We start from the raw sequence: 57,671 nt of genomic DNA on the forward strand, positions 1-57,671 counted from the left end.
GACTGTTAGAAGGTGTTTTACCAACTATTTTTGACCATTAGATCTAGTTTTCAAGACCAAAATATCAGTACTCAGTGGTGTTTACTGCCCACTGAATACTGAGACTTATTACTGATCAACCCAACCAGCTTGACCAAGGGATTCTTGACAGAATCAAAACCAGACCAATCGCGTACATCATGTAAATGGAGCGGAAGCGCGCACGGCTTTCAGTCATTTTTTTGGCACGGATATATCCAACGGAGATGATGATAATCGCAAGGATATTGATGACCGGATGTTCCAAGGCTGTCAGTCTAGCAACTTTATCTCCCATAGCACCACCACCAGTCAACAATGAAAATCCAAGAGGACTTACAAAGTAGAGGATCAGGCCAACCAATAATTGGATATGGGCCAAGATGAACCCAATCATAGCAAATTTTCTGTCCTTTTCGGTGAATTCCCTACCACTCAATGAGCCGATCAAGGCGTAAATCATCACGATGACCAAAGCAGCCAAAGCCAGATAAGCCAGACCGGAATGTAGATGTTGTAATCCTGTGTACATATTTCGTTTATTATTTTGGTTTAAAATTAAGCCTAATTCTCTTTATGGAACAAAAGGAATGGTCAAAAAGGATGAATTCTTTTCATTTGATAAGGTTCTTTACTATGATCAAATCCAAGAATGGAAATTTTTCCCGCAGATCGCGCAGATTTCGCAGAGGGAATAATTGAGTTAATCTTGTTTTAAATCGCCTTCCTCTTAACATCCCTACATACTATTTCCAACCTTCATCCTATCCCTTCCAATAGACTTCTCCCTCTGGTCGAAGTGACAAGTATAGGTCTTTTGCATTCTTAGCTCTTTCACAAGCGATACATGCAATATCAAAGAATTCTTTTTCTTTCTCTCATCCAAAACATCCGTCATCTGGCATCCGCCATCGGTCCTATCTCACATCTCAAATCTCACATCACAAATCTAATTTCCTCCTCAATCCACATAAACCACCAACCCCTTCAAATACTCCGTTTCCATATGGAAAATATTGATCGGGTGGTCAGCGGGTTGGGAAAGATAATGGAGGATTTTGACATTCCTGCCTGCTTCCATGGCTGCCGCCGTGATAGTATTCGCAAAAAGCTGTTTGTCCACTACCTGAGAACAGGAAAATGTAAATAGAATCCCTCCTTTTTTGATATGCTTGAGCGCTTCGAGATTCAGCCTTTTGTAAGCCTGAACAGCATTGTGTTTGGCTTTTAGGTTTTTGGCAAAAGCAGGTGGATCGAGGACGATGATGTCAAAGTCGGTTTCGATTTCCCGGATGTACTTCACCACATCAGCAACGATGGATATGTGCTTTCCTTCAAATCCTGCGTTCAACGCCACATTTCGGTCGGTCAGTTCGATGGCCTTGGCCGAAATGTCCACCGAGTGGACTTCAGATGCACCGGCTTTCAGGGCCGAAACCGAGAACCCTCCGGAATAGCAAAAGGTGTTGAGTACTTTCTTGCCTTTGCTGTATTTGCCTAGTAAATACCTGTTTTCCCTTTGGTCAACAAAAAAGCCTGTTTTCTGTCCCTTTTCCCAATCGATCTCATACTGACAGCCATATTCCACCACCATATTGGTATCAGGTTGACCAAAAACCACCCTGTTTTCAACCCCCAAATCCCTTGGCAAAGTCTCCGCACTTTTGTCATAGACACATTTCAATTTTGTTCCAAAAACAAACTGTAGCCCCTGACTGATATCCTTCACGTGCCTATACATGCCGATATGATGGGTTTGGATGACAGCGGTGCCGTTGTAAAAGTCAATGATCAAACCTGGCAACCCATCGCTTTCACCATGAACCAAGCGGTAGACATTGGTCTCCGGATTGTCTGTCAGCCCGATAGCTTCACGCAGACGATAGGATTGGGCAAGTCTCTTTTTCCAAAAATCCAGATCTATTATTTCCTCCTCGAAACTCACCATCCTAACCATGATCGAACCGTATTGGAAATGGCCTACACCAAGAAGTTGGTCCTTATTGCTGTGAACCTGTACCAATTCTCCGTTTTTTAGCGCTTCATCTTTGGCAGCAATCGCCCCCGAAAAAATCCAATGGTGTTTCCTGAGACTTGAAATCTCTTTTCCTTTAAGAAGTTTGATGATGGGATAGGGGAGCATGGTATTTGTTTTTAGGGAAAATCAAAGTTCCCACAATCATAGCGACAGCGCTGACGCACAGTGCAGGGATGTGGGTATAAATCGGCAAATCAAACATTTCTAACATAAGGTAAGCAATCATCCCTAAGACGATCGACATCAAAGCGCCCATTTCGGAGGCTTTTTTCCAATATAATCCTGCCGTAAGCGGCACAAACAAGGAGACCAACAAGAGAATCGAGGCACCTGCCACAAGCTCATAAATATTGGTTTTCCATTGTGCCATGACTGTTGCTATCAAGGCAACGGCCACAATATTGCCCCGCAAGATCCAAAGAAAATATTTCTCTTTTAATCTTGATCCAAAATAGGGTTTGATGATGTTTTCTGATAAAATGGCGGAAGGGGCCAACAATCCCGAACTCGTCGTACTCATAATTGCAGAGATCAACGCTCCAAAAAACAGGATCTGAACATGCATCCCACTGTGACGGAGGACCATTTCAGGGAGAAGAAGCTGTTTGTTTTCGAGGTAGATTTCGGGATAAAGGAACTTGGCACCAAGCGCAATAAACAATGGCAGGAGGCCAATCGTTACGTAAAATCCCCCTGCCAAGTAGGTGGATTGGACAGCGACTTTCTCAGATTTGGAGGACATGACCCTTTGGTAAATGTCCTGACTCGGAATACTCCCCAAACCCAAAACCATCCATGCTCCCAGGTAATTGAGCCATGAAATCGGGTCCGGATCCGGTAAAAACTGGAAACTTCCTTCAGGCGCAGATTCCAAAATCGGCATCACCCCGCCGGCTTTTTGGGCTACCAAAACAGCTACCCAAACCAAGCCTACCACGATCAGCGTCGTCTGAATAAAATCGGTAATCGATATCGCCCACATCCCACCAAGGAAAGTATAAAAGACCACGACTACCGCACTGATGATAATTCCCTGCTGGATGGTCAAGTCGGTAACAGTTGTTAAAATCAAGGCCATAGCTACCAATTGCGCAGCCACGTACCCGAAATAAACCGGAACCATAAGGACGGAGGCGAAAAACTCGACCCTTTTACCAAAGATTTTTTTATAAACATCACCCAAAGTCAGGACATTCATCCTATACATCGGTCTCAAAAAGAAAGCGCCAAACAAAACCAGACAAAGTGCTCCGCCAAATGGGTCTTCGATTACTCCCTGCAAGCCGGATTCAAGGTATTCGGAAGAAGCGCCGAAGATGGTCTCTGATCCAAACCATGTCGCAAATAATGCCGAGGCCGACAAAAAAAGTGGCAACTGCCTCCCTGCCAATACAAAGTCCTTGGAGTTTTTGACCAGCTTCGATGACCAAGCACCTATCGCTACAGTGACTAAGAGGTAGATGATGATGGCAGTTATAAGCAACTTTGGCTATAAATTAAATGTGATCTACTAAAATGGGATATTAATGGATACTGATTGATATAGGATATTAGGCTTGGGAAGATCAAAATATCAATAAATATCCAATATCCATCAAATATCTTAATTTAGAAATACTCCTGTAATTTGGACCATCAAAGTCTCTCGTCTCACGTCTTGCGTCTCAAATCTATTTATACATCTTCTCCTGAAGGGCCTTGATCTCGGCTGATTCAAGATAATCATCGTAAGGCATCCTTCTGTCGATGGTTCCTTTTGGGGTAAATTCGATGATTCTGTTGGCAGTGGACTGCACAAAGGCGTGGTCATAGGAAGTCATCAACACCGTTCCGTTGTAATCTATGATGGCGTTGTTGAATGCCGTGATGGATTCCAAGTCCAAGTGGTTGGTAGGTTCATCCATGACAAGGAGGTTTGGATTTTGGAGCATCATCCTCGAGATCATGCAACGCACTTTTTCCCCTCCGGAAAGCACTGCACATTTCTTGAGGGATTCTTCCCCTGTGAACAGCATCCTTCCCAAGAAAGTCCTTACATATGCTTCCTCCTGATTGGTTGAATATTGCTTGAGCCAATCGATCAGGTTGAGGTCTGTCTGAAAAAACTTGGAGTTGTCATTTGGCAAATAGGCTTTGTTGATCGTCACACCCCATTTGAAGCTTCCTTTTTGAACAGGGATTTCTTCCATGATGGTCTGGAAAAACTTGGTAACGGCCTGCTTGGTCTTGGAGATAAACGCGATTTTGTCTCCTTTGTCAATCATTAGGTTCACATCCGTGAAATAGATTGCGTTGGCATCTTTTAATTCCAGACTTTCAGTCATAAAAATCTGATCGCCTGCTTCTCTTTCTGGTTTGAAGATGATGCCCGGATATTTCCTTGTAGAAGGCTGAATGTCGTCCACATTGAGTTTTTCGAGCATTTTCTTCCTGGAAGTCGCCTGCTTGGATTTGGAAACATTGGCAGAGAAACGCAGAATAAACTCCTGTAATTCCTTTCTCTTTTCCTCTACTTTCTTGTTTTGATCCGACTTCTGTTTGGCGGCCAATTGGGAAGATTCGTACCAGAAGGTATAGTTGCCGGAATAAATCCTGATTTTGCTGAAGTCAATGTCCACGATATGGGTAGAAACCGCATCGAGGAAGTGACGGTCGTGGGAAACGACGATCACGAGGTTTTTGAAATTCACCAAGAAATCCTCCAGCCAATTGATGGTTTGGGCATCAAGGTCGTTGGTTGGTTCATCGAGGATCAGGATATCAGGATTGCCAAAAAGCGCCTGTGCTAAGAGTACCCTTACCTTTTGGTTACCGGCAAGTTCCTTCATCTTAAGGTAATGCAAGTCTTCACTGATACCAAGACCGGAAAGGAGGGAAGCGGCATCGGATTCGGCATTCCAACCGTCCATTTCCGCAAACTCCGACTCAAGTTCGGAAGCTTTGATCCCGTCTGCCTCAGAAAAATCCTCCTTCATATAGATGGCGTCCTTTTCCTCCATGATCGCATAGAGTTTTTTGTGGCCCATGATGACAGCTTTCAGCACTTCTACCTCATCAAATTCAAAGTGATTTTGCTTCAAAACGGCCATCCTTTGGCCAGGAGTGATATGAACCGAACCGGATGTGCTGTCCTGATCTCCGGATAGGATTTTCAAAAAAGTGGATTTTCCGGCACCGTTGGCACCGATGACACCGTAGCAGTTGCCGGGTGTGAATTTAAGGCTTACTTCATCAAATAAGGTTCTCTTGCCGAACTTGAGGGAGAGGTTATCTACAGTAATCATTTTTGGCTAAATTATTTCGAGGTGCAAAGATAGGTATTTCCCACAAAGGGACTAAGGGAGAGGGGAGAATTGGTGGGAAATTAAAAAGTGGGGGATTCTTTCAATAATAAAATCACAGTATAATGTGATTTTTTGTGAAAAAGATAAAAGTAAGTAGATTAAAACCGTCATTATCACAGTATAATGTGATTTTGAGGGTTGTTTTTTTATAAATTTTTTTCCTTTGATTTTGAAACCCCATCCCCCAACCAAACCATTCCAATAAAATATCCGATAATCGGAGAAATCCCATAACCCATCACCATTACAGGGAAGTTTCCAAAAATGGTAACCAACAGAATCAGGGAGAAATACAAGCCTAAACTGTAAGCCATTGTCCTCTTTTCTTTGCTAGCCAATACAAAAAACGGAAGGGGTAACAACACTAAAGAAAGCACTGAACAAATGCCAAAAACCCAGCTGATTTTCCAGGCTAGTGATAGGATATCTTCCACGTAACTGACAGCAGGCAAACTGTCCAAATTGTACCAAGCAAAAACCGAAGCACCAAAAGCGGCAATCAAAATCAAGCCTTTGGTGATGTTTGAGCTATTTTTCCTGAATAGTAGCATAACAGCCGCTGCTGAAAAAGCGGTTACCAATGAAGCATCTGGCTGAAAAAGGAAAATCAAAACTGAAAGTAAGGAAACCAAAAGGGCCATGATTTTATTTTCCATTTTATGAATCTGGATCAGAATCAGGGGACTTACAATCAAACCAATATTGACCTTAAAGTTCCCAATACTGACCCATCTGTGGACATCCTGGTAGCCATCATCCCAAAAAGTCAGAAGCAATAATAGTATCGATATCAGGATAATGGGGTAGGGGTTAACCTTTTTGAAAACCGGTCTAAACCTGAAGAACACCCACTGCAAAGCGATGCCCATCATGCCGAAACCAAGATTCATCATCCAAAGAGTTCTCGGAACCTCTGAAAAAGCCATGGTGTAGGTTCCAAGCAAGAGTGCCGGAAGGATTGCAAGAAATAAGAATGGGGAGAACCTGGGTTTTTGGTCTGTTTGATCCGTCATGCAATCCCGATAGGGCAAGAATTTTAATTCTGAATTTAGAGAATATTTTTATTTTTATTTCAGCCAAAGTGGCGTCCCGTCTTCCCATTTATTATGGGTCAATCTGATTCTTTGTTTGGTGATAATATTGTAGGCTACGATTTCGCCATACATCTGGGGCGAAAAAATAATAGGTTGGATAAGTGCCTGTTCATCGTTTATTCCAAAACCTTCTGTTGTGTAAATCACCCATTCGCCATCGGGAGAAAAATGGGCATGTGCATTTTGTCCTTCTCCACTTGAAATTTTTTCCGGTTCGGTCCAGCTATTGTCTGCCTGTAACCTCATCATAAAAATGTCCATTGTCTTGTATTCATTTTCCTCTCTCAGTCGGTCCGATGCAAATACTATTTTATCGCCTTGCTTGGAAATAGCAGGAAAATTATCCCGGTGTACATCGTTGGTAAGGTTTGTCAGTTCACCATTTGTTTTAAGGTAGATATCAAAATTACCGGTTCTACCACTTCGAAAAACCAATTTACCATCATCACTCAAGTCTGCAAAGCCATCATTATAGGGAGAATCTGACACTTTGCTCACATTTTTTGTCTGGAAATCATAACTCCAGATATCCCCTTGTGTATGTGGTCTTCCCCTGAAACTTCCTGTCGTAAACAGCAATGCTTTGCCATCGTGGGTTACCTTACTGTCGATAACACCAAAATTGGCAGGGTTGGTATTCGCTTCTTTGTCAAAAATAAAAAGCGGCTTTTTCTCTCCTGAAACATAATCAACCTGGTGAAAATGGATTGCTGTTTGGACCAAATGATTGATAAAGACCGCGCAAAGAAGGGAAAATACCGCAAGTCCAAAAAACAGGATACTGTAAAGGCCTGATACCCGATAGACCGCTTTTTGATTCGATTTTTGTCGGGTTTTTCTTTTATAAAACCACCAACCCAAAGCAACCAAGGCCAAAGTCAATATTGCCATGACCAACCGGATCACATTTATGGACATCGGGTTGATGGCATCCACAAAAAGGAAAATTCCCGCAACGGTAATTCCTGAAAGTATTACAATTAAGCAGAGCAGCAAATATTTCCAAAAGGGGATGCTTTTTCTGTTTATAATACCGCTTACAATTCCTGCCAGAAACATCAGAATCACAAGTATAGGAAGCCAAAAAACACTGTATCCCATTGGTTTGAGGGTATCAAAAAATCCTTGAAAATCTGAGGCGTCATAAAAAAGTAAAGTATTTCCCAATTGGGGAGGTGCTACAAATGCCCTTCGGACACCGAAGATTTGGATTGGCTTGCCTGAAATTGATATGGTGTCCGGTCCTTTTGTCAATACATCACCTTCAAATCCGAATATTCCTTTTGTATCTTGATTCTTAGGGTATTTGCCTCCGTGAAAAACCATCAATCCGTCTGGATGTACATCTATATTGAACATCAAATCCGGTGCGCTAGAAAATAGGGGAGTGACTTCTTTGGTCCCCAATTCCGCCTGCATGATTTTAAAATCGCTTTCGCCTTTCCAAGTTGTAAAAACCACTTTACCATTTTTCAGAAATTTGGGAGAAACTGCCGGTCCGTCAAATTCGATAACCTGATGTTGGTCAGATCCGTCCGAGTTCATTTCAAAAATTGCCGGATCCCCGTTCCTTGCGCTGTAGAAGATAATTTTTGAGCCATCCTCTTTCCAAACCGGACTTCCGTCCCACGAATCTGAATCCGTCAACCTTTTCAATTGCTCTCCCATGATATTCATCGAATAAATATCCCCTATGCGCTGACGTGCAAATGGGAATTGGGGATGGGGTACGATTTTGTGGCCACGGTCACTGCTGAAGGCAATGTGTTTTCCATCAGGAGAGAAAGCAGGCCTGAAATCACCACCAGGATTTTTGGTCAAATTCTTTGCATTGGAAACATCCTGAAGGGAGTCCGGTAAAAACGGGATGATATATATTTCAGAATTTCCTTCGTGCGAAGCGACAAAAGCCATTTGTGTCCCATCTGGTGAAAATGCTGCCTGATCCTGAAAAGAGTTGCTTTTCACCAAAAGCCGAGGAGGAATATCTCCGTCAACAGGTTTGATGTAGAGTTGCGGAATACCGGACCGCTCTGAAGTAAAGACAATCCATTTTCCGTCCGGGTTGATTACCGCATCGTAGTCAAGCGAAGGATGATCAGTAAACTTTCCAAAGCTTTTTCCTGAATCTTTGGAAAGATAAATATCCCAATCCTGTGGGCTGAAAGAGGAATAAAATATCCTTTCTTTGGATTGGGCAAGTCCGTTGACAGAAAATATAGTGATCAAAAATGCGGCTAAAAAGGTCCTTGGATTCATAGATTTTCAAATTTGATGGTAAATAGATCTAAGCGGACTCTGATCGGTTTTTGGGATGATTTCCGATTATTACTGGTATAATTTGAATTGGGCAAATAGATTAGACTATCCTTCACCAATATTTATATTTCAGAATAAGAATGATCCAAAGGATTTGAAAGAAACTTTATTCCGAAAATTTGATGTGAACAAATTCAAATTACATGTTCAATATAAATAAAAAGTATAAAATTTTGATCTTCAATTTCAGAAAAGCTATTGGTGGAGAAGGTAAAATTTACCTTAAGCAATCCTAAAATAGCCTATTTTAAATGGTAAGAATTAAGGTAAATCTTAAATGTTCATTGATTTCAAATAATTGAAGCGAAAGGATCCCTTCCTCTCAAAACTCCACCCTATAGCTCAATATAGGAATCAGGGGTGTCTGATAGGCAGTTTTGATAACACCTTCCATGGGTTCAAAGTAACTACCAAAGACATTGGCCCGATTGGTTACATTTTGGATGTCTAGGGCGAGGGTCCTTGTGGACTTTGCTCTGTTGCGTTTCAGACTGAGCCTTAGGTCGGTCCTGAAGTAAGCAGAATTTTGTTCCTCAAAGGCATATTGCTCCAAAAAAACTGTCTCTCCGCTTGAAATAGAAGCATCCAAGTCAATCGGGGTATTCCACAAACCGCCTCCATATATGGTCCGTAGGTTCATGCCAAAAACCCGGTTCTTTTTCCAGTTGTATTCTTTTCCTGCGGTGATGGCGAGGTTTGCTTTGCCGTTGAATCTGGTATTTCTCCATTTATTTTCCTCCGTTTTATAAAGAGAGTTATACACAGAACCTGAGACCAAGAAATACAGTCCTTTGTGCGTAAACTGCTCCAAGGTGAATTCTGCCCCATAGTTTTTACCAAATCCGCTATTTACCAATGGATCAGTCATAAATGACCACTGTTGGTTGATGATGGAGTAGGTCTGATCTTCGCCCGGTTTGACAGGAATATCAAACAAATGCTGGTAATAGGTTTCGATTTTCATTCGGAGATATGGATTCAGAGACCGGTCATAGCCCAAAACCAGATGATGGGATTTGCTCAGACCAAGATTTTTATTGGGAAGCGAGATGATCCCGTTTTCTTCCTGTTTGGCAAAGTACGTTCCCAAAGGCTGAACCTGACTGTGGAGACCGTAGCCCAAACTGATTCTTTGCTTTTCATCGATTTCATAGGAAGCGCTGAGCCTCGGTTCAAGAGAATTGGAATTGTTGAGCAAGAGTTGGAGGTAATGCACGCCGACATTGAAGCTGAGACGCTCGGTGGCCCTGAGATTGAGCTGGGAAAATGCCTGAATACTTTGGGTAGCCCCTTGGGCATCAATATTTGTGACCAATTGCCCCAGGCTTTCATCATAGCCTTTTTCGAAGAGGTTATATTGGAGGTGGTTGAGGAAAAAGCCGCTTCGCAGGTTACTTTTCGCTGATAGCTTGGTATTCAAAACCGAGCTGAAAGTGATTTTGGACTGGGAGAAATTCTCATAATACCTTTCTTCAGTTTGGTATTCTCCATTGAGCCGTTCAGCCTTGTCCCCAATTCCATTTCCAGATGCGAGGACCGTGGTTTGGAGGAAATTTGATTTATTGATCATGTAGGCGTGCTTGATCCCTACCGCGCCTGTGTTTGAAAAAAAAGTAGAATTCAACCTGTCAAATTCTCCCGTCCAAGTCAGGGAATCCTTTTCGGCTTCACTTTTTTGATTACTCAATCCCCCAAAACCAAATATTGAAATTGCACTTTTTTCTCCTGTCGGAAGATAAAAGTTGAAAGACAGGTCCTGAAAGTCAGTCACAAAGTCTCCCAACGGAACCCCGATTTTGGAAAGTAAGGAAAGGGTAGAGTATCGGTAATTGATCAGGTAAGATCCTTTGTAATCTTTGGCCATGGGTCCTTCAGCTGAAACATCAGTTCCCAAAAAGCCGGCCTGAATTGTGAATTCCCGTTTTTCATTGTTTCCTTTCCGGAGGTTCAGGTCAAATGCTCCTGAAAGTGCATTTCCATATTCCGCAGGAAATGCTCCTGTGATGAAATCAGAGTTGGCCAATAACTGTGCGCTGAGAATGGAAACACCGCCTCCTGAAGTTCCGGGATTGACGAAGTGGTTTGGGTTTGGAATGTCGATTCCTTCCATTCTCCACAGCAGGCCATTCGGGCTGTTGCCCCGGATGGAGATGTTGTTGTTGCCGTCGTCTGCACTCACAACTCCCGAAAAAGAAGCCGCCATCCTTGCAGGATCATTCACTGCTGCCGCAAATTTCCTTGTTTCCTCTACCGAAAATGTCCTTCCACTCACTGCAATCATGTCATTGACGGTCCTGTCTTTTTCATTGGCAAGGACTACCACTTCCTCAATCTGATTGAATTCTTCTTCCAGATTCAGATCAAGGACAACCTCTTTTCCGGAATTTACTGCCACCTGAGGCAAAATCAAATCCTGGTATCCAACGAAACTGACCCTTAGGGAATGAGAACCCACCGGAACTTGTTGGATTTTGAAAAATCCTTCTTCATCAGTGACAGTTCCGACCAAAGGATCTGTTCCCAAAATCATGACTGTTGCGCCGGGCATGGGAAATTTCGTTACTTGGTCTACGACTTTTCCCCGGATGGTTTGGGTCAAAGTCTGTGCATGCAGCGAATTGAGCCCAAATAAAAAAATAAGGGCAAATATTTTGGTAAATGATTTCATGACGTTGGTTTAGTTTTCTGTAAGCAGATGAACTGAGGTTGCTATCCTGCTTCTCCAGAAGCAGGATAACCTTTCTAATTATTTACATACCTGCTTCAGGAGAAGCATGTGAACTGATTCAGATTACCTTTCCCATTTGCCGCCACCGACAAAGTAGCCAATCGTAAACCCGAAGTATTCATTGGTAGCTTGACCGATTACTTCTCCGTTGATGTTTTGGAGATCGCTTTTAGGGACAAAATTATATTCAGCGCCTATCCTGAATTTGCCCAGTTCCACGCCCGCCCTCAACATTGGCGCCCAAGCAAAGTTTGCCCTCAGGTCTCCCAGATCATCCGAGTCAATATCGGTGCTCTCAATGTTGACATTACTCATGGTATAGTAGCCAAAACCGCCACCGATATAGGGTGCCGCTTTTCCTTTTCCGTAGTTGAAATAGTAATTTGCAGTTCCGGTTATAGAGGCATTTGCGCCTAATTCTCCTGTGTAATCATCCGGGATTTCATAATAGACAATGTCTTTGGCAAGTCCTGCTACGCCCATTCTCAGACCCAAAGCAAGGTTTCTTCTGACAAGTATCTGTGGTTCCAGATTGACCAAAGCACCGATTCCACCTCCTTTTGGAGCAGCGGCACCAAGGTCCATTTGAAATCTAAATCTGTCAGCTTCTTGGCTATAAGCTGTTTGGACGATTAGCAATGCGATAATGATTGTGAATAGTTTTTTCATTGTGTTTTAAGTGTTTTTGATTTTTTGGCAGATGTCCTGCCCAAGCTCATTTTGAGCCGGGCAGGTGCTGCTGTTGGTTTAGCTTCTGATGTAATGACAATTCAAGGGGATTTTACCCCTATCTGATTTTTTGATATTTCTATAAAAAAGGGCTATCAGTTAGAAAAATCTAAATCCGGATCTGAATCCCCACCACCATTGACTGGAGATGTTTTCAGGATGGGCCCTTTCATTTCGGACCTGTGTTTTGGTATAGGTAAAAAGTTCAGGATGGCCATCAAAGGAATCGTCAAATACCCTGAAATTAATCGTCGGTCCGGCAAATAAGGCCAACTTTTTCGCAACCTGATAATCCCCGCCGACATAGAGTTTGTTGATCAGATTGAGTGCTTGGACTTCTCCTTTGTTCAGTTGTTCGGAACTGACTTCTACATTCAGGAAAGTTTTTTTTCCCAATCTTGGAGAAGTTCCTACGCCGTAGCCAAATGACCAAGTGACATCTTCGTTGATTTCTGGTCTCATACCTGCAAAAAGGATGTTATAGAATTCCCTCTTTCCGGTTCGTAATGCTATGTTAAGTGGAAGGACTTCATTGACACCGAACTCAACTGTGTGGTAACCAGAGCGCACGAAGCTGATCAGACCCACCGGAACCCCGCTCATGCTATCGGCATAGTTGATCACACCAAGCTGAAAGCCATTGACTTTACCTCCAAAATTAAATGTTCCTACCTGCGAGCCTTTCACTTCATGGGGAGTGAAATTCGCCAAACCGGCAATCTGTGATCCTTCGGTATTTTTTCCGGAGAAATTGGCTAGGCCTGCGATTTGAACTCCTTTGACTGATTTGGGGGTAAAGTTCGCCAAGCCGGCAAGCTGTACACCTTCTACTTCACCTGTGGTAAAATTGGTCAATCCTGCCAATTGAACACCTTTGACAGATTGAAGATTGGAGTTGAAAAGACCTGCCAACTGTACCCCGTCGACTTTTCCACCTACCTGATTGAATAGGCCTGCCAACTGCACGCCTGTCATGTCGCCACGGTTGATATTGAAAAGTCCTGCCATTTCAAAAGCACGGGTTCCTGCAGAATATCCTCCGAGCAGGTTGAAGGAAACATCATTGATGATGTTACCGGATTGGGTGCCATTCGTCCCGACAAAAGGAACAAATGCAAACTGTACAGATACAATGGTGGTATCTTCAGGATTTACGCTGAAGGGTTGGAATTTTATTGTGCCGATTTTTTCACTGATTCGGTGAAATGAAATCTTCGAATCCACCTTTTCGAGGCTATCGGTCGGGTTTTCTTCATGACCGGAAAGAGCTTTTGTTTCCACGGGAGAAAGGGAGAAGAAAGCCGCTGTTGCTAAGATTTTGCTTATGGTATTCATTTGTTTGGATTAGTTTCAATCCTATGACAAGCGAAACCAAAGACACCCCTATGCGAAATGAAAAAATTTTTTAAAAAAGACAGAAGACGGAAGAAGGGAAAAAATTTTGAAAATTCGATCGGGAAAGTACAACTAAGCAATGAATGGACGAAATATTTTTGGAAGATAAGTGATCCCGTCCTTTTTGGGCTTTTTGGAAATGATTAATGGAATTTAAACGGTTTTTACTCAACAAATGGACTTCTTGGAATTTTGTGAAGTTATTGGTTTTCTGTCAATTGAACATTTAACATAATTCCGTCGATTGCAAAATCAGGATAAGCTGAAAAGTCAATATTTAAATATTCATCATAATGCTCCTTTTCAAAAAGATGAAATTTTTCAATTGATATCCAATTGACTTTCTTTTTATAGGGCAAAAAAACACTGTCTATGCTTGATTTTAATTTGGTTTCCATTAAGAATTCCTTTTGGGTCAGGACGTCAATATTTTTTCGTCCATATTTTAATTTATAATCCCTAGATAATTGAATACAAATGTCTTGATAAAAAATTGGTGGATCAAAAACTAGACTTTCGATTCTTGTTAAGTCAAAATCCTCCTTTACAAATGGCAAAAATCTATCAAATTTCTTTAGTAAATCTTTGAACATTATAGATTTATTATTTCGAAAATCAATATTTACCTCGCCCGAGGTTTTGGATTCATTTACTCCAATTGAAATGTCTAAGGTATCTTTACCACTTATCGAATAATAACTGATTGACTTTGAGGAAAGGCTGTAATTAAATTTTGAGACATCATAAATCTGCCTTACAATAATTGTGTCTTGACTTTCAACCTGCTTTATTTTAGTACTGATTTTTGATTTTTCGGAACAAGAAAAAAAGCTAAAGACAAAGATGAAAAAATAAACCTTTCTAAGAATAAACCTTTTGTCTTCAATTTTCATTGGATTTAAATTTAGAATTAAAGAAAATAAAATAATCCGATTAATATACCCCTAATAATTTCTTTGAAGATTTTGTTTCCAAAAAATAGCTTTTAATGCTGGTTCTTTATAAATAATTTTCAGATTTATTTTCGCATATATTATTTAATCCAACTCAAAAAAACCTGAATCCCCCTCTTCCTCCAATCCACAATTGTGTGGCAATATTTTCAGAGGGATAGCTGCTTTCAGAAATGATTTTTGGATTGGTATAAGTAAAAAGTGGAGGATGCTCTGTATAAGTGCTGTCATACACCCGCAGGTTTAAACTTGGTCCGGCGAAGAAGTGGATTTTATTTGCCAACCGGAATTCCATTCCGATGTAAAGTCTGTTGACAAGGTTCAAAGCCGAAACGTAACCTTTGTTCACTTGTTGGGCACTCAGTTCGATATTCAGGTGGGTTTTCCTGCCCAAAGCAGGGGAGGTGCCAATCCCATAACCAAAGGCCAATGTGGTAGAGTCAGCATTGTCAGTCCTGATTCCTGCAAAAAGCATGGTATAAAATGACCTTGTTCCTGATCGGAGTGATACATTCAAAGGCAACATTTCATCTGCCCCTATCTCAAACTGATGGTAGCCTTTCCTTACAAAATTGATAAAACCTAACTGTACTCCTTGTATGCTATCAGCATAATTGAAAAGACCGATTTGGGTACCTTTAACATTGCGTCCTACATTCAGTAAACCTGCCATCTGCACTCCATCAACATCCCTGTTGGCATAATTGGCTAGTCCGGCCATTTGTAAACCCTGGAAGTTGGAGGTTCCCACATTCATTAGACCTGCCATCTGAAGGCCTTTGACATTTCCTGTGGTGAAATTCACCAATCCTGCAGCTTGAACGGCATTTACTGAATCCAAAACAATATTGGATAAACCCGCCATCTGGACGCCTTTGACTGTACCGCTTACCTGATTCAATAGCCCTGCCATTTGTACTGACTTGACATTTCCACGGTTGAGGTTAAACAAACCCCCTAATTCAGCCTTGTTTGTTCCTCCCGAAAAACCGCCCAGAATATTGAAGGAAAAATCATTGACCACACTTCCCGCCAATTTCTTGTTGGTGCTGACAAATGGGATCAGGGAAAGCTGGAATCCTCGATGCAGTGTATCACTCATGTTATCCATGTTGGTGAAGGCCACTGATTTTTTGGTCCATACCCAAAAGTTCTTCATCGGTTCTGCAATGCTTTTTCCAACTTCTTCAAAGTCAATTTCCTTGGATTTGAGCAAGATCTTTTGGAATGGTGATTGCTTCTTATCAATTTGAAGGGTATCCGTATACATTTCACTGTTGATCACCAATTGAATGTCTTCTGCCGGATTTTTTACTGAAAGTTGAAAATAGCCAAACTCATCGGTCAGGGAGGATTTGAGCGTGATCGGGTCATAGACAGTTGCATCACGAACCGGCTTTCCGGTACCTTCATCTACCACATAGCCACTGATGACCACATCTTTTGGAGAATCCGGTTTTGGAGTCAGAATGACATAAACACCTTTTTGCTTGATATCCACTTTCCCTTCCAATACTGTTTCCAAAGCTTCTCGCAAAGGGATGTTTGAAAACTCGGCAGTCACATTTCTTTTAACATCTATCGCGGAAGGACTGTAGGAAAAAACTGTTCCCGACTCATGGGAAAGTCGCCGGAGGAAAATATCAAGCGGTTCGTTTGTCGCAGAAATAGAAACTTTTTTTTCTAAAACAGGGATCTGCTGTCCAAAAGATGCGGTGGAAATGCAGAGAAGAAAAAGCAAGAAAATGAGACCACTGAGGTCCTTTTCTCTTTTTAGAAGATGAAATTTAAAAGCAGCCATCCCCGGAGATTTTGATTTGGGAACCTTCATCTTTGACTTCAAGACTGAGCGTTTCAGCAATAATTTCAAGAATTGTATTCAGGTCTTCATTTTCAAAATTAACTGTTAACCTACAACCTGAAATGTCACCTTCCATTACTATTTTTCTTCCATATACCTGAGAAAGACTGATCAAAATCTGACTGAGTTCTTCTTCTTGAAAATCAAATGACCTGGTGACAAATGCTGCAACATTCGGATCTGCCTCCAGTTTGGAAAAAGTATTCAGGTCTTTGTCATAGATTCCTTTTTCCCCGGCTGAGAGCGTAATACCTTCTACATCATCCTTGTAAAACCTGACCATTCCCTCCTGAACAGTAACTTCCACAATGGCACTGTCAGGGAAAGCCTTGACATGAAATACAGTGCCGATATCATCGATATGCAGCTCTCCAGCCTGAACAGTCCAATTGACTTTTTTGGAATCAGGGATATTGATCAAAGCCTCACCGGACAAATGGATCGTACCTGTTTTTTCTCTTTCGTTATAATCGACCTCGACTTCTGAATTTTTGTTGAGTGATATTTCCGTAAGGTCAGGCATCTTCTCCGTAACCACTGTCAAGTCGGCGGTGAAATCGAATTCCTGGGTCTGAGATGATTGTCGGATGGAATAAAAAATAAAGGACAAAGCGAAAATCAGAATCAACCCAGCGGCAATTCCCCATATCGGTAGCATGATTTTGAATTTTCTTTCTTTACCTTTTATCTGGTTTTCCACTTTTTCCCAAGCAGCATCTGCATCAAATTGCTCTTTGCCGGGCAACTGGGCTTTTTCATATATCAGCTTGGCATCATCCAGGTATTTTTGGTTTTCAGCCGAATGCGCACTCCATTCCCGCAGCTCACGAATTTCAGCCTCGGAAGCTTCATCAACAATGAATTTGCCGATCAGGTCTTCGATATGTTCTATATTCTCGTTCATGGTTCCAACAGCCTTCCTATCAAGATGGTGATCAATGGAATATAGTCTTTCAATTGTACGCGCATCAGCTTCAAGGCTTTTCCCATTTGGTTTTCAACTGTTTTGACTGACAACTGTAATTGGTCGGCGATTTCTTGGTATTTGAGTTCTTCGAACCTGCTCATTTTGAAGATCAACCTGCATTGCTCAGGTAGGGTTTCCAAAGCTTCCTGGATTTTGGTCTCCAATTCTTTTCGGATTGCCAAATGATCTGAAGGCTGACTTTGCGGTTCACCTTCAGCTTGAAGGGAATCAGCGTGCAACTTTCGGACTTTCTGTCTTTTGATCTCATTGAGACAGGCATTTCGTACACTTCTGTATAAGTAAGATTTCAGCGAAGTATCTACCTGAATGGTTTTTTTCTTTTCCCAAAAGCCAATAAAAACAGCCTGCACTGTTTCTTCAGCATCATCCGGATCCTTGAGAAAGGACAATGCAAAGCGGCAAAGGGGATTATAATGGGTTTTGAACAGCATCTCAAATGAGGCAGTATCTCCGGATTGAATGTTAGAAAAAACCTGTTGGTCTGTCGCCTGCATGAAAAATCCAATGCTTTCGTGCAAGTTAAGATATTGGGTCTTTATATAAAAAGAAACCTGAGAAGCTGTTTACCCCTATGCAGAATAAAAATATATACCGATTGATTACCTGTTTGCTTCGCTGATCCAATGGAATTGCCTTTCTGTCAATGGAAAATGGCGCTTGAGTTTTTTTAAAACCACATAAAGCGAATCCTCTTCTTTTTTTCCTGTCAAAATTATTTGGTCCTTTTCAGGCATTTGCATTTTGAAAGTTGCAACAGGCAAACTGTCCCAACTTGATAATCTCCATTCCAACTGCGTCCCCAAACTGTCCGGCAAATAACTGAAATAAGCCCTTCCATATCTCATCCTCAGACTGGAATCCTGGGCCGAAAGACTTCCTGAACCGTTATAATCAAAGATAACATCCCGCCATCTCAGTGAATCAGCGAGACTTTCGGGTATGGTATCGCTGTTTTTTACAAACAACTCCACATGGTACATACCAGGTTGGATGGGTTCTAGAATTTTGGAATTGTTGCTGTGAAATTCGAGGTAATATTGGTAATAGTTGTAGGTGCCAAACCCAAAACTCATCACGATAAGAACTACCTTCAGGACGATCCTACCGATTCGCTGCCATTTCTTTGAAAAGTATTTTTCATATAATTCAGAAGGTTGGACAGTCTGATTTTGAATGAAGAAAGCAAACAATCTTGACCTTTCTTGCCAAGCCAAAAACATGGAAGCTACCAAAAGATTCAGGGTATAAATTTTGACAGGAATGTCATAGGCTAGGTTTAACATGGCTACATTGGCAAATACTCCAATAGCCAACAAAGCCCCCAAAAGCGCTGTCCTTCTCCACACCAAAAGCAATGCAACCATTACTTCAGCGAAGCCTGAAAACATCTGATAAGGCGTACTGTAACCAATAAACATCCACGAAAAACGCATCGGCAGATAATCTCCTAATGGGGTTGCCAATTGACTCATGTTTGGAAAATACATCTGCATGGCAAAGACTTTCAAAATCCCATAAGTAAATGCAATTCCCGCAAGACTGTAACGAAGCAATATGCATAACCAATAGTGGAGCTTGGGGTAGGCTGTTTTTTTAGAATCCAGAATTGACCAAATCAAAGCGCCGATACATGCTATGAATAGGAATGAATAAAGTTGCGCCCAACCATAGCTGGTATCACCGCTTCCACCCATTGGAACCAATTCTTTTCTGATATGGAGGAAATTGTCATTAAACCAATGGATAAAAATATCGAATGGGTAATTGATCGCTTCGGTCAAATAATACATTCCCGGAATTCCACTTATTAATCCGAGTGGATTGAAATAGATCAGGTAATAAATGAAAGCGAAACGGAAGGATATTCTTCCAAAGAGGGACCAAGTTGTGGTTGTTTCTTGCATATGCATGAAATTAAATGCTCAAAATATTGAAAAAATTGAGAAAAAGGAAAATCATAATCTTTGACACCGGTAATCAGGTCACAGCTTTTTCTTTTCTTCAGTAGTAGAGGGTTATTATGTCAGAAAAAGCATGTTTAGGAAATAGTTCGCTAGGCATTTCATACTTCCCTGTTTTTGGAGAAAAGCATCTTTCTCAATCGACTTTGTTTCAGCCAAAAACCAAAGAATGTTAGTCTCGTTTTTCCCGGGGTTGCGTTCCTTACCCGGGGTTATTAATATTTGACCACTTCGTGGTCTACCAATACCAAGGTTTGTGTTTCGAGAGATTTTCTTATTTTTTTATTGTGAAATAGTGGCTTTGCGGGATATTCCTTGTTTTTTTTTTGGTCTTAACGACTTTGGGTGAGACAAATCCTGCTTTTGGAGAAGCTGGATAACAGAAATCCTCCTTGTGTCTTGGTGCCTTCTTGGCATATTCCTTTTTCTCCTCCTTAGCGTTTTTGCGACTTTGGGGGAGACAAATCCTGCTCTTGGAGAAGCTGGATAACAGAAACCCTTCTTTGTGTCTTCGTGCCTTCGTGGGATATTCCCTTTTCTCTTCCTTTGCGCCTTCGCGGCTTTGCGAGATATTATTTTTTCTTTCTCCTAAATCCAAAAACTCCTACCACCACAAAACATAGCAAAGGCAACACAAAAGAGAAATTAACTTCCGAAACTCCCATGATCAGGATGTCATCATAGGCAGGTCCTCCAAAATCGAGAATGACTCCCTGAAGTGTCGGCATGATTGCTCCGCCCACAATAGCCATCACCAAAAAAGCAGCGCCATATTTCCCATCTTCTCCCAACCCCTCCAAGGCAATCCCATAGATCGTCGGAAACATCAGCGACATGGCAAATGAGATCCCTACCAGGGAATAAAGCCCAAAAATCCCCTCGATAAACATGGCTCCGAGAGTGAAAGCTCCCGCCAAAACGGAGAAATAGAACAGCAATTTGGCAGGATGAAAGTACCTGAACAAAAATGTACAGATCCACCTTCCCACTAAAAACAGGATCAAAGCCGCATAGGCATAATTCACGGCGGAAGCATTGTCAATGCCGATGGCTTCGGCATATTGGTAGATATACGTCCAAACCATAATCTGCGCCCCAACATAAAACATCTGAGCGACGACCCCTTCAACAAATTGGGGTTGTTGTGCCAGCCGTTTCATAGAAGGCCAAAAGTCAAGGTTGCCATTGTTGGTTTTGCTTTCAGGCATTTTGGCAAAGGCAATGATCAATCCCAAAACGATGACCACCAATCCCAACATCACATAAGGGTCTCTGATTACCATCAGATCATTGGTGCGGACAATAGCTTTGGCTGATTCATCCAAAGTGTCATAGATAATATTTCCTGCAGCATCTGTATTGTTGGATTGGAGGGCATTGAGGATAAATTCTTTTGCCACAAAAAGCCCGGCCAATGCTCCCATGGGATTGAATGCCTGCGCAAGGTTCAGTCTTTGGGTTGCTGTTTCTTCAGAACCCATAGCCAAAACATAGGGATTTGCGGTTGTTTCCAAGAATGCCAATCCAAAAGTCAAGATATAAAGAGCAAGTAGAAAGAAGAAATAGCTTTCCCAAGCAGCTGCAGGGTAGAAAAGCAAAGCACCAAATGCGTACAATCCCATTCCGATCAAAACGCCTGTCTTGTAACTGTATTTCTTGATAAAAAGCGCCGCAGGAAGTGCCATGGTAAAGTAACCCCCATAAAAAGCCATTTGGACCAAAGACGCTTGAACGTTGTTCAACTCCAAAACCCGCTTGAATGCCGCCACCATAGGATTGGTAATGTCATTGGCAAATCCCCACAACGCAAACAAAGAAGTAATCAAAATAAAGGGGAGGAGAAGGGCTTTTGGGAGAAGGGTGGTTTTGGGCATTTTGCGGTTAAAGGTTAATTGGTTATTTGGTTAATTGTTAGTGGGTTAATGGTTATCTGGTCAAAGGTTATTTGGTTAAAGGTTAATTGGTTAACTGATTTTGAATAAATAGCTTGGATATGGTATTTAGGCCGTTTCTTGAAACTTATTCTGATACTTGGTACTTAGTACTTGATACTTCGTACTTATAGCGCCCTATCCAAATGCGTATACCCTCCATCTACATAAATCAATTGTCCGGTGGTATGTGAAGAGCGATCCGATAATAGGAAAACCACCATATCCGCTATTTCGCGGGGTGTGGTCATTCTTTTTTCTAAAGGAATTCTCTTTTGAATCTCGTTCAATTTATCTTCCGGGTTGTCAAATGTCTTCAGCCAACTTTCATATAATGGTGTCATGACTTCAGCAGGAATTACTGCATTGACCCGGATTCCGTATTTGAGCAGTTCTACGGCCCATTCTCTTGTCAGGGACAATTGGCCACCTTTTGCAGCGGTATAGCCACTGGTATTTCCCTGTCCGGTGACTGCGGTTTTGCTGCTGATATTGACAATACTTCCTTTTGATGCTTTGAGGTGCGGAAGTGCATAGTACACCAGATCGTAATAATGGCCCAGGTTTTTTTCAACAGATGCCCTGAAAGCTTCGGGAGAGCCTTTTTCCAAGCCGATTCCATCATTGACACCGGCATTATTGATCACGCCATCTATCCTTCCAAACTTCTGAAAAGCCATTTCCACGGCTTCTTTTGCCGCATTGGAATCTGTCAGCCTTCTTGGTATATGAAGCGCCTTTCCTCCATTTGACTCAAATTCAAAAACAAGGTTTTGGCCTTCTTTCACAGACGGATCGATGATGACGGGATAGGCACCTTCCTCAGCCAAAACTTTGCTGATGGCACCGCCAATCCCTTTTGCCCCACCGGAAACGAGATATACTTTTTGGTTGATGTTGAGATTCATAGTCTAGTTAATGAGGATTTGAGATTATAGCATTAGCTAATTCATAATTCTGAATTTTTAATTCTGAATTATTTAAGCTTGCTCTGCAACCTGCCTCGCCGTTCCCAATCCATCAATTCCCAATTCGACCACATCTCCGGCATTAAGATAGCGTGGAGGTTTTAGTCCCAATCCTACGCCGGAAGGTGTTCCCGTCGAAATCACATCTCCAGGTAACAATGTCATGTATTGGCTGATGTATGAAACCAATGTTGGAATGTCAAAAACTAAGTCTGAGGTATTGCTGTCCTGCATGGTTTCGCCATTGACTTTGAGCCAAAGTCGCAGGTTGTGTGGATCGGAGATTTCATCTTTGGTGACCAAATAAGGGCCGAGAGGAGCAAAGTGGTCAGCACTTTTCCCTTTGACCCACTGACCACCATGATGCAATTGAAAATCCCTTTCGCTGACATCGTTGTGAAGGACATAACCGGCCACATAATCCATCGCATCTTCTTTGGATACATAGGTTGCTTTCTTGCCGATTACCACTGCCAACTCAACCTCCCAATCTGTTTTGGTGGAATTTCTCGGAATCAAAATCGGATCAAAAGGACCACAAAGTGACGAGGTTGCTTTCATAAAAAGTATAGGAACCTCGGGAACAGGCATGCCGCTTTCTTTGGCATGGAGGGAATAATTTAATCCCACGCAAATGATTTTCGATGGTCTTTTGATTGGTGAACCAAAACGTGTTTTATCACTGATTTCCTGAAGGTTATGAATATTTGATTCAAGCCATGATTGCAATCTTTCTAGACCATTGTTTTCTAAAAATTCTTCTGACCAATCTTCACCAAAACCGCTGCAGTCCAGCCATTTTCCATTAGATGCAACGATTCCCGGTTTTTCTTTTCCTGTTTCTCCAAAGCGAATAAGTTTCATGTATTTGAGGTTATTAGGTTGATAAGGTTACAAAGTTTTAAAGTTAGCAGGTTTTGGGTTTTTCCTACAACCAAAAATAAAAGATTGGAAAATAGCTGAGATAGCCGATAATGACCAATATCAATCATATGTTGGCATATGACAAAAAATATTCCTTCTCATTTGTGATTTTTTTGAAACTTGACATACTAATGCAGTGAAGATTGATTCTTGATGGATATAAAAGAGCATTTTACCAAAGTCATTAAAGCCAATGAAGGTCTGATATACAAAATCACGACGCTTTATACAGATGAAAAACAGGACAGAAAAGACCTGTATCAGGAAATAGTCTACCAGCTTTGGAAATCCTTCGGCAGCTTCCAAGAACAATCAAAACTCAGTACATGGATGTATAGGGTAGCGCTCAATACTGCCATTTTTCATCTGAAGCAATCCAAAAAACGGCCTGACACAATTCCCTTTGAATTGGAAATGGACAGGCTGACAGACGAAAGCGACAAGGCGGAGGAAGATAGAATCAAGCTTCTTTATAAGCAAATCCAACAATTGAATCTGCTAGAAAAAGGCATTATCCTGCTTTTCCTCGAAGGTAAATCCCATGAGGAGATAGCGGAAATTGTAGGGATGTCAATCAGTAACGTGGGCACGAAAATCTCCCGAATCAAAGAAAAACTTAAATCTCAAATCAAAAAAAACACTGATTATGGAACTTGAAGAAATGAAGCTCGCCTGGAATGACTTAAGCAAAAGAGTAGAAAAACAAGAAATACTCAACCAACAAATGATAGAAAAAATGACAAAAGACCAATTTCAATCCAATTTGAAGAAAATTGCCCTTCCAGAATATATCGGAACCATCATCTGCTATTTGGGTGCAGCGTATCTTTCAGTAAATGTCCCAAAATTGGAAGAGCCTCTGATTCAGTTTTTTGGGGTGATTTCGATCGCTTTGCTCCTGATTCTCCCCATCATTTCCCTTCAATCCATCAGAGGGATGAGAAAAATCAATTTATCATCTCATAGTTATCTGGAAACTATTCAGATTTTTGGACAGCAAAAAATCAGATTCCTGAAACTCCAAAAACTGAATATTTCCTTAGGATTGTTTCTGTTGGTCATCGGTGTTCCGGTATTATTGGCTCTTCAGGGAAAAAGTCTGAACCCGACTCCACTTTTTTGGATGTTGTACTTTCCATTGGGCGTAATGTTCTTTTTGGGCTTTTCTTATTGGGTTCTTAAATATTACAACAGAAAATTGCAGGCTACCGAAAAGTTGTTGACAGAGGTAAATGAATAGATATTCATACCATTAATAATTCTGTGGAAAATAAAAGCCCTCGTTTTAAAACTTGAGCTTTTTTTATTTTTTTTGACTCTCGTTCAGCCACACTTTTATCCCATCGATTATCATTTTCGGTTCCTCTTCCTGCGGAAAATGACCAGCTGAGGCAATCTTGAGAGTTCGGTGATTTGGAAATCCACCTTGAAATTTTTCTAAATTGTGGTGTTTTATCACCGGATCTTTCATTCCCCAAATGAACAAAACGGGCTTTTCTTGAATAGCTGACTTCTTTTGCCAAAGTTCTTCAAACCAACTTTGGTCATCTCTCAAGGAATATGCAAAGGCCAAGGCTCCGTTCCTTTCGCTACTGTTGGCAAAAGGTTTGATGTATTGTAACTTTAGTTTACGGTTGAGTTTTTTCTCTCCAAATGAACCTGGCAATATTAATCGTGGAGAGAAATTTAATTGCCTGTATAAAAATGGCAGCAAAGGACTGTTAAGGATTTTCTTCAATTTGATGTAATCAGGCTCGGTTTCACTGCTCCAAAGCCATGAGTTGAGAATTACAAATCCGGTGAACCTCTCCGGATGCCGGATCGCCACATCCAATCCAATCGGACCTCCAAAATCGTGGACAATCATGGTAATATTTGAAAGATCCTTTTCGAGGATAAATTTCTCCAATGTTTTACTGTGGTTTTGGGTGCTATACTCATAGACTTTGGGTTTATCTGATAATCCAAAACCGATATGGTCAATGGCGATACATCTGTGGGTTTTGCTCATGGACTTGATGACATTCCTGAAATCAAAACTCCATGAGGGTGTTCCGTGGACAAAAAGCAAAAGTTCTCCATTGCCTTCATCGATAAAATGAAGTTTTTGATTACCTATCTCAAAGAATTGGGATGGAAAAGGGTATTCATTTTTGTCAAGCCAGTCCGACTGCTTTTTGACATTGGGAGATAATGATGTAAGAGTATTTGTGATCATCTGAAATGGAAATTGAGGTTAGGTATGTTCCAAATTTCCGCAATAGAAGGGTAATGAATCTTGGTCTAAACCAAGATCGATCAGACGGATCAGATTTTTATTGAATTATAAAGCTTTGAGAAGTTGGTAGGATCGATGCCAAGGTATGAAGCAATGTACTTGTGGGGAACTAGCTGGAAAAGCTGGGGGCTTCTTGCTGCAAAAGAACGAAACCTCTCTTCGATAGACAAAGTATGTAATTCAAGGTGCCGGTTGATAACCCCTGAAAGCACGGATTCAGTTGCTTTTCGGAAAAACCTTTCCAAAGACCTTGATTCGTCAAAAAGTGCATTCAACTCGGAAAAAGAAATTGAATTCATCTCTGAATCTGAAAGACATTTGATGGCATATCTGGAAGGTTTTTGAAAAAAGAAAGACTCCGGAACTGCACACATTTCACCGGAATAGGTAAAAGCAACAACATGCATTTTCTTTTCATTTTCAAAAAATGACATCTGAACACCTGAATGCACCAAATAAAGGTTTTCCTGCACCTGACCTGGAAGCGTTATGTATTCTCCTTTTTTGATGAAAACAGGCTTTAACCTCGAGTAAAGAAGTTCTTTGTCAGAAGCCGATAAATGATTTAGCAAAGTAAAGGATGTTTTTTGGAGACTTTAATTTAGACATAATTTGAGAAATTGGTTTTGAATGAATCAATAGTTAGACAAAACAGAAATTCAAAATATACCTCCAATTTGAATGATTGAATGAAATGAGAGATCCATTGCTTCTCACCATCCCTCTAAAATTCATTTATTTATTAAAGTATTTTTTTTAACTTAATGATTTCCAATCGGTTTTGAGAGTGAATAGGGCAAAAGTATAAATTAAAATACCAATTTTCTGATCACCTTTTACCTCCCTCCATTAACCGACAACCAAATAACCAACCCTTCGACAAGCTCAGGGACCTAAAACCAATAACCAACCTAAAATATGCAATACTCATTTATACTCAATGAAAAACCTGTTCAAGTCACAGCCGAGGAGGATGCCAACCTGCTTTGGACTTTAAGGGAAAGGTTGAAACTGACCGGAACCAAGTTCGGTTGTGGGGTTTCCCTTTGCGGAGCCTGCACAGTCCATTTAGATGGCAAACCTGTTAAGTCCTGTATAACCCCGCTTTCTCAAGCTGTTGGTAAAAAGGTCACCACCATTGAAGGACTTTCGGAAGACCGATCACATCCGCTTCAAGTGGCTTGGATCGAGGAACAGGTTCCCCAATGTGGGTATTGCCAGTCGGGACAGATCATGCAGGCGGCTGCTTTACTTGCAGAAAATCCAAATCCAAACAGGGAGGAAATCATCAAGCATATGAACGGTGTGCTTTGCCGCTGTGGTACTTACTTGAGAATCCTGAAAGCAATCGAAAAAACCGCCCAAAAAGTCTAACTATGGAAAAGCAATTGGAATCACAGGGATTAAGCAGGAGGAAATTCCTGAAAGTAGGAGGTGGCATTACATTTTTGGTAACTGCAGTCGGATTGCCTGCATTGGTTTTTAAGAAGGGAGAATTAGCTGAAAGCAAGCAGATTTCCGCTTGGGTTCATTTATCATCCGACGGTACAGTGACCATCTACAATCCCGCTTCCGAAATGGGGCAGGGGACAATGACTGCTTTGGCAGCAATTTTTGCGGAGGAAATGGACGCAGATTGGTCCAAAGTCAAAATCGAAAATGCGCCGGTTGAGCCTGAGATCTACGGAATCGGTTGGGGAGGTGAACGAGGTGGAAGCATGCTGACGGTGGGAAGCCGCTCGGTAAGTGGGCACTTCAATAATCTCCGTCAATCCGGTGCCCAGGCAAGATATGCCCTGCTCTCTGCAGTTGCAGAAAAATGGGGAGTGGACAGAAAGGAATTGAAAACCGACTCAGGTTTGGTTTTTCATCCAAAAAGCAATAAAAAAATCACCTATGGAGAAATAGTTGAGTTTGTCAAAATCCCTGAATCAGTTCCTGAAATTCCGGATTCTGATCTGAAAAACCCGAAAGATTTCAAATTGATCGGCAGGGATTATCAACGGTATGATGTGCCATTTAAAGTGGATGGTTCGGCCATTTACTCCGGAGATATCCATGTACCGGGAATGGTTTACGCGGCCATCGTCCGATCGCCGGTGAACGGAACCCAACCTGAACTCAAAAATGAAACCGCGATCAGAGGTATAAAAGGAGTTTTGAATTTAGTCAGTTTGGAGCATGGTATTGGGGTAGTTGCCAGCAATATGGAAACCGCCTTGAAAGCCAAAGCCATGATGGAAATCACTTGGAATGGTGACCCAAAAGCCAAATCCCATAACAGCCAAGATGCTTATGAAGAGTATGAGGCACTTTCCAAATCATCCCAAACAGGAAGCATTGTAGCCCAATCGGGTGATTTGAACAGAGAACTTCCGAAGGCACAAAAGACAATTCGGGCAGATTACAAAAATGATTATATCTACCATGCCCAGATGGAACCCCTCAATGCGGTAGCCCACGTGAAAGCCGATTCGGCTGAACTTTGGGTCGGTACCCAAGCTGCTGATGGTACCAGAAATGATGTGGCAAACCATCTTGGTTTGGATTTCAAAGCCGTTAACCTGCACACCTGCTATTTGGGTGGAGGATTTGGCCGAAGGTCCATGACAGATTTTGTGATCGAGGCGGTGGATATTTCCAAGGCAGTAAACCTCCCTGTCAAATTGCAGTGGACACGGGAAGATGACCTCCAATACGGCGCTTTCAGACCGATTTCTTTACAAAAATTAGAGGCAGGAATTGACCAAAACGGTAACATCAATTCGTGGAAACATGTGGTCGTCGGAACAGGAGGCGGACTGTTGGGTTCGGGTGCAGACATTCCTTTTTATGACATCCCAAACAAATTGATCGAAGTCAGAAACATTGACCACGGAGTCCGGACCAAGCATTGGCGGGCAGTGGGACATGGACCGAATAAGTTTGCGATTGAGACTTTTGTAGATGAAATAGCTTTGGAACAAAAGAAAGACCCCTACCAATTGCGAAGGGAACTGATGAAAAACCATCCACGTGAACTTGCGGTTTTGGATAAAGTGGCTGACATGGCTAAATGGGGTTCTTCGGTACCAGAAGGCCGGGCCAGGGGAATTGCTTTTGCAGAAAGAAGCGGTTCATTGGCTGCCGGAATCTGCGAAATCTCTGTGGACAGATCCACTGGAAAAATCAAAGTCCATAATATTTGGGGCTCTTTGGATGGTGGGGTAGTAGTCCATCCTGCAAATGCCAAATACCAAATGGAAGGTTCATTGGTGATGGGGCTTAGCAGTGTGCTTTTTGAAAGCATTACTTTCAAAGAAGGACAGGTGGAGCAATCCAATTTCTATGATTATCCGATCTTAAGGATGGAAGATGCTCCTGAAGAAATCATGTTGGAAATCATTCCTTCAACAGAAAAACCAACCGGAATCGGAGAAGCAGGTTTGCCGTTTATGGGTGCTATCATTTCCAATGCATTCGCGGCCTTGACAGGAAAACGCTTGCGGCATATGCCTTTTACCCCTGAGAAAGTTTTGGAGGTTCTCGCAAGTTGATTTAGAGAAGGAATAATTTGGGATAGGGTTTCCAACAAAAATAAATTCAATTTTGTCAAAGACTTCACTGTGTCATTTAGAGATAGAGAAGTCTTTGATTTTTTCAACATGAGATAATAATTTAAGAAATCTCGGCTATACGTTTTTTGAAATTATAAGGAGGTTAGAATAAGCTTTTAAAATCAATGCTTTTCTGCCGGAAATGGAAATGATCCGATTCCTATCTTTAAGCTTTTTTGATTGTATCAACATTTTAAGTTTTCAAGTATTCACTTGGATATAGTTTACCATCAACCTTTTTTCAATTTGTATTTCCCAAAAAATGCTTTTAATATGCCCATTCATTCAAACCACAACACATGGGAGATTTTATAATTGACTTCAGTAACTGGATTTGGGACATGCCAATGCTTGTGTTGCTGATGGGAGGAGGCTTGATTTTGTTTATTTATTCAGGTTTTTTGCCTTTCAGGTATTTTGGTCATGCCCTTAAAGTTGTCCGTGGGAAATATGACAATCAGAACATGCCCGGACAGATTTCTTCCCAACAGGCGCTTTCGGCGGCGATTGCTGCGACTGTCGGCCTTGGGAATATCAGTGGTGTTGCGATAGCCATCAATATGGGAGGTCCCGGAGCGATTTTTTGGATGTGGATGTCTGCTTTTGTAGGCATGGCTACCAAATATTTTACCTGTAGTCTAGCCATCATGTTTAGGGGAAAAGACACTTCCGGGGAAATTCAAGGAGGTCCAATGTATGTGATCGAGCATGGCATGGGTCCAAAATGGAAACCATTGGCAATTCTGTTTTCTGTGGCAGGTGTGTTGGGATTGTTGTCTATTTTCCAGGCCAACCAACTTACCGAAGTTACCAGAAGTGTGATGTTGGAACCCTATGGATTGGATAATGGAGAAAGCACAAAATGGATTTTAGGGATATTGATGATGGTGGCAGTTGCTGCTGTGATATTGGGAGGAATTCAAAGAATTGCTGCAGTGGCTTCTAAGTTGGTGCCTTTTATGGTGATCCTATATTTTGGTACGGTTCTTTTGATCATGTTTCAATACATCGAACGAGTTCCTGAAATGTTCTTATTGATTATCGAAGATGCTTTTACAGGAAATGCAGTAATGGGTGGAGCTGTTGGTGCGGTGATGGTGATTGGAGCAAGAAGGGCTGCTTTTTCCAATGAAGCCGGAATCGGCACTGCCCCTATGGTACATGGAGCTTCCAAAAACAATGAACCTGTCAGAGAAGGATTGATTGCCATGTTAGGACCATTTATTGATACAGTTGTGGTCTGCACATTGACTGCCTTTGTGATTTTGTTGACAGGTGTGTGGGAAACAAGTGAAAATAACGGGGTGCAATTGACTCTTCAGGCATTTGAAATGGGACTTCCGGGAGTTGGAAAGTACCTGCTGATGTTGGCTGTACTTGTTTTTGCACTTTCGACCATGTTCACCTATTCATACTATGGTCATAAATGCTTCAATTATCTTTTTGGAGCAGAAAAAGCGAATTACTACAATTACTTTTATCTGGTGACAATCGTCGCCGGGGCAGTGGTATCACTTGAAGTGGTGGTGAGTTTCATAGATGGAATGTATGCCATCATGGCCATTCCGACTATGATATCGACGATCTACCTAGCACCAAAAGTCAAAGCTGCTACAAAGGATTATTTTGCAAGGATGAAGGGGGAGTAGTCCTGAAAGGATTGTCCGGTTATTGATAAATAGTTGTAATTGTTGTAACCTTCGTGTTGTAATTGTTTGGAGGAAATGGGGTTGTCAGTTCGTCCGCAAGATGTTATCAAGTTTTCCGCAAAAGCTGTTGTCCATTTGGTGAAAATGTTGTCAAGTTGTCAGCTAATGCTGTTATCAGGTTAGAAAGGAGTCAAAGAGAACTCGATAACTTGATCAAAAAGACAAACAAAATAGTCAAAGAGACCCTTCATGCCTCAGGGTGACGCAACCCGACAACCCGACAACTTGACAACCCGACAACAATTACAACAATTACAACCAAATCAACCTGCAAAACCAATGAACTTCCTCATCGCCCCAAATGCTTTCAAAGGAACAATTGAAGCTGACGAAGCGGCGGAAATTATTGGGAATGCGATATTGGTAAAAATGCCGGATGCGAATCTGACGGTCTGCCCAATAGCGGATGGTGGGGATGGAACATGCTTTTTGCTTGGAAAAGCATTGAATCTTGAACAGGTTTTTGAAATTGCCTTAGATCCTTTGGGAAGGCCGATAAAGGGATTTTACTTTTTGGATCCTTGGCGAAAGACAGCTTACCTTGATGTTTCCACCGTTTCCGGAATCAAATCATTAAAACCTCACGAGCGAAATCCTTGGATTACAAGTACATTCGGAACTGGGGAACTGATCAAAAAGGCTGCAGACTCCGATGCCGAACATATCATTTTGGGATTGGGAGGAAGTGCGACAGTGGATCTGGGAATCGGGATTTTGATAGGTTTGGGTTTTTTGTTTTTGGATGAAAAAGGAAGGGAAATCCCGGTTTTTTCAGAAGGTTTTATTTCCAAAATCCGATTTATCCAAAGCCCGATACCAAAACCAAACTTAAAATTCACCTGCCTCTGCGATGTGAACAACCATTTTTTTGGTCCCTTAGGAGCCATTCCTGTTTTTGGTCCTCAAAAGGGATTGAAAAAGGAGGATCAGGAAAAGTTTGAAAATGATTGTTCCAAGGCATTGGAATTAATGGCCAAAAAATCAGGAAAGCAGTTAGCAGACAGAGAAAGTTTTGGCGCTGCGGGAGGAATTGCCTTTGGGCTTTCATTCTTTTTTCCGATGAAGATAGAGATGGGTGCAAAATGGTTTTTCGAAAAAGTCGGAATCGAATCCAAAATCAAAACCGCGGATATCATCATCACAGGAGAAGGCCGCTATGACAGCCAATCCGCTTCAGGAAAAGGAAGTTTCGAACTGTTACAGTTGGCAAGAAAACATGGTAAAAAAACAGTCCTGATCACCTCAGGAAACGGTGGAAAAGATTCAGGTTTTGACGAAGTGATCCAATTGCCTGACCTTGATTTTTCAAAAAAAGATTTTCATGAAAAAGCCAAAGAGAACTTTGAAAAAGAGGTTTTATCCTACGATTTTTTTGGATAAAACATCAACTATGTCACGTTGGTTAAATAATAAAATTTTTCAAAACCATTCTCCTTTCATCTCCACGGTCAGCATATCATCGGAAACCAGTCTTTTTCCAAGTCCATCCATTTTGACAAGTTCGTATTCGAAGAAATAGCGCATGGCCATCAGTTTTCCCTTGTAGAAATCAGTTTCAGGACTTCCTTTATCCAAAGCTTCGTGAGCTGTAATTCCTTGACTTAGCCATTGCCAAGAGATCGTCAGGATGCCGATGTATTCAAGGTAAAGCGAGGCATCTGAGAGAAATTCTTCCGGATTTTGGGAAGCTTTGCCAAATAAATGGAAGCTTGTTTGTTGGGCTCGCTGGAGGTATTTTTCTAGTTTTTCAGCAAATGGTATCAGGTGGTTGAGTTTTTTTGCAGAGCTTATGGTTTTTATGATTTCAGCAGCGAACAGCTGAAGGGCTTTTCCTTCCTGCATCAGAACTTTTCTTCCCAATAGGTCCAATCCATGAATCCCGGTCGTCCCTTCGTGAATGGGATGGATGCGTGCCTCACGGTAATATTGCTCTACCGGAAAGTCAGTCGTATAACCTGCTCCTCCCAAAATCTGTACCGCTGCAGATGTCGTCAGACAGCAAATTTCTGAAGGGTAGGTTTTGGCAATAGGTGTCAGCAGGTCAAGCAGGAGGGAAGCTTCTTCTTTTTCTTTTCCCTCAGCCACATGGACCAGGTCGCCCAATTTGGCACAAAAAAATAAAAGAGAAAGTGCACCTTCCGTCACTGATTTTTGGAACAGTAGCATGCGTTTCACATCTGCATGTTCAATGATCGGAATTTGGGGTTTTGAGGGGTCTTTCTCTGTGATTTTACGCCCCTGAGGCCTCTCCTTGGCATAAGCAAGGGAAGATTGGAAAGCAGCAGTCCCTATGGCAGCAGCATTCATCCCAACTCCCACTCGAGCTTCATTCATCATCTGAAACATGTAGGACAATCCCTTATTGGCCTCGCCAACAAGGTAGCCTTCCGCACTGTCATTTGATCCGATCATCAGGTGCGCTATCGGTGCTCCTTTGTAGCCCATCTTGTGGTAAATTCCTTCGGTAAGCACATCATTGGGTTCATTGTCCGGAACTCGTTTTTGGGGAACAACAAACAAAGAAATTCCTTTCACTCCTGCCGGGGCGCCTTTGATACGGGCGAGCATGAGGTGTATGACATTCTCACAGGCATCATGGTCCCCACAGGAAATGTATATTTTTTGGCCTTGGATTTTAAAAACCCCTTCCTTTTCAGTTGGAATTGCCATTGTACTGAGGTCAGTGAGCGAAGAACCTGCATCTGGTTCGGTTAGTGCCATGGTTCCCTGCCATTTACCGTTGTACATGTTTGGGGTGAAGGTGTCGATCAGTTGCTGACTGCCAAAAGTCCTGATCAGGTTGGCTGCACCTGTAGTCAAAAAAGGATAAACGGAACTGGAATAATTGGCTGCCTGAAATATAAACCCTGCAGCAAGGTGGATGGTATTCGGCAGTTGTTGTCCACCTTCTTCATAGCTAAAAGTGGCATTGATCCAACCGTCCTGCCCAAACTGCCGGACAATCTTTTTCATGCCTTCATGCACTTTGATTTTCCCTCCGATAAGCTGAGGTTCATTCCTGTCCATGTCAGTCAACAACGGAAAAAGTGAAGTCACTGCAATCTGATCTGCTGCCTCCAAAACCATTTGGAAAGTTTCTTGACTGTGGTCTTCGAAATATTTGAAACAGGTCAGTTCAAGTACCTTTTGGTTTTCGAAAAGCTGGAATTGAAGGTCACGTTTGGAGTAGAAGGGCATGGTTGTTTGGGTTGTAATGGTTGTAATTGTTATAGTGGTTTAAAATGTTTTCGGGTTGTCATTGTTGTCTGCTTCGCGTTGTCAAGTTATCTGGTTGTAGTGGTTGTATTTGCTTTCTGGTTTTCATTGTTATCGAGTTGTAATTGTTGTCGGCTTCCCCGTCATTCTGAACCGCAGCCTGCAAAGGTGAAGAATCTTTCTTTCCTGAGACACTTCTCCTCCGCGGCGGAGAGGTGTGACGATCCAGTTTGTCAGGTTTTCAAGTTTTTGAAAATCCCTTTACATCTCGACATCAGCTTTAGAGAGGGACTTAACAAAAGCTTGTGGACAACAGCTTTAGCGGACAACCTGACAATCCTAATTCCTCCCAACAATTACAACACGCATGTTACAACAATTACAACTATTTTTTCCAACCCGAAAACAGCTTTAGCGGCCAACCATGACAACGCGAAGCATAGAACAATTACAACTTTTTAATCACCCTACATGGATTTCCTGCGGCGATGACATCATCGGGGATATCTTTAGTGACTACAGATCCTGCGCCTATGATTGACCTCGATCCGATGCTGACTCCCGGACAAATTATAGTAGAACCTCCGATCCAAACATCATCTCCGATTGTGATGGGTTTTCCAAATTCTGCAAGACTTCCCCTTTCTTTGAAATCCATAGGATGGGTAGCAGCATAGAATTGGACATTCGGGGCGATCAGCACCCTGCTCCCAAGGGTAACCGGCGTCACATCAAGCACCACACAGTTGAAGTTGAAAAACACGTCATCTCCTGCCGTGATATTATAGCCGTAGTCACAAAAGAAAGGCGGTTCAATCCAAAAATTCTTGCCTTTCTTCCCGATAAGTTTGGCAAGAATACTTTCCCGCAATTCCGTTTCGTCAGGATTCGAATCATTGAGTTGCTTGGTCAGTTGCCTTGCATGTAGTCTTTCTGCAACCAATTCCGGATCTGAAGCAAAATACAATTGGCCGGCAAGCATTTTTTCTTTTTCGGATTTCATAAATTAGACTTGAGATTTGAGACAAGAGAAATGAGATGAAATAGAGTGGAAATAGATTGAAATATGGTAGAAATAAATTGAAATACGGCGGAAATAGAGTAGAAAAGGATATTTATTGATATTTGATATTAGTGGATATTGAATACGAGTAGGATTTCGAATTGTGCGCTTATATCATAAATTAATATTTCGCTGAAAGCGTATTTCGCCAAGCCTATATCCCCCATAAATCCGTCCCTATAATAATTTTTTTGCCTGATCGAGATGTCTTTGCTCATGGGCCACGATGATGTCAATTGCCTTTTCTAGGGAATAGACTATCAATTTGTTGGCAGGAGAATGGATGACGGTCTTTTTTTCAAAAAACGGTACCAATTCAATTATCCATTTTTTGAGTTCTTCTTGGTGGTTTTGAAACCTTTCCAATACGGTGGCATCGCCCTCTGTCACTTTTGGTTCCCAAAGAGGGAACGTCCTGGCTTTTTTCTTTCCACCATCAGAAACTGATTTTAAAATCAAGTTGCCAAAGAGATTAGAAAAATAAGGGAATCTTGAAATGAAAGCCCCTTGAAAACTCCCGTTTTTCAATTTTTCAAAAATTGGAAAATAGGTTCGATTAATGGTAATGAGGTGTTCAAAGTTCTCGGCTATGCTCCAGGTTTCTGCATTGGGTTTGAGGTGCATTTTCTCTACCGAAAGTGCAATGAATCCTTCAATTGCCTCTTTGGTTATATTATCAATGGAATCAATCCAATTCTTAATCTGCGTTGTCATATCAATTGGGTAGTTGGGTGTAATTTTGCTTAGAAAGCTTGGTAAGTTCTTCCATCAATACATTTCCTGTTTCCTTTCCTAAAGACATTCTTGTCAAATAGGGGGCATGCGGAAGGTTTGGATTTTCAAAATAGCTTGGTTTGACGATATATCCCAAAGCATCCTGACTTAATCCAAGGATAAATTTTGGGCCTTCAGGCATAAGTTCTTTGGTTTTCATCCCATAGATCGGAGCGGTTTCTCCAGGATGGCTTGCAAATGTAGCTTCCCCAATGGAAAACCATACAACTTCGGATTCGATCACATCAGTGACTTTTCTATCGACGATGATTCCTGCTTCAGAAAGTTGCTGCCAAGCTTCATTCATAACAGGAAAAAACACGGTTTTTCTTTGGAAATTGAGTTTGGATTTGGACAAAGTTTTTGGTTCCAATAGAGAAGCAGTCGCTGATAAAGCCAATTCTTGCCCTCTTTGCAAGGCTTTTTGATATCCACCCTCTTTGTCGGAAGGCTGTATCCATCCTCCGATCGCACCTTGGAGAAAAAGATGTTCTCCACCCCATTCTTTTTCCATTTCTTTATAAAACCCTGCGAGGTAATCAGCCGAAACCTCTGAATAAACAGCATCCATATAAGTTGGGTGACAGGCAAAATTGGTAAGGGTGACTATATTTTTTTGGTTCTTGTCCAGAAACTGTAACACCGTGACGGACCTGTCGATTTCCTCCTGACAGATATTGGCAACCCAATCTTCTCCTGATTCATTTTGGCCATACCTGATGGTGCTTTCCTGTAGGTTTTTGGAAGCTTTTTGAATCTGTTCGGCAACTGTCTGTACCAAAAAGTCCATGTATTGCTTGTTTACACCACTTTCTGAGAAATCTTTTCCCCAAAGCCCGACTATGTCAGGTCCTGAATGGGTATGTGTGGAACTGATGACAATATTTTCAGGAGAAAAAGAAATGTCGAATTCCATTTGGGCAGTTCGTTCTCTGATTTTTTGTAAGTCCTGATACAGCAATCCGATGCAATCCAAGGTGACCAATGCCATTGATTTTTCCCCGTCATAAAGCACAATGGCCTTGGCATAAAGGCTATCCAAAACGCCGGTAAAGGTTCTATTTTGTTTGTCTCCGGCGATGAATGAACCAATAGGAGGGTTGATGACTGCCTTGGACACTCCTATCTGAATCTCAGACAAGGTTTTTGTTTTCTTTATGGAACAACCAAAGTTGAGACAAATTAGAATCAGAAAGATGCCTAGGTTTTTCATTTAAAGGATTATTGAAATTTAAACATCAATTATTGAGTAATTTAGGATGGAATCTTACTTTTTTATCTAACCATATAAAAAAAATTATGACACATCTTTGGAATCTGAATAGCCAAGGTTTGAAAACTGAATGTGGTTGGCACATAAAAACATACAGATTAATTTGTTGGTGTTTTAGATAAAATGATTCACCTACTTAAAGAACTTATCTTGAGATAAAAATTGTTACAATCTGTTTTTAACCCTTTACCATGACTAAAACCAAACCAAAAGAAAATAGGGTCACCATGGCCCATGTGTTCAAAACCATCATTTGGCCCCGCAAAAACCAACTTTTCCTAGGGCTTTTTCTTATTATAATCAGTAGACTTTCAGGTTTGATTTTGCCTGGCGCAAGCAAATACCTGATTGATGATGTGATCCCTTCCAATGACCTTGATATGCTGAAATGGCTGGTTTTGATTGTCGTCGGAGCAATAACAATTCAGGCAGTTACCTCATATGCCCTTACACAAATTCTGAGCGTGGAAGCTCAGCACTTGATTTCCCAACTGAGATCCAAGGTCCAAAGACACATCATCCAATTGCCGATCCGTTTTTTTGACAATACCAAAACAGGAGAGTTGGTGTCGAGGATCATGACAGATGTTGAAGGGGTACGAAACCTTGTGGGAACAGGGTTTGCACAGATGATCGGTGGGGTTTTGACCGCTGCGATTTCTTTAGGATTGTTGATTTATATCAGCCCTCTGATGACTTTATATGTCTTGGTTCCGGTGATTATTTTCGGGTTTATTTCACTGAAAGCCTTCAGTAAAATCAGACCGATTTTCAGAGAACGGGGAAAGATCAACGCTGAAGTCACAGGAAGGTTGACCGAAACCTTGGGAGGAATCCGAGTAATCAAAGGTTTCAATGCAGAAGCCCAAGAAATTAGAAGTTTTGAAGCAGGAGTGGAGCGCTTGTTTTTGAATGTGAAGGCAAGTTTAACAGCAACGAGTTTCGTAACTTCTGCTGCTACTTTTTTGCTGGGTTTGGCCTCTGCAGGTATAATGGGGATAGGAGGTTATATGATCATGGATGGACAGATGACCTTTGGTGATTTCTTGGCCTTCACCTTGTATCTCGGTTTTATGATAGCCCCGATTGTGCAGATGAGCAATATTGGCAGTCAGTTTACTGAGGCCTTTGCTGGATTGGATAGAACGGAAGAGATCATGAACAGGCCTTTGGAAAGTTCCGGCGGCCAAAGAATCATTGCGATTCCACATATCAAGGGAGATATCAGGTTTGAGGATGTTTCATTTGCTTACGATGAGGGGAAAGAGGTTTTGAAGAGAATTTCATTCAATGCACCTGCCGGATCTGTAACTGCCTTGGTAGGAACTTCAGGTTCTGGAAAAACGACCATAGCGGGTTTGGCGGCCTCATTCCTCAATCCCGAATCAGGATTGATTACAGTGGATGGAGTTGATATGCAAAAAATTACCTTGGAAAGTTTCAGGTCTCAGTTGGGTGTTGTTTTACAGGATGATTTTCTTTTTGAAGGAACCATCAAGGAAAATATTCTTTTCCCAAGACCTGATGCAACAATAGAAAAATTAATGCAGGCAGTCAAGGCTGCCCACGTGCACGAGTTTACTGACAGGTTTGAAGATGGTTTGGACACTTTGATAGGAGAGCGGGGAGTCAAACTTTCCGGCGGACAAAGGCAGAGAATCGCCATAGCAAGGGCGATATTGGCGGATCCAAGGGTATTGATTTTGGATGAAGCCACTTCCAACCTGGATACCGAAAGTGAATCATTGATTCAGGCTAGTTTGAAGGAATTGATGCATGGCAGGACGACTTTTGTTATCGCCCACAGGCTAAGCACAATTCGCCAAGCGGATCAGATTTTGGTCATTGAGCAGGGAAAAATCGTAGAAAGGGGTCAGCACGAGGAGTTGATAGCCAAGCAAGGCAGGTATTATCAATTATATACGTATCAGGCAAGGATATAAGAGATTTGATTGGTTTATATGCCAAAGGAAGCTGAATTTCATATTCGGCTTCCTTTTTTATTTTTTGATTGAAAATTATTTCAATGAAATTATTTAAGCCTATCGGATTTTATCAAACTTCGATGAATTTCTTTTATTTTAAAACATGGCTACCCCAAAAATAAGCTGAATGTATTGATCAAAATTTATAATTAACCGATCAAATAAATCCTTTGAAATGCATCAGGTCAAATGATTGATTCCGAGAGGATAAACAATTACCTTTAAATATATGAAAAAGCAAATCTTCCTCTACTTCCTTATTCTTTTCTTGGGTTTAAGAAACGAATCATCAGCCCAATCGGCTGAAGAACAAAATGTATCAAAATCAATTGACAGGTTGGTGGTAGCCATGATAGCCGCAGATAGAGAGATGCTCAATCCACTTCTTTCTGATGCGCTCCACTATGGACATTCGAGCGGATTGGTTCAGGATAAATCAGGATTTGTAGATGAGGTGGTCAGCAAATCACCGCTTTCATACATATCTATTGATCGTGAAAAAGAGGTTATCCATTTATCAAAAAAGACAGCCACAGTAAGCCATATATTGACAATAAAGGGCAAAAACCCTGCAGGAGATCCAGTTAATATCAGGATTGGAAATATGATGGTTTGGGAAAAAGAAAAATCAGGGTGGAAGCTTTTGGCAAGGCAAGCCTATAAATTATAAACAGAAAATAGCCTTCTATTGAAAAAAGTCCTTGACTATTTGCCGGATTGGCTTGGTCAAGGACTTTTAAATTGGATTGAGGCTAGATTTATAAAAAAATGGCATTGATTTGATTTTTTAACCGTATATCAGTTTTTTCATGTGGTCTACTGAGATCGGTTTAATGATGTATTCTTGTATTTCAGGTATTTTTGTGATCGGATCAATGTCATCAGGATGGATAGAACTGCTGATCATTACGATTTTAAATTTATTCTTGGTCCTTTTATCAAACTTCATGAATTGTTGTAAAAAATTCCATCCATTTGTCTTTGGCATGTGCAGGTCCAAAAGCACAAGTTGCTTTTCTCCCCGTTTTCTTGGTTGTGGCTTTTCAATATTTGAACTGATGTAGTTCATGGCTTGACTGCCATCCGGAAGGGAAATCACTTCTCCATCAAAACCTAAGTGGCTGATAAGTTTTTTGTGAACATGATTTGTGACAACATCATCATCGACCAAAATGATTCTGTTCCATTTATTTGTGTAATTCATAGTGGGGTGAACTATATAATTCCGGGTGAGGTATTTGGTATTTATGAATTTGATTTTTAAATCTAGTAAATTACTTTTTAAAAAAAGAAATTTTGGTTTGACATTTATATGAAAAAAGTACAATTCATATATAAGTATCTGATTAATAGGTCAATAAAATAATGCCATTAAACTCATATTAAGAAATTAATATGCTTTTTATCCCAACAAAAACGCATCTCAACCCTTTTTGAACCAAACGCCCCATTCAATTATTCGATTTTTTCAAGAATAATTGAAAATTTTCAAGTAAAAACAAGAATTTTAAAGAAAAACAAAATAAAATAGAAGTACAATTAGCTCTTTTTCAATTTTGTACTCTACTAAAAACTGATCAAAGTCATACTCAAACAGAAAATTTTCAGTTTTTGGATTAATTCCAAGCGGGTCTTTATGATCTTAAATCTCCTTTAAAAATACAACCATTTATGGAAAAAGTCATTGGATTTTCATCATATGTGTTTTTTGTAGGTATTTTTCACTTCTTTATTTAGGATATCGAATTCATGCCAAAATACTTGGCTATTTAATATTTATCTCAGGATTTGCCTTACGAATCGGATACTTCCATTTCCTGACGGTCAGTTTCAAAAAATCTTCCCCGTCCAAAAAAAGGAAAAACTGAGGTGTTTTTTTTATAATGGTTTACCTTTGCGCTATTGCAGTTATTCACAAATTGATTTTTACCAAATAATGGAAATAGCATATTTACATCAATTTTTTCAGTTTCCTTTAATTAATAAGATTGGTTTCGTTTTGTTTACGAGTGTTACAAGTTTTTTAAATACTACAACGGTTTCGAATCCAAATGTCAAATTGATTATGGTTTTGGCCTTGCTGATTGCTGCTATTTTCATGTTTGTCAAAAATAAACCGAGAATGGATGCTGTGGGGGTAATTATGATTGCGGCCCTTCCAATCACTGGGATTATCACTGTAGAGGAAGCGCTCATTGGTTTTAGTGATCCCAATATTATCTTAATTGCTGTTTTGTTTGTAATGGGGGAAGGATTGGTCAGAACAGGGGTGGCAAGGAATGTTGGTGATTGGATCAATGAAAAGGCAGGAGGGAATGAAACAAAACTTCTTGTTTTATTGATGCTTGCTGTGGCGGGATTAGGTTCAGTGATGAGTTCCACGGCCATTGTTGCCATATTTATACCGGTAGTTTTTAGAATCTGCAGCAATACTGGAATTTCTCCGAGTCACCTCATGATGCCTATGAGTTTTGCAGCACTGATCAGCGGGATGCTAACTTTGATTTCCACCGCTCCCAATTTGGTGGTGAATTCGGAACTTATCCGACAGGGTGAAAAGGGACTTGGTTTTTTTACCATAACTCCATTTGGTTTGGCGATTTTGGCTTTGGGGGTTGTTTACATGTTGTTTGCTAGAAAATGGCTCCCTGATAATGCAAGTAATTCCAACAAGAAGAAAAGAAAGCCCAATTTCAAGGACTGGATAAAAAAATATGAACTAATCGATAGGGAATACAGGGTCAAAATAATGCCTGACTCTATTCTTTTAGGGTTTAAAATCAATGAATTGGATCTTAAACTAGATGGTTTAAAATTATTGGCTGTAGAAAGAAAAGAAGGAAGCAAGAATGTTTTTATAAGGCCTACCAAGATTATGGATTTCTTGGTGGATGATATCTTGTTTTTGGATGTAAGAGTCCATGATGTTGACTTAAAAGGCCTTTCAGAAAAATATGGCGTCGAAAAAATCAATCTTTCAGGAGGAAAAGGTTATCTCACTTCCTTGTCCCAGGAATTGGGTATGATCGAAGCGATCATTCCTGCCGAATCGGATTTGATTGGGAAAACTGTTAAAGAAGCAAGGTTGAGATCTGAATCAGGATTAACAGTAATTGGACTTTGGAGGGGCAATCAGCCTATTTTAGAAGATTTTTTGGAAAAGCAGCTCAAGGTAGGGGATACAATTTTGATAGCCGGTTTTTGGGAAGATATCAAAAGGATGGGACTTGAGTCTGATGAACTTGTCCTTCTCAATTTGCCTGTGGAATTTGAAGAAGTCCTGCCTGCTGCAGATAAAGCCCGTCATGCTATTGTAATTTTGTTTTTGGTCGTCATGGCCATGGTGACGGGTATTTTGCCTAATGTCCATGCTGTAATTTTGGGTTGTCTTGCCATGGGATTTTTTAGGATTATTGATATGAACAGTGCGTATAATTCCATTTCATGGAAAAGCCTGGTTCTGATTGTGGGTATGATGCCGTTTTCAATTGCACTGCAAAGGACCGGCGGTGTTGAATTGGCTGCCGATGGTTTGATCAATCTTGTTGGTGAAAGTGCACCTTGGGTAGCCATTGCTGCATTGTTTTTTATTACAGCGGTTTTGGGGTTATTTATTTCAAATACTGCTACTGCAGTATTGATGGCTCCAATCGCCATAGCTATGGCTTTTGATTTAGGACTTTCACCCTATCCTTTTGCCATGTCGGTGATATTGGCAGCCTCTTCTGCATTTATGACTCCTGTTTCTTCCCCTGTAAATACCTTGGTCGTAGGACCTGGGAATTATAAGTTTGGTGATTTTGTGAAGATAGGAGTGCCATTTACCATCATCGTTATGATCATTGCCGTTTTTCTGATCCCTTTGATTTTGCCCTTTTAATCATTAAAAATAAAAAATCCCAAACCTCCGGGATCGCGGATGATGATATTGTCTACGATACCTTCTTTGTTAAAATAGGTAATTTCCTCTGTGATCGGTATTTTTAAAGTCCTGATTTTGGAGATGATTTCTGGATTGTTTTTCCCGTTGAAATAAGTCAGTGAAGGATTGAAAAACAGATGGGGACAGGAATTCGGTTTCATCAAAGTAATTGTAAATCCATGGTTGGCCAATGAGAAAAAACCACCTTCCAACGTACCAAAAACCAACTCAAATCCGATGGCCTGATAGATTTCAAATGATTTTTTTGGATCGATTGACTCTAGGCTGATTCCCATATAATTTCCCAAAACACTGTAAGAAGCTTCTTTATCGCTGCATACTAATTCAGGAATTCTTTCGATCAAATATATCCAAACCCCATTACCATCTGAAATCAGATACCCTTCTTTGATTTGGATGACTTTTGTGATGGATTCTAGTTTTTTGATTTCTTCTTTCCAAGTTTTCTTAAAAAATTTAAATCCTGACCTTGAATACCTATCCGGACTGATTTCTATAAAGGATTTTCCATCAGTCATAAAGATTGGATTTTCAGAAACCTGAGAGAATCCAAGTTTTAGATAAAAATCAATGCTAGAACTTAAATGTGGTGTTGGAGTAAGGATCAATGCTTGCATAAAAAAGGAATGTTGTACTGGATTTTAACCAGCGTTTTCATAGGCTTTCCTTAACCAATCAAAGACTTCTTGGTCTATGTCATTGATTTGGGTCAGGTTGATTTTGTGCGTACACATGGCATTGCCGCTTGGGAGGAGTTTTCCACTTGGTTCCTGACCTTTGAGATTGATCCCAATTTCAAACCTCGTCTTTGTGACAGGGTGAAGCAAAGCAAATTGTTTTTTCCTTCGCAAGCTGACATTTGCCATTTTTGGTGAAATTTCAATATCATCTCCAAATTTGGAGATTTCCTCAATCAACCTGTCATAAACAGGTCTAAAGTGCTCTTTCCCTTTGTATTGGCTGTCTATCAGGTCATCTTTATTCTCGAAAGAACCGGCGTCTGTTGCCAATGTTTTTAATGCGATCAGGTTGGCAAAACCATGGGTTAATCCCAATTCCTCTTTGAGGTGCTTCATGATCTGACCATGTTTTACGAAATTGAGCTTTTTGACTTCGTCTACCCATTGCGGCAGCGTTTTTCCTGTGTTTTTGTAAAGGTTTTCCAACATTGTCTGTTCTGCTTTATCCATGGTTTTCTGGGTTTAAATTATTTTTTCATGATAAAAATTGAAACAATTGCTGTTGTAACCAATCCCATTATTGGCGCTCCGATCAATCCTTGGATGATGTAACTTTCAAGGTTGAAATATGCTTCTGCCGCTTCCTGTGTTGTTTTTCCAGAAGAAACTCCATAAGCTATGGCATTTTGGAAATAATCCGGAGTTATGAAGGTCGAGGTAATATATTGGGTCAACGGACTGAGGACTGTGACAAATACTGTGATGATCAAACCGCTTATAAAACCTTGTAAATAGGTCATTTTGCCATGATAAAAATTTTTCCTTTTATCCATTAATCCAAAAACATAAACAGCAATAGCCGGAATGGCGATAAAATTGGTGTATATGACGTGTTTGTCAATGTGGGCGTCATGCAATCCAACGGCTTTTTCCAATAACATCCAAAGCAGGGACATTATGGCAAAGATGATTGCCCATTTGATTTCAATTTTGATGTTTTTCATATAGCCGGAGTTTGGGTTTTGTGGCAAATGTCCAAAATCAGGACATGTACAATGAAAATTTAAAAAATTTAATTTTGTATAAAAAAAATCGAGAGGATAATTTTAACGAAAACTAGTTAATTATATAAAATTATTTGGCTTTCATTTTGTTTCCTTTGGAATCATGTGTGACTTCGGCTAAGCCAAGTCTTTCCATCAAAGGAGGAATATACATTCCGAATCGTCCACGCAAGCCTTTTTTTAACCCATACCAGCCACCGATTGGATTGGATTCAGAGCGGCCCCAAGCTTCAACTGTACCTTCTTTGGCAGGTTTTTGTTCGTCTGCGCTTCCCAATTCTATCCAATCACCATTCGATTTAAGCATTTGGTGTAGGTCATTTAAGCATCGGAAATCATATAAAAGTGTTGTTTTTCCTACAACACATACGATGACTTCTTTACCTTCTTTGACATCCAAATACATTTCATATTCAGATGTCAGTGGGGGAGTTTTAAGTTTCCAAGGGTTGTTTTTTGTGCCTTCTTCCATTTTGGGTCTTTTCTAGTGGTTTAATCCAATGAACTTAAATGAATTAAAAACCGGATTGATGGCTATTGGTACCTTTTTTTTCCTATTTTGAATATTTGTTAACGAAAGATATCCTTAAACACTAATATCAAAAGTCATATTTGATGTTCTCAGGAAGTTTTTCAACCACCAACTTCATCCATTCTCCATTGACTTTGATGACCACGATATTGTTGTCTTTGTCGTAAAACATGGTGCCGTTTTCACTTTCTTTTAGTGCTTTGTGATTGACATATTTAGCGCTTTCTTCAAAATTCACTTCTGCATCGCCTTTTGGTTCTTCTTCTCTCAAATCCTCTTTGCCAATGTTTCCCAAGGTAAGTGTGTTGGACAGTTTCAAAGAACCATAAAATATTGCCTTGTCCCTGCTAAAAAGAAAGGAATGTTGCCTGACATCTGAACCAATCCTAAACCAATTATAAGCAAGTTCTGAATGGTTGTATTCTGTTCCGTAATAATACAGTTCAGCTACCGGTTTATCATTTTCGACATGCTTGTTGAGCAACAGGGTAATACGGGATTTGTCATCTTTGGCATATCCTTCAAAAACATGGAATCCCCACCTTTTTCTATTTCTTTCTATCTCATTTCCACGGACCTGTATCATGTATGGTGTGCTGAGGATACCATTTACCGTGGTGTAAATTGGCGTAAGCTTGGGATCGAAACCAAAATTATAGCCCCGAAATTGCCAATTTGCCCAAGTGGTATCAATATCAGAATAGAGTTCTGTTCGGAAATTATTGGAATTTTCCGAAGCTTTTTCAAGTTTGAAGTATTTGCTTCGGTCAATTTTAGAAGAGGTTTGAGCAAAGGAAATGTGCATCACAAATGCGAATAGGATTAACAATAGGAAGGATTTCATAAGATGGGTTTTAAATTTTCTAATTAAGATAGGATATACCATTCGAAATTCTCAAAAAATCATATACAATTAAGCTCAAGGCTTAATTTGTGAACTACAAAAAAATAAATGCTTTCTTATTTATAAAAAATAAAATCAATTGAGAAGAAGATTTTTCCCAACCACAGGCTCAACCAATTTTCCTTTGATAGATTCTTTATTGGATACCAAGACATCCCAAGGTTCCATCCTAGGTTCATCTGAAAGGTTAAAAGTGCCAAAATGCATGGGGACAAAATATTTCCCTTCCAAGGTATTGAATGCATCAATTGCGTCTTTTGGGCTGATATGGGCTTGGTGCATAAACCACTCCGGCTTGTAAGCCCCGACTCCCATCAGGCAAAAATCAGGTGTTCCAAGGGTATTTTTGATGTCTTCAAAATGCTCACCTTTACCGCTATCTCCCATAAAGAAAATGGACTGATCTCCGTTTTGGATGTAAAAACCTCCCCAAAGACTCTTGTTTTCATCAGTCAGCCATCGCCTGGACCAATGCCTACTCGGAACATAGGTGATCGTCAGACCACTATCCAAAAGCGAATACTGTTGATACCATCCTGCTTCTTCGATTTCATGACCGTTGGTCCAACCTTTAATTACACTTTCAAGACCCAAACCTGTCAGGATTTTCAGGGAAGGATTGGCGTTGGTCAGGTATTTAATCGAGTTTTCATCACAATGGTCCCGATGATTATGCGACAATAGGATATAATCGAGTTTGGGCATTTTTTCCAAAGGAAACGGCAAAGGGCTCTCTCTTTTCAGAAAAGTATTATCGATGAGAAGCGGATCTGTTAGGAAAACTTTTCCTTGGATTCTCATCAGGTACGAAGCATGTCCCAACCAAATAAGGTAGTCTTCTTGACCAAGAAAGACAGTGGAATCGAATTCCACTGTCAAAAACCTGGTTTCTGCTTTCTTCTCTGCTTTCTGTGGATTTTTGCTAGTTTGCCATTTCAATACATCTCCAAAACTTGATTCAAATGGCTGGTACAGATTTACAAATCTTCCATTGTCATCCAATGGATTTCCTTTCCAGTCATCATTGGGTTTGATGGTAGTAAGTTGTGGATTTGAGGTGAATTTAGGTTTCATAGGTGCATCATCTTCATTTTTTAGGAAAATGAAAATCAATGGAATCAGTAAAACCAGAAGGTAGGATTTCTTTTTCATTGCTTCATTGACCCAACAGCTTAACTGAAGGAAAGTTTATGCTGCCAATAATTCCTGAAGCAATTCAGATGGGGTTTCTAAAAGTGCTATTTTTTCTTCTTCCAGGATTTTGTTGAGTTCAAGTTCCAACTCGAAGATCAAGCCATCCACATAGACTTTGTCCATGTGGAGTTCTTTGTAAAAATTAGCCGACTTTTGTTTTCCTGACAATGGGATGCCATAGCTTCGGAATACACCGATCGCCTTTTTCATGTTTGAAATTTTGTTCATGGTGGGTAGAGGTTTTAAATAATAATTGGTTTGTTTATATTTTTTCAATTCAAAGTCTTACACACATTCTAAGCTGGAATTCCGATAACTTGTTCTCTCTATGAAATTTTTTACTTTTTAATCAACAATTTTCACTGAATTGCGGTCACTGTTTTTCTGAAAACTGATCCCTGAAATACTGCTTACTGAATTCTAGGTGGTAATAACTTATAGACAACCGGGGTCACGATCCTAGATAAGACAGTCGAACTGATCAATCCCCCTATGAGCACTATTGCAAGAGGTGATATCAACGGGTTAGTTGACCAAGCGATTGGCATCAGGCCGCCAATAGCAGTAAGGGTGGTCAATACTATCGGTAAAAACCTAATTTCTCCCGCTTCCCGTATGGCTGCGTCGAGTGACTTTCCTTCTGCCCGGAGTTGGTTGGTAAAGTCTACAAGCAAAATAGAATTCTTCACCTCAATTCCTGCCAAAGCGATCAAACCGATGATCGCAACGAATGATAGCGAGTTTCCGGTAATCCATAAGGCCGCCAACGCACCGACCATTCCCAACGGAATCACGGATAATACGATGATTGTACTCTTAAAGGTTTTAAATAACAATATCAAAACTGCGATGAAGAGGAAAACCGTAACGATAATCACCGTCTGAAAACCGCCAAAAGACTCTTCTCTTGTCTCGGCTTCGCCTGCCATTTTGAAATTATAACCTTCCGGCATGGTAACTTTTTCTACTTTGGCACTTACTTCATTGATAACCCTATCTGCCAAAAAACCCTCTTGCACAAAAGCCGTGACGGAAACTGTACGGGTTTTGTTGTAGTGGCTGATGAGAAGCGGGGAACTTTCAAATTCCAGATCTGCAATCTGCTCAATGGGAATGGCGGCACCTTGATTGTTGTTTATAAAAAGTTTGTTAAAACTTATTAAAGAGGCCCTTTCTTCCTTTGGACTGGTGACAATGATCTCTTTTTGGTCACCGTTGGCATCAGAATAGGAACCCAATTTCAGTCCTGCTACAGCTAACCTTACTGTGCGGTCTACTTCCATGATGTTGATTCCCAAAGACCTTGCTTTTTCTTTTTGGATTGCGACTTTGATGTCAGTTTTAAGATTGCTGACAGGATTGTTGATATAGATGGTTCCTGGAGTTTCCTGAATCAGTTTTTCAACTTTAGCGGAAATGACCCTTAGACTATCGAGGTTTTCTCCGGAAAGGCGCACTTCAACAGGTGCTGTAACCGGGGGCCCCTGTTCAAAGTTTTTGACTTCAATTTTTGCCCCAGGAAAAGTGTTGAACTGGCTTCTGAGGGATTCTGTAATCCTGACTTTTTCTTTTACTGAGGAATTGGGGTCCAACTGTACAAAAATCTGCGCAAAATCAGTCCTTTCATTTTCCGGAATTACGTTGTAATAAATCCTTGGATTTCCTTTTCCCACATTGGTGGAGAAAAATTGGATTTCAGGAATGTCTTTAAGGACTGCTTCCACTTTTTTTGTAACCGCATCAGTTTCTCCGATTTTGGTTTGGATCGGAGTGATGATGTTGACCAGGAATTGTGGCTTTTCTGAAGCAGGAAAAAGGCTGAAGCCAATAACAGGAAACAAAGCCATTGATGAAGCGAATACAACAAGAGCAATGACTAAGGTTTGAACTGGTTTTCTTAAAGATCTTTCTAACAGAGGAGCATAACTTACAGAAATCGCTTTTTGTAGTGACCGCAAGAATAGATTTCCCTGATGGCCTTCAACATGTTCTTTCAAAATTCTGCTCGAAAGGAAGGGAATTATTGTAAGAGAAACAAACATCGATGCCAATACACTAGTAATGACAGCTATTGGAAGACTTCTGATGAAATCTCCTGAACCTTCCGGAAGGAAAACCAAAGGCATGAAGGCAATGATCAATGTGATGGTACAACCTATTACAGACAGACCGATCTGTTTGGTCCCCAACAGCGTAGCTTCCATCCTTGAATGCCCTTCCCGAATCCAACGCTCAATATTTTCAACAACGACGATGCTGTCATCTACCAATAAGCCGAGGGCTACTACAAGTCCGACAATACTCAACTGATTGAGGCTATACCCTAAGGCATTGAGCAAAACCAAACCTATCGCTAATGATAGCGGTATGGATATCATGACTATTGCAGCTGCACGACCGCCGAGAGGCAGCAAAGTGATGGAAACCAAAAGAATCGCAATGACAAAGTCAAAACCTAGCCCGCCCAATCTTTTGTTGACAAATTCAGCTTGATCAAAAGCCAAAACCATGTCAATATTGGAAGGAAGGCTGGTTTTGAATTTTTCCAATACTGGAAGGTATTGCTCCTGAACCTGAGAAATATTACTGCCTTCTTTTAGTGCAGCGTTGACAAAAACTGTCCTGTATCCATTCAATCTAGTGATGTGTTTGTTTTCCTCATAGTCAAAATGGACGTCAGCAATATCCTTGAGAGCCACATTTCTTCCTTGGAAAGCAATGACCTGCGTATTGGCGATTTCCTCGAGGTCTTTATAATCTCCGGAGGTTTTTACATTGAAAGCCTTGTTTCCTGCCTCAATAGTTCCACCGGGAATATTACCAATTTCACTTTGGATGCTCCCGAGTACTGCCTGGACAGGAATGTTCATTCGGGCCATTTGGTCTAAGTGAAGGTCTATCCTGACTATTTCGTTGGGAAGCCCAAAGATTTCTACTTCCTTGAGGGCATTGACTTTTTCAAGTTCTTCCTGTAACCTTTCGGCATATTTCTTCAGGTTTTCTCTGGAACTGTTTTCACTTATCAGTCCAATCTGAAGGATGTTGACATTGGAAGGTGAAACCTTATTGACATCTATGCTATATATGTCCTGAGGCAATTCATTCCTCATACTGTTGATTTCACGGACGAGTTCTTGATACTTGTCATTCACATTTGACTCATATTTGTAATCCACATTGAGCACTGCAACACCGTCAGAAATGGTGGTTTTGATTTTCTTAATATCCTCAAGGGCATAGATTCTTTTTTCTAAAGGGTCCACCACCAACTCTTCCATATCTGCAGGGCTAGTTCCCGGATATACTACAATTACAGGAAATTGCGGTCCGTCAGTAGCAGGATCCTCACTTCTTGGCATGTTCAAAAATGTCGTCAACCCCAATGCGATCGTCATCAGGAAAATAACCAGGGTAAACTGGTAGTTTTTTACTGCAAAATTAGAAATACGCATATCAGTCTTGGATTGAAATAGGAGATAGGTCTGTCAAATAGGCACTTCCTGAAACGATCAGCTTGGAATATCCTTCCAACCCTTCGGTAATCTGTACTTTATCGGGATAGATTTTACCGATTTTGACACTTACTTTTTGGGCAGTTTTCCCATCATTTGTTACAAAGACAAATCCCTTACCGGAATTGGCATCCAAGATGGATTCATAGGGGACAAACCATGTTTGTTGACTTGTTTCTGATAGGACCTTTGCAGTTCCAAACATACCGGAAGCAAGATAATCAGGAGCTTTTTCTGTGAATTCAATTTCCACCTGATAGGTGCCTGTCGTCGGATCGGCGACTTTTGACTTTCTTTTTACCTTGCCTGTATATAATTTCTCTGGTTCGACAGGAGTTGAGATATTGACCTTATCACCTTCTTTGACCATGGCCCATTCTTTGTCACTTAAAGAGACCTTCAGCTTCCAGCTTCCTTTCCCGGATCCGTTGGTCTGAAAAACCGGTGAACCTGGCGCTATCTGCTGTCCGGGATTGACAAATTTTTTCAGCACATTTCCATTGCTGATTGCTCTGATCTGAGAGTAGTCTTGGTTGAATCTGGCAGCCTCTAGGCTTTCCGCAGCAATGTCCAATGCTGTTTTGCTGTTTTGAGCCTGTTCGACTGTAGCGACAGAGTCAGCCAAAAGTCTTTGTACCCTTTCATAGTCTCTTTTAGCTTTTTCATAGCCTAACCGGGCTTGATTCACAGCAGTGTTGATTTCGGTTAGGTCCAAAGTTGCCAAGAGTTGGCCTTTTCGGATAACATCGCCTTCCGACACCAAAACCTGTGATATGATGCCGCCGGTTTTGAAAGAAAGCATGGTCTCGTCATCGGTAGTGAATTGGCCTGTGGCATCGATTTCAAGGTTCCCTTCGGAGACAGATATTTGCTTGATTTTGACAGGTATCTCTCCGGTTGGGATTTCGGTATTCATCGAATTTCCTTTCGTGCCGCAGCCTTGGAGGAAAGTAATTCCTATGATAGGAAATAGGAGGTAGAGGAATGTGGATTTCATGGTAGTATCAGTTCAAAGTTTGTAGTTCTCTTTCAAGTTCGGCCACAGCGGAAAGCAGGCTGTAGTTAGCAATGGTGAGTTTCAATTCTGACAGTGTGAATTGGTTTCGGGCATCGATGAATTCTATCAAAGAATTGGTTCCTTCTTTATAGCCCCGATCAATCAACCTCAAGTATGCAGTGGCTGATCTTAGGTTTTGTTCGGCAGAGTATTTTGCCGCTTCTGCCGCTTTGATGTTATTTTTTGCGGCTCGGATAGCCATTTCAATAGAATCATCCAAAAGCTCAGTCTGGTAAGTCAAATTTGTAATTTCATTTTTGGCTCTAGTGATGGCATTCCTGTTTCTGCCGCCTTGGAATATCGGAAAGGACATGTTTACGCCAAGCATGAAATACCGGCTTTGATCGCTGACATCGAATTCAAAGCCTTGCATTCCAAAATCCGCAAAGGTGTTGAGTCTAGGTATGGCAAAATTCTGATTCATTCTCAAGGCTGTTTCCTGAATTCCTTTGGCCGTATTGATTTTGTGGATTTCAGCCCTGTCTGAGAAGTCTTCTTCCTGCATCAGGTTGTCAATTTCCATTTCATTGATGGACTGTGTCTCAAAAATGACTTCACTTTCGATAGGCCTATTGATCAGGAAGTTGACATAGTAGGCGGCATTTTTCATCCTGTTTTCCGCTTCAATGAGTTGTGAATTGATGTTTTCAACTTCACTTTCAGCCCTTAAAACCTGGGCAGGAAGGCCTTTTCCGTTGGCTAATAGGGATTTATTGTCTTTGAGATTTTGTTGGACAAGGATTTTTGATTCCTCCAAAATCTGCTTGGCAGTATAGGCTAGGCAATATTTGTAATAAGCTTGTTTGATATTTTTGGTCAGTTCGGCTTTATAGATCTCAATTTCAAATTCCTCAAGCCTCACCGATTGGTCACGGATCTGTTTGTTGAAGTGAAGGTCTGGGTTAATGACAGGGTAGGAGATGCGTACTCTTGCATCGTAAAAGTTATTTGCCAGGAATTGCTCTTCCACGTTTTGTATCTGGGGAAATGCTTGCCTATCCAACAGTGTGTTTAAGGAGGAATAAACACCATTCAACAGGTCGCCGATCGGAAGGACAATAGCCCTACCTCCATCTGCCACCGTATATGTGGCTCCAAAATCAATTGAAGGAAGGAAAAAACTCTTGGCATCTTTCAAAGCCAATATGCTCTGATCCAAGGATATATTCTTTTCCTTTAAGACCAGATTGTTTTGCAGGCCCTCATCTAGGTAATTGTTAAGTACCGATTGGGATTGGACTTCCTCCAACATTCCAAAGAAAAGTAGGAAGCCGATAAAGAATTTTTTGTGGCTGTTTTCCATTTTATATTTTAATGTTAATTTAATGAACACTGTTTAATGATACGATAAAAAAATATCAGCTACGATCCAAAATCAATAGAAAGGAGTTGTAGCTGTTTTCAATAATCTGATCAACTTCACCAACATCAAGCACATTTACCCTTTTTCTGATTTTCAGCGAAACCATTCCGTGTACAGTAGACCAAATAAGGAAAGAGATTGCCTCGAGATGATGACCCTCAAAGTGCCCCTTTTGCATGCATTGATTGACTGTAGATCTTAATAAGTTAAAAGTAGAATCTCCTTCGATCCAACATAAGTCATCCCTTTTTACTACAAAATCTATGGGTGCTTCTATGATAAACATCAGGTCGTACATGTCAGCATTTTCGAAAGCATATTGGATATAAATCCTTCCCATAGCCTTCAAGCGGCTCATTGGGTCTTCTACAGCACCCAGGATTTCCATTCTTTTCCTTAATTCCTGAAATCCTTCCTGATGCAATGCATAAAAAATCTCATTCTTATCCTGGAAATAATGGTAAATGATTCCTGGGCTGTATTCGATCTCATCAGCGATGTTCCGGATAGAAGTTTTTTCAAAGCCTCTTTCAATAAAGAGTCTCTTTGCTGCTTTTAGGATTTGGTCCTTCAGCTCTTCTTTTTCCCGTATTTTTCTTTCGGCTACGCCCATGATGATTTGTTGTACAAGCAAATTTAATTGAACAGTGTTTAATTTTCCAAATATCCACCGGATTTTTTTCAAATTTTATTTAAGGACCAATCGAATTCTGTGATTTTTGGATAAGTTACATATTGCCTGATATCATCTTTGCTCAAATTTGATGGATTTAACCAATTCAGCTTATTAGCCCTTTTGATTTTCAAATTACTGTTTTTTACTCTAAATTGAAATTGCTTGAAAAGAGCCTTCCCTAATGTTTCGGCTTAAGTTCTCCTTTTCAATCAAATTCAGTCAAAAAAACAAATAACTTACAAACCAAAACCTTTAAATAACCATGAAATCCCGAAGAGACTTTTTACAAAAACTGACTGTCGGTGCAGGTATTCTGCCTTTTGCTTTCAGTTTCACACCAAATGAAAATCCTATGAATATATTCGATGATGTGCAGGACGGACCTATCCTCAGAGTTGCAATTATGGGATTGGGGAGCTACGGCAATCGGGTAGCAGAAGCAATGATGGATTGCAAACGGGCTAAAATCACCGGTGTGATCAGCGGAACGCCTTCAAAAATCAAAGAATGGCAGAGCAAATATGCCATACCTGATAAAAACTGCTACAATTATGAAAACTTCGATGCGATCAAAAATAACCCCGACATTGATGCGGTCTATATCATTACTCCGAATGCCCTCCATCATGGACAATGTCTCCGAGTTGCGGCTGCAGGCAAGCACGTCATCTGTGAAAAACCCATGGCTATCAATGCCAAGGAAGGTCAGGAAATGGTAAATGCCTGCAGGAAAGCCGGAGTAAAACTATTGATCGGATATAGGATGCACTTTGAAGCAAATACCTTAGAAGTCGTCAGATTGCGAAAAGAAGGAGAATTTGGGACCATCAAATTCTTCCAAGGCCTAAGTGGTTTTAAAATAGGTGATCCTACCCAATGGAGATTAAACAAAGCATTGGCAGGAGGTGGTGCCATGATGGATATCGGGATCTATTCCATCAATGGAGCTAGGTATATGGTAGGAGAGGAGCCCGTTTGGGTCACTGCACAGGAGGAGAAAACAGATCCGGTTAAATTTAAGGAAGGCGTAGATGAAACGATTACTTTTCAGTTGGGTTTTCCAAGTGGTGTAATTGCTTCCTGTCTTTCTACTTATGCGATAAGCTACCTTGATAAATTTTTCTTAGTCGGAGAAAAGGGATTTGCCGAAATGCAGCCCTCAACAGGATATGGTCCTATAAAAAGCTGGACGAACAAAGGCAGACTTGATTTACCACATGTCACGCATCAGACAACGCAGATGGATCAGATGGCCATGATAATTTTGGATGGAAAGAAACCGATTATCCCTGTGGATGGAGAAGAAGGCGTCAAGGACATGAAGATCATTGATGCAATTTTTGAGGCAGCCAAAAGTGGAAAAAGGGTTCCTTTGAAACTGTAATAGAACCTTAAAAATCTTAGGCCTGTGAGAATCCGTGCTTGAAATCATGGAGTTTCACAGGCTTTTTTTATTCAAATACTTTTTCAACAAATGATTCAATTTTTTAGGCTTTAAATTTCCTTTGAAGATCAGTTAAAGTTAATTTTTTGAAAGAAGTAAAATCTTAATATTTTTCTTTTGAAAAGATAAACCGACATCATTTTGAAAATAAAATAAAGAGGCTCGAAAAATTAAATAAAAATTCGTTTTTAAAATAATTAAAAAATTGATAATCAATTAAATACAAAAATTTTTCCAACTGCATATAAACAAGTATTACCTCTTTCGACAAGGCCTTTAGGACACAAAATTTCAAAAAGATTTTTTCATAGAAAAATGGTAAAAAATAAATCAGAAACACCGTTTTTTTTGAGGTTACTTCTATTTAAGTTTGGTACAAATTTATAATGATATATGAAGATTATTTATTGTTTATTCGTTGTATTCTTCGCAGCTCAGTTTCAAATAAATGCCCAAAATGAAACAGCAACTGTATATATCTTAAGACCACTTTTGTGTGGAACTAAGTGAGACAAGCGGAAAAAAAACACTTGGTTTATTAGAAGAAAATAAAGAATGCCTTTGAGGCAATTTCCACCCATTCAAAACTACTCAATCCAACATCATTCTTTGCTCTAATCTATTAGGCAATTGACTCACATTTAATATCAAAGGTATATTAATCAAAAACTTGTGTCCTGACAATTAACTCTCAAAACCAAATTCAAATTAAACTCAATTCCTCAAAAAAAGTAATTTATGAAAAGAACAATTTTAGTTTTATTCCTATTGACGGGTGGTTTATACAATTATGTTGCTGCCCAAAACACCACGCCTTTAAGATTTTTAATTGAAGGTGGATTGGCATTGGGAGGCGATGACGTCGCTACTGTCAATTTTACCAACGGGAATTCTCAGAGGGTAAATGCAGGTCAGGGAATATCCTTGGGAGTTGGGGCTGAATATGCCATTCCAAGCCTTGAGAGTATCAGACTGAGATCTTCTGTAGGGATCAAATATGTAACCACCGCAGCAGACAATGCCCATATCAGACTTACCAGAATTCCAATTAATGTGAGTGGAAATTATGTTTTCAATGATACCTGGAGACTGGGATTGGGAATGTCCTTTCATACCAATATAAAATTCAATGCGGGTGGTATCGGTGATAATTTCACTCTTGGAAATGCCTCAGGCCCTTTCATTGAATTTGCTTACAAATGGGTAGGTCTTACTTACACCATCATGAACTATGAAGGTATGCTTGGAGAAACTTATAATGCCAATTCAATTGGTATCACATTCTCAGGAGTATTGCCTAAGAGAAATTGATAAAATTCACAACATGACCTACACAGATTGTTGATTTGGTCAAATGAAAAAGGAATCCATCAAGCAAAAAAAAAACCTGTGATTTCACAGGTTTTTTTGCTTTGTGCGGGAATCTGCTTAATCCTCTTCGAGAATCAATTCTTTTGCCGGAACAGGAATACCTGCAACCTCTTCCAAAAATCTTTTTGTTTCCCTTAGAACTCCTTCCCAATCTTTAGAGGTAATGCTGGAAGCGATGACATGGTCACCGGATTCGGGAAATGCCACTTTGACTTTTTTATTCTCCGGGGTCTGGACTTGGTCAAACATTTCAAACATCTTAGGAACGGAGACAACCTTGTCCTGTTCTTCTTCATTTTTGTAAAAATATCCCAAGAACATTGGCTGATGGATTTCTTTAAACGTCTCGGCGTTCATTTTACTCCTGATCAAAACCCCCAAACTCCGGTAACTGTTCAAGTGATATTCCCTGGACCAATATTTTGCTTTATCACCTTCTCTTTCGTTGACGATTGTCCCGTTTTCATATTGAAATTTCTCAGCCAAAAAAGATAACCAAGGTTTAAAAAAGATTTCCAAAGCATCTCCATATTCTCTGACACAGGGAGAATAAAGAACCAAAGCCTTCATATCAGGTCTTTCAGAAGCTAGAACCAAAGACAATGCACCACCCATAGAGGTCCCCACGATAATGACTGAGTCTCCAAGGCTTTTTCCCACCATAAATGCCTCTCTGGCTTCATCTACCAACTTTTGGGCAGTTAGGTGCCTGAATCCATCCGGTCTGCTGATGCCATGTTCGGGTAGTCTGACTAGATATAAATTGGCGTCAAAATAATCCGCAAG

47 protein-coding genes (1 of these 47 running past the window's edge) are annotated in these 57,671 nt (G+C 40.6%); 11 read left to right on the top strand and 36 right to left on the bottom strand.

Features of this window, described 5'->3' with window-relative positions; translation table 11 throughout:
• Positions 1 to 115: 115 nt before the first annotated feature.
• The 17 genes from NU887_RS18305 to NU887_RS18385 form a co-directional block, all read right to left on the bottom strand.
• Positions 116 to 550 (bottom strand): hypothetical protein, encoded by a 435-nt coding sequence (locus tag NU887_RS18305; protein WP_258424834.1) that lies wholly within the window; start codon positions 548 to 550, stop codon positions 116 to 118.
• Positions 551 to 979: 429 nt separating this feature from the next.
• A complete protein-coding gene (locus tag NU887_RS18310; RefSeq protein ID WP_258424835.1) occupies positions 980 to 2,161 on the bottom strand; it encodes a class I SAM-dependent rRNA methyltransferase in 1,182 nt (393 codons plus the stop codon).
• On the bottom strand, positions 2,130 to 3,539 hold the full coding sequence (locus NU887_RS18315; RefSeq protein WP_258424836.1) for a high affinity choline transporter 1: 1,410 nt from the start codon (positions 3,537 to 3,539) through the stop codon (positions 2,130 to 2,132). The genes NU887_RS18310 and NU887_RS18315 overlap by 32 nt, the downstream gene beginning before the upstream one ends.
• 187 nt (positions 3,540 to 3,726) lie before the next feature.
• Positions 3,727 to 5,340, bottom strand: a complete 1,614-nt coding sequence (locus NU887_RS18320; protein ID WP_258424837.1) for an ABC-F family ATP-binding cassette domain-containing protein — start codon at positions 5,338 to 5,340, stop codon at positions 3,727 to 3,729.
• A 206-nt stretch (positions 5,341 to 5,546) separates the two neighbouring features.
• Positions 5,547 to 6,413 (bottom strand): hypothetical protein, encoded by an 867-nt coding sequence (locus NU887_RS18325; RefSeq protein WP_258424838.1) that lies wholly within the window; start codon positions 6,411 to 6,413, stop codon positions 5,547 to 5,549.
• 54 nt (positions 6,414 to 6,467) lie between these two features.
• The gene (locus NU887_RS18330; protein WP_258424839.1) at positions 6,468 to 8,753 is read right to left on the bottom strand and encodes a hypothetical protein; all 2,286 of its coding nucleotides are present in this window, start codon (positions 8,751 to 8,753) and stop codon (positions 6,468 to 6,470) included.
• 382 nt (positions 8,754 to 9,135) lie between these two features.
• Positions 9,136 to 11,481: a TonB-dependent receptor gene (locus NU887_RS18335; protein WP_258424840.1), complete on the bottom strand. Its 2,346-nt coding sequence runs from the start codon at positions 11,479 to 11,481 to the stop codon at positions 9,136 to 9,138.
• A 123-nt stretch (positions 11,482 to 11,604) separates the two neighbouring features.
• Positions 11,605 to 12,210, bottom strand: coding sequence for a hypothetical protein (locus NU887_RS18340; RefSeq protein ID WP_258424841.1), 606 nt, complete (start codon positions 12,208 to 12,210; stop codon positions 11,605 to 11,607).
• A gap of 159 nt (positions 12,211 to 12,369) precedes the next feature.
• Positions 12,370 to 13,605: a hypothetical protein gene (locus NU887_RS18345; RefSeq protein WP_258424842.1), complete on the bottom strand. Its 1,236-nt coding sequence runs from the start codon at positions 13,603 to 13,605 to the stop codon at positions 12,370 to 12,372.
• A 260-nt stretch (positions 13,606 to 13,865) separates the two neighbouring features.
• Positions 13,866 to 14,558, bottom strand: coding sequence for a hypothetical protein (locus tag NU887_RS18350; protein WP_258424843.1), 693 nt, complete (start codon positions 14,556 to 14,558; stop codon positions 13,866 to 13,868).
• A 154-nt stretch (positions 14,559 to 14,712) separates the two neighbouring features.
• On the bottom strand, positions 14,713 to 16,419 hold the full coding sequence (locus NU887_RS18355; RefSeq protein WP_258424844.1) for a carboxypeptidase-like regulatory domain-containing protein: 1,707 nt from the start codon (positions 16,417 to 16,419) through the stop codon (positions 14,713 to 14,715).
• Entirely contained in the window at positions 16,406 to 17,383 is a 978-nt protein-coding gene (locus tag NU887_RS18360; RefSeq protein ID WP_258424845.1) for a FecR family protein, read from the bottom strand. Before NU887_RS18360 ends, NU887_RS18355 begins: the two co-directional genes overlap by 14 nt.
• On the bottom strand, positions 17,380 to 17,985 hold the full coding sequence (locus NU887_RS18365; protein ID WP_338081023.1) for an RNA polymerase sigma-70 factor: 606 nt from the start codon (positions 17,983 to 17,985) through the stop codon (positions 17,380 to 17,382). Before NU887_RS18365 ends, NU887_RS18360 begins: the two co-directional genes overlap by 4 nt.
• An 81-nt stretch (positions 17,986 to 18,066) precedes the next feature.
• On the bottom strand, positions 18,067 to 19,371 hold the full coding sequence (locus tag NU887_RS18370; protein WP_258424846.1) for a hypothetical protein: 1,305 nt from the start codon (positions 19,369 to 19,371) through the stop codon (positions 18,067 to 18,069).
• Positions 19,372 to 20,000: 629 nt separating this feature from the next.
• Positions 20,001 to 21,302 (bottom strand): L-fucose:H+ symporter permease, encoded by a 1,302-nt coding sequence (fucP, locus tag NU887_RS18375; protein WP_258424847.1) that lies wholly within the window; start codon positions 21,300 to 21,302, stop codon positions 20,001 to 20,003.
• A 185-nt stretch (positions 21,303 to 21,487) separates the two neighbouring features.
• On the bottom strand, positions 21,488 to 22,267 hold the full coding sequence (locus NU887_RS18380; protein WP_258424848.1) for an L-fucose dehydrogenase: 780 nt from the start codon (positions 22,265 to 22,267) through the stop codon (positions 21,488 to 21,490).
• Positions 22,268 to 22,339: 72 nt separating this feature from the next.
• Positions 22,340 to 23,191 (bottom strand): fumarylacetoacetate hydrolase family protein, encoded by an 852-nt coding sequence (locus NU887_RS18385; RefSeq protein WP_258424849.1) that lies wholly within the window; start codon positions 23,189 to 23,191, stop codon positions 22,340 to 22,342.
• Positions 23,192 to 23,404: 213 nt separating this feature from the next.
• Between NU887_RS18385 and NU887_RS18390 the strand changes: the two genes are divergently transcribed.
• The gene (locus tag NU887_RS18390) at positions 23,405 to 23,908 is read left to right on the top strand and encodes an RNA polymerase sigma factor (protein WP_258424850.1); all 504 of its coding nucleotides are present in this window, start codon (positions 23,405 to 23,407) and stop codon (positions 23,906 to 23,908) included.
• A complete protein-coding gene (locus NU887_RS18395) occupies positions 23,898 to 24,491 on the top strand; it encodes a hypothetical protein (RefSeq protein ID WP_258424851.1) in 594 nt (197 codons plus the stop codon). The genes NU887_RS18390 and NU887_RS18395 overlap by 11 nt, the downstream gene beginning before the upstream one ends.
• 63 nt (positions 24,492 to 24,554) lie before the next feature.
• Here the strand turns inward: NU887_RS18395 and NU887_RS18400 are convergent, their stop codons facing one another.
• Together NU887_RS18400 and NU887_RS18405 are read right to left on the bottom strand one after the other, a co-directional pair.
• The gene (locus NU887_RS18400; RefSeq protein ID WP_258424852.1) at positions 24,555 to 25,469 is read right to left on the bottom strand and encodes an alpha/beta fold hydrolase; all 915 of its coding nucleotides are present in this window, start codon (positions 25,467 to 25,469) and stop codon (positions 24,555 to 24,557) included.
• A gap of 89 nt (positions 25,470 to 25,558) precedes the next feature.
• Positions 25,559 to 26,101, bottom strand: coding sequence for a Crp/Fnr family transcriptional regulator (locus NU887_RS18405; RefSeq protein ID WP_258424853.1), 543 nt, complete (start codon positions 26,099 to 26,101; stop codon positions 25,559 to 25,561).
• Positions 26,102 to 26,447: 346 nt separating this feature from the next.
• On the opposite strand from NU887_RS18405, the gene NU887_RS18410 reads away from it, so the two are divergent.
• The 4 genes from NU887_RS18410 (at position 26,448) to NU887_RS18425 (ending at position 32,214) form a co-directional block, all read left to right on the top strand.
• Positions 26,448 to 26,903, top strand: coding sequence for a (2Fe-2S)-binding protein (locus NU887_RS18410; protein WP_258424854.1), 456 nt, complete (start codon positions 26,448 to 26,450; stop codon positions 26,901 to 26,903).
• A 2-nt stretch (positions 26,904 to 26,905) separates the two neighbouring features.
• The gene (locus tag NU887_RS18415) at positions 26,906 to 29,065 is read left to right on the top strand and encodes a xanthine dehydrogenase family protein molybdopterin-binding subunit (RefSeq protein WP_258424855.1); all 2,160 of its coding nucleotides are present in this window, start codon (positions 26,906 to 26,908) and stop codon (positions 29,063 to 29,065) included.
• A gap of 359 nt (positions 29,066 to 29,424) precedes the next feature.
• Positions 29,425 to 30,774: an alanine/glycine:cation symporter family protein gene (locus NU887_RS18420; RefSeq protein ID WP_258424856.1), complete on the top strand. Its 1,350-nt coding sequence runs from the start codon at positions 29,425 to 29,427 to the stop codon at positions 30,772 to 30,774.
• Positions 30,775 to 31,113: 339 nt separating this feature from the next.
• Positions 31,114 to 32,214, top strand: a complete 1,101-nt coding sequence (locus NU887_RS18425) for a glycerate kinase family protein (RefSeq protein ID WP_258424857.1) — start codon at positions 31,114 to 31,116, stop codon at positions 32,212 to 32,214.
• Positions 32,215 to 32,253: 39 nt separating this feature from the next.
• On the opposite strand, the gene NU887_RS18430 is transcribed toward NU887_RS18425, so the two are convergent.
• The 4 genes from NU887_RS18430 to NU887_RS18445 form a co-directional block, all read right to left on the bottom strand.
• Positions 32,254 to 34,032, bottom strand: a complete 1,779-nt coding sequence (locus NU887_RS18430) for an acyl-CoA dehydrogenase family protein (RefSeq protein ID WP_258424858.1) — start codon at positions 34,030 to 34,032, stop codon at positions 32,254 to 32,256.
• Positions 34,033 to 34,498: 466 nt separating this feature from the next.
• On the bottom strand, positions 34,499 to 35,053 hold the full coding sequence (locus NU887_RS18435; protein WP_258424859.1) for a sugar O-acetyltransferase: 555 nt from the start codon (positions 35,051 to 35,053) through the stop codon (positions 34,499 to 34,501).
• A 237-nt stretch (positions 35,054 to 35,290) separates the two neighbouring features.
• Positions 35,291 to 35,827, bottom strand: coding sequence for a DinB family protein (locus NU887_RS18440; protein WP_258424860.1), 537 nt, complete (start codon positions 35,825 to 35,827; stop codon positions 35,291 to 35,293).
• A 1-nt stretch (position 35,828) separates the two neighbouring features.
• Positions 35,829 to 37,028, bottom strand: coding sequence for a neutral/alkaline non-lysosomal ceramidase N-terminal domain-containing protein (locus NU887_RS18445; RefSeq protein ID WP_258424861.1), 1,200 nt, complete (start codon positions 37,026 to 37,028; stop codon positions 35,829 to 35,831).
• Between the two features lie 323 nt (positions 37,029 to 37,351).
• Between NU887_RS18445 and NU887_RS18450 the strand changes: the two genes are divergently transcribed.
• Both NU887_RS18450 and NU887_RS18455 read left to right on the top strand, forming a co-directional pair.
• Entirely contained in the window at positions 37,352 to 39,103 is a 1,752-nt protein-coding gene (locus NU887_RS18450; RefSeq protein WP_258424862.1) for an ABC transporter ATP-binding protein, read from the top strand.
• Positions 39,104 to 39,374: 271 nt separating this feature from the next.
• Positions 39,375 to 39,815, top strand: coding sequence for a nuclear transport factor 2 family protein (locus tag NU887_RS18455; protein WP_258424863.1), 441 nt, complete (start codon positions 39,375 to 39,377; stop codon positions 39,813 to 39,815).
• Positions 39,816 to 39,932: 117 nt separating this feature from the next.
• On the opposite strand, the gene NU887_RS18460 is transcribed toward NU887_RS18455, so the two are convergent.
• Positions 39,933 to 40,349 (bottom strand): response regulator, encoded by a 417-nt coding sequence (locus NU887_RS18460; protein WP_258424864.1) that lies wholly within the window; start codon positions 40,347 to 40,349, stop codon positions 39,933 to 39,935.
• A gap of 861 nt (positions 40,350 to 41,210) precedes the next feature.
• Here NU887_RS18460 and NU887_RS18465 point away from each other — a divergent pair.
• Positions 41,211 to 43,025, top strand: coding sequence for an SLC13 family permease (locus NU887_RS18465; protein ID WP_258424865.1), 1,815 nt, complete (start codon positions 41,211 to 41,213; stop codon positions 43,023 to 43,025).
• On the opposite strand, the gene NU887_RS18470 is transcribed toward NU887_RS18465, so the two are convergent.
• The 11 genes from NU887_RS18470 to NU887_RS18520 form a co-directional block, all read right to left on the bottom strand.
• A complete protein-coding gene (locus NU887_RS18470) occupies positions 43,022 to 43,705 on the bottom strand; it encodes a hypothetical protein (RefSeq protein ID WP_258424866.1) in 684 nt (227 codons plus the stop codon). The genes NU887_RS18465 and NU887_RS18470 overlap by 4 nt on opposite strands.
• A gap of 24 nt (positions 43,706 to 43,729) precedes the next feature.
• Positions 43,730 to 44,278, bottom strand: coding sequence for a DUF4287 domain-containing protein (locus NU887_RS18475; RefSeq protein WP_258424867.1), 549 nt, complete (start codon positions 44,276 to 44,278; stop codon positions 43,730 to 43,732).
• Between the two features lie 17 nt (positions 44,279 to 44,295).
• Positions 44,296 to 44,772 (bottom strand): DUF4199 domain-containing protein, encoded by a 477-nt coding sequence (locus NU887_RS18480; protein ID WP_258424868.1) that lies wholly within the window; start codon positions 44,770 to 44,772, stop codon positions 44,296 to 44,298.
• Positions 44,773 to 44,902: 130 nt separating this feature from the next.
• Complete coding sequence (locus tag NU887_RS18485; RefSeq protein WP_258424869.1) at positions 44,903 to 45,304, bottom strand: DUF6855 family protein; 402 nt, start codon at positions 45,302 to 45,304, stop codon at positions 44,903 to 44,905.
• A 127-nt stretch (positions 45,305 to 45,431) separates the two neighbouring features.
• Positions 45,432 to 46,208 carry a hypothetical protein gene (locus tag NU887_RS18490; protein WP_258424870.1) on the bottom strand — a complete coding sequence of 259 codons (777 nt, stop codon included), beginning with the start codon at positions 46,206 to 46,208 and terminating at the stop codon, positions 45,432 to 45,434.
• Positions 46,209 to 46,343: 135 nt separating this feature from the next.
• Positions 46,344 to 47,420: an MBL fold metallo-hydrolase gene (locus tag NU887_RS18495; RefSeq protein ID WP_258424871.1), complete on the bottom strand. Its 1,077-nt coding sequence runs from the start codon at positions 47,418 to 47,420 to the stop codon at positions 46,344 to 46,346.
• Between the two features lie 36 nt (positions 47,421 to 47,456).
• Positions 47,457 to 47,690: an acyl carrier protein gene (locus NU887_RS18500; protein ID WP_258424872.1), complete on the bottom strand. Its 234-nt coding sequence runs from the start codon at positions 47,688 to 47,690 to the stop codon at positions 47,457 to 47,459.
• A gap of 182 nt (positions 47,691 to 47,872) precedes the next feature.
• Complete coding sequence (locus tag NU887_RS18505) at positions 47,873 to 50,914, bottom strand: efflux RND transporter permease subunit (protein ID WP_258424873.1); 3,042 nt, start codon at positions 50,912 to 50,914, stop codon at positions 47,873 to 47,875.
• A gap of 1 nt (position 50,915) precedes the next feature.
• Positions 50,916 to 51,971 (bottom strand): efflux RND transporter periplasmic adaptor subunit, encoded by a 1,056-nt coding sequence (locus tag NU887_RS18510; RefSeq protein WP_258424874.1) that lies wholly within the window; start codon positions 51,969 to 51,971, stop codon positions 50,916 to 50,918.
• Between the two features lie 7 nt (positions 51,972 to 51,978).
• Positions 51,979 to 53,334: a TolC family protein gene (locus NU887_RS18515; protein WP_258424875.1), complete on the bottom strand. Its 1,356-nt coding sequence runs from the start codon at positions 53,332 to 53,334 to the stop codon at positions 51,979 to 51,981.
• Between the two features lie 55 nt (positions 53,335 to 53,389).
• Complete coding sequence (locus tag NU887_RS18520; protein WP_258424876.1) at positions 53,390 to 54,028, bottom strand: TetR/AcrR family transcriptional regulator; 639 nt, start codon at positions 54,026 to 54,028, stop codon at positions 53,390 to 53,392.
• 304 nt (positions 54,029 to 54,332) lie between these two features.
• Between NU887_RS18520 and NU887_RS18525 the strand changes: the two genes are divergently transcribed.
• Together NU887_RS18525 and NU887_RS18530 are read left to right on the top strand one after the other, a co-directional pair.
• Positions 54,333 to 55,454: a Gfo/Idh/MocA family protein gene (locus NU887_RS18525; RefSeq protein WP_258424877.1), complete on the top strand. Its 1,122-nt coding sequence runs from the start codon at positions 54,333 to 54,335 to the stop codon at positions 55,452 to 55,454.
• A gap of 798 nt (positions 55,455 to 56,252) precedes the next feature.
• On the top strand, positions 56,253 to 56,825 hold the full coding sequence (locus NU887_RS18530) for a hypothetical protein (protein ID WP_258424878.1): 573 nt from the start codon (positions 56,253 to 56,255) through the stop codon (positions 56,823 to 56,825).
• A 117-nt stretch (positions 56,826 to 56,942) separates the two neighbouring features.
• Here NU887_RS18530 and NU887_RS18535 read toward each other — a convergent pair whose 3' ends face one another.
• On the bottom strand, positions 56,943 to 57,671 hold the 3' portion of the coding sequence (locus NU887_RS18535) for an alpha/beta hydrolase (RefSeq protein WP_258424879.1). It continues 300 nt past the right edge of the window; only the last 729 of its 1,029 coding nucleotides appear in the window; its start codon lies beyond the right edge, outside the window — the gene reads right to left on this strand; the stop codon is at positions 56,943 to 56,945.

Origin of the sequence: Aquiflexum gelatinilyticum, assembly GCF_024741135.1 — a bacterium.
GTDB classification, from domain to species: Bacteria; Bacteroidota; Bacteroidia; order Cytophagales; family Cyclobacteriaceae; genus Cognataquiflexum; species Cognataquiflexum gelatinilyticum.

Excerpts from the sequence above, each read along its gene's own strand:
- NU887_RS18395 (WP_258424851.1), top strand. The coding sequence starts at position 23,898 with ATGGAACTTGAAGAAATGAAGCTCGCCTGGAATGACTTAAGCAAAAGA.
- NU887_RS18530 (WP_258424878.1), top strand. The coding sequence starts at position 56,253 with ATGAAAAGAACAATTTTAGTTTTATTCCTATTGACGGGTGGTTTATAC.
- NU887_RS18435 (WP_258424859.1), bottom strand. The coding sequence starts at position 35,053 with ATGAAATCCGAAAAAGAAAAAATGCTTGCCGGCCAATTGTATTTTGCT.
- NU887_RS18505 (WP_258424873.1), bottom strand. The coding sequence starts at position 50,914 with ATGCGTATTTCTAATTTTGCAGTAAAAAACTACCAGTTTACCCTGGTT.
- NU887_RS18510 (WP_258424874.1), bottom strand. The coding sequence starts at position 51,971 with ATGAAATCCACATTCCTCTACCTCCTATTTCCTATCATAGGAATTACT.
- NU887_RS18430 (WP_258424858.1), bottom strand. The coding sequence starts at position 34,032 with ATGCCCTTCTACTCCAAACGTGACCTTCAATTCCAGCTTTTCGAAAAC.
- NU887_RS18420 (WP_258424856.1), top strand. The coding sequence starts at position 29,425 with ATGGGAGATTTTATAATTGACTTCAGTAACTGGATTTGGGACATGCCA.
- NU887_RS18480 (WP_258424868.1), bottom strand. The coding sequence starts at position 44,772 with ATGAAAAACATCAAAATTGAAATCAAATGGGCAATCATCTTTGCCATA.
- NU887_RS18470 (WP_258424866.1), bottom strand. The coding sequence starts at position 43,705 with ATGCAAGCATTGATCCTTACTCCAACACCACATTTAAGTTCTAGCATT.
- NU887_RS18310 (WP_258424835.1), bottom strand. The coding sequence starts at position 2,161 with ATGCTCCCCTATCCCATCATCAAACTTCTTAAAGGAAAAGAGATTTCA.
- NU887_RS18380 (WP_258424848.1), bottom strand. The coding sequence starts at position 22,267 with ATGAATCTCAACATCAACCAAAAAGTATATCTCGTTTCCGGTGGGGCA.
- NU887_RS18320 (WP_258424837.1), bottom strand. The coding sequence starts at position 5,340 with ATGATTACTGTAGATAACCTCTCCCTCAAGTTCGGCAAGAGAACCTTA.
- NU887_RS18440 (WP_258424860.1), bottom strand. The coding sequence starts at position 35,827 with ATGACAACGCAGATTAAGAATTGGATTGATTCCATTGATAATATAACC.
- NU887_RS18370 (WP_258424846.1), bottom strand. The coding sequence starts at position 19,371 with ATGCAAGAAACAACCACAACTTGGTCCCTCTTTGGAAGAATATCCTTC.
- fucP (WP_258424847.1), bottom strand. The coding sequence starts at position 21,302 with ATGCCCAAAACCACCCTTCTCCCAAAAGCCCTTCTCCTCCCCTTTATT.
- NU887_RS18490 (WP_258424870.1), bottom strand. The coding sequence starts at position 46,208 with ATGAAATCCTTCCTATTGTTAATCCTATTCGCATTTGTGATGCACATT.
- NU887_RS18485 (WP_258424869.1), bottom strand. The coding sequence starts at position 45,304 with ATGGAAGAAGGCACAAAAAACAACCCTTGGAAACTTAAAACTCCCCCA.
- NU887_RS18460 (WP_258424864.1), bottom strand. The coding sequence starts at position 40,349 with ATGAATTACACAAATAAATGGAACAGAATCATTTTGGTCGATGATGAT.
- NU887_RS18400 (WP_258424852.1), bottom strand. The coding sequence starts at position 25,469 with ATGATCACAAATACTCTTACATCATTATCTCCCAATGTCAAAAAGCAG.
- NU887_RS18500 (WP_258424872.1), bottom strand. The coding sequence starts at position 47,690 with ATGAACAAAATTTCAAACATGAAAAAGGCGATCGGTGTATTCCGAAGC.
- NU887_RS18515 (WP_258424875.1), bottom strand. The coding sequence starts at position 53,334 with ATGGAAAACAGCCACAAAAAATTCTTTATCGGCTTCCTACTTTTCTTT.
- NU887_RS18455 (WP_258424863.1), top strand. The coding sequence starts at position 39,375 with ATGAAAAAGCAAATCTTCCTCTACTTCCTTATTCTTTTCTTGGGTTTA.
- NU887_RS18345 (WP_258424842.1), bottom strand. The coding sequence starts at position 13,605 with ATGAATACCATAAGCAAAATCTTAGCAACAGCGGCTTTCTTCTCCCTT.
- NU887_RS18305 (WP_258424834.1), bottom strand. The coding sequence starts at position 550 with ATGTACACAGGATTACAACATCTACATTCCGGTCTGGCTTATCTGGCT.
- NU887_RS18335 (WP_258424840.1), bottom strand. The coding sequence starts at position 11,481 with ATGAAATCATTTACCAAAATATTTGCCCTTATTTTTTTATTTGGGCTC.
- NU887_RS18425 (WP_258424857.1), top strand. The coding sequence starts at position 31,114 with ATGAACTTCCTCATCGCCCCAAATGCTTTCAAAGGAACAATTGAAGCT.
- NU887_RS18450 (WP_258424862.1), top strand. The coding sequence starts at position 37,352 with ATGACTAAAACCAAACCAAAAGAAAATAGGGTCACCATGGCCCATGTG.
- NU887_RS18475 (WP_258424867.1), bottom strand. The coding sequence starts at position 44,278 with ATGGATAAAGCAGAACAGACAATGTTGGAAAACCTTTACAAAAACACA.
- NU887_RS18525 (WP_258424877.1), top strand. The coding sequence starts at position 54,333 with ATGAAATCCCGAAGAGACTTTTTACAAAAACTGACTGTCGGTGCAGGT.
- NU887_RS18340 (WP_258424841.1), bottom strand. The coding sequence starts at position 12,210 with ATGAAAAAACTATTCACAATCATTATCGCATTGCTAATCGTCCAAACA.
- NU887_RS18350 (WP_258424843.1), bottom strand. The coding sequence starts at position 14,558 with ATGAAAATTGAAGACAAAAGGTTTATTCTTAGAAAGGTTTATTTTTTC.
- NU887_RS18385 (WP_258424849.1), bottom strand. The coding sequence starts at position 23,191 with ATGAAACTTATTCGCTTTGGAGAAACAGGAAAAGAAAAACCGGGAATC.
- NU887_RS18325 (WP_258424838.1), bottom strand. The coding sequence starts at position 6,413 with ATGACGGATCAAACAGACCAAAAACCCAGGTTCTCCCCATTCTTATTT.
- NU887_RS18360 (WP_258424845.1), bottom strand. The coding sequence starts at position 17,383 with ATGAACGAGAATATAGAACATATCGAAGACCTGATCGGCAAATTCATT.
- NU887_RS18330 (WP_258424839.1), bottom strand. The coding sequence starts at position 8,753 with ATGAATCCAAGGACCTTTTTAGCCGCATTTTTGATCACTATATTTTCT.
- NU887_RS18415 (WP_258424855.1), top strand. The coding sequence starts at position 26,906 with ATGGAAAAGCAATTGGAATCACAGGGATTAAGCAGGAGGAAATTCCTG.
- NU887_RS18390 (WP_258424850.1), top strand. The coding sequence starts at position 23,405 with ATGGATATAAAAGAGCATTTTACCAAAGTCATTAAAGCCAATGAAGGT.
- NU887_RS18410 (WP_258424854.1), top strand. The coding sequence starts at position 26,448 with ATGCAATACTCATTTATACTCAATGAAAAACCTGTTCAAGTCACAGCC.
- NU887_RS18355 (WP_258424844.1), bottom strand. The coding sequence starts at position 16,419 with ATGGCTGCTTTTAAATTTCATCTTCTAAAAAGAGAAAAGGACCTCAGT.
- NU887_RS18495 (WP_258424871.1), bottom strand. The coding sequence starts at position 47,420 with ATGAAAAAGAAATCCTACCTTCTGGTTTTACTGATTCCATTGATTTTC.
- NU887_RS18465 (WP_258424865.1), top strand. The coding sequence starts at position 41,211 with ATGGTTTTGGCCTTGCTGATTGCTGCTATTTTCATGTTTGTCAAAAAT.